The sequence below is a fragment of the Haloplanus sp. genome (genome assembly GCF_028275055.1).
In the GTDB taxonomy this organism is placed as follows: domain Archaea; phylum Halobacteriota; class Halobacteria; order Halobacteriales; family Haloferacaceae; genus Haloplanus.
The window spans coordinates 1-56334 of record NZ_JAQCNJ010000026.1 but is presented as its reverse complement, the minus strand read 5'-3'; the positions used below and the strand labels follow the sequence as shown (position 1 = coordinate 56334).

57 protein-coding genes and 1 tRNA gene (1 of these 58 only partly in view) are annotated in these 56334 nt (G+C 65.4%); 36 read left to right on the top strand and 22 right to left on the bottom strand.

Annotated features, from left to right (window positions below):
- A protein-coding gene (locus Q0925_RS03850; RefSeq protein ID WP_299332069.1) for a molybdopterin-dependent oxidoreductase crosses the window boundary here: on the bottom strand, positions 1 to 185 show its beginning. The gene continues 880 nt to the left of window position 1, outside the view; the window shows 185 of its 1065 coding nt (coding positions 1-185); it begins with the start codon at positions 183 to 185; its stop codon lies beyond the left edge, outside the window.
- Between the two features lie 77 nt (positions 186 to 262).
- On the opposite strand from Q0925_RS03850, the gene Q0925_RS03845 reads away from it, so the two are divergent.
- The 14 genes from Q0925_RS03845 (at position 263) to Q0925_RS03780 (ending at position 14676) form a co-directional block, all read left to right on the top strand.
- Positions 263 to 1027, top strand: a complete 765-nt coding sequence (locus Q0925_RS03845; RefSeq protein WP_299332067.1) for a class I SAM-dependent methyltransferase — start codon at positions 263 to 265, stop codon at positions 1025 to 1027.
- Between the two features lie 41 nt (positions 1028 to 1068).
- Complete coding sequence (gene metG, locus Q0925_RS03840) at positions 1069 to 3177, top strand: methionine--tRNA ligase (RefSeq protein ID WP_299332065.1); 2109 nt, start codon at positions 1069 to 1071, stop codon at positions 3175 to 3177.
- Positions 3178 to 3244: 67 nt separating this feature from the next.
- A complete protein-coding gene (gene pyk / locus Q0925_RS03835) occupies positions 3245 to 4993 on the top strand; it encodes a pyruvate kinase (protein ID WP_299332063.1) in 1749 nt (582 codons plus the stop codon).
- A gap of 48 nt (positions 4994 to 5041) precedes the next feature.
- A complete protein-coding gene (locus Q0925_RS03830; protein WP_299332061.1) occupies positions 5042 to 5281 on the top strand; it encodes a DUF7312 domain-containing protein in 240 nt (79 codons plus the stop codon).
- 50 nt (positions 5282 to 5331) lie between these two features.
- The gene (locus Q0925_RS03825; protein ID WP_299332059.1) at positions 5332 to 5622 is read left to right on the top strand and encodes a hypothetical protein; all 291 of its coding nucleotides are present in this window, start codon (positions 5332 to 5334) and stop codon (positions 5620 to 5622) included.
- 262 nt (positions 5623 to 5884) lie between these two features.
- Positions 5885 to 8062, top strand: a complete 2178-nt coding sequence (locus tag Q0925_RS03820; RefSeq protein WP_299332051.1) for an amino acid permease — start codon at positions 5885 to 5887, stop codon at positions 8060 to 8062.
- Between the two features lie 205 nt (positions 8063 to 8267).
- Positions 8268 to 8777, top strand: coding sequence for an Lrp/AsnC family transcriptional regulator (locus Q0925_RS03815; protein WP_299332050.1), 510 nt, complete (start codon positions 8268 to 8270; stop codon positions 8775 to 8777).
- A gap of 72 nt (positions 8778 to 8849) precedes the next feature.
- Positions 8850 to 9464 carry an NfeD family protein gene (locus tag Q0925_RS03810; protein WP_299332049.1) on the top strand — a complete coding sequence of 205 codons (615 nt, stop codon included), beginning with the start codon at positions 8850 to 8852 and terminating at the stop codon, positions 9462 to 9464.
- A 74-nt stretch (positions 9465 to 9538) separates the two neighbouring features.
- Positions 9539 to 10063, top strand: coding sequence for a transcription factor (locus tag Q0925_RS03805; RefSeq protein WP_299332047.1), 525 nt, complete (start codon positions 9539 to 9541; stop codon positions 10061 to 10063).
- The gene (locus Q0925_RS03800; RefSeq protein ID WP_299332045.1) at positions 10063 to 10734 is read left to right on the top strand and encodes a DUF2110 family protein; all 672 of its coding nucleotides are present in this window, start codon (positions 10063 to 10065) and stop codon (positions 10732 to 10734) included. Before Q0925_RS03805 ends, Q0925_RS03800 begins: the two co-directional genes overlap by 1 nt.
- Positions 10735 to 11529 (top strand): DUF5803 family protein, encoded by a 795-nt coding sequence (locus tag Q0925_RS03795; protein ID WP_299332043.1) that lies wholly within the window; start codon positions 10735 to 10737, stop codon positions 11527 to 11529.
- Between the two features lie 87 nt (positions 11530 to 11616).
- On the top strand, positions 11617 to 12303 hold the full coding sequence (locus Q0925_RS03790; protein WP_299332041.1) for a competence/damage-inducible protein A: 687 nt from the start codon (positions 11617 to 11619) through the stop codon (positions 12301 to 12303).
- Positions 12304 to 12505: 202 nt separating this feature from the next.
- Complete coding sequence (locus tag Q0925_RS03785; protein ID WP_299332039.1) at positions 12506 to 13564, top strand: ATP-NAD kinase family protein; 1059 nt, start codon at positions 12506 to 12508, stop codon at positions 13562 to 13564.
- Between the two features lie 80 nt (positions 13565 to 13644).
- Entirely contained in the window at positions 13645 to 14676 is a 1032-nt protein-coding gene (locus Q0925_RS03780; protein ID WP_299332037.1) for a PhoU domain-containing protein, read from the top strand.
- A 6-nt stretch (positions 14677 to 14682) separates the two neighbouring features.
- Here the strand turns inward: Q0925_RS03780 and Q0925_RS03775 are convergent, their stop codons facing one another.
- Positions 14683 to 15939 (bottom strand): LEA type 2 family protein, encoded by a 1257-nt coding sequence (locus tag Q0925_RS03775; protein WP_299332035.1) that lies wholly within the window; start codon positions 15937 to 15939, stop codon positions 14683 to 14685.
- 97 nt (positions 15940 to 16036) lie between these two features.
- Here Q0925_RS03775 and Q0925_RS03770 point away from each other — a divergent pair, with 97 nt between their 5' ends.
- Positions 16037 to 17113, top strand: coding sequence for a phytoene/squalene synthase family protein (locus tag Q0925_RS03770; RefSeq protein ID WP_299332033.1), 1077 nt, complete (start codon positions 16037 to 16039; stop codon positions 17111 to 17113).
- Here Q0925_RS03770 and Q0925_RS03765 read toward each other — a convergent pair.
- Both Q0925_RS03765 and Q0925_RS03760 read right to left on the bottom strand, forming a co-directional pair.
- Complete coding sequence (locus Q0925_RS03765) at positions 17110 to 17373, bottom strand: DNA-binding protein (RefSeq protein ID WP_299332031.1); 264 nt, start codon at positions 17371 to 17373, stop codon at positions 17110 to 17112. The genes Q0925_RS03770 and Q0925_RS03765 overlap by 4 nt on opposite strands.
- Before the next feature lie 2 nt (positions 17374 to 17375).
- Positions 17376 to 18785, bottom strand: a complete 1410-nt coding sequence (locus Q0925_RS03760; RefSeq protein WP_299332029.1) for a hypothetical protein — start codon at positions 18783 to 18785, stop codon at positions 17376 to 17378.
- Positions 18786 to 18883: 98 nt separating this feature from the next.
- On the opposite strand from Q0925_RS03760, the gene Q0925_RS03755 reads away from it, so the two are divergent.
- The 4 genes from Q0925_RS03755 to Q0925_RS03740 all read left to right on the top strand — a co-directional run bounded on the left by Q0925_RS03755 (position 18884) and on the right by Q0925_RS03740 (position 22389).
- Positions 18884 to 19738: a cytochrome c oxidase subunit 3 gene (locus tag Q0925_RS03755; protein ID WP_299332028.1), complete on the top strand. Its 855-nt coding sequence runs from the start codon at positions 18884 to 18886 to the stop codon at positions 19736 to 19738.
- 53 nt (positions 19739 to 19791) lie between these two features.
- Positions 19792 to 20019: a DUF7385 family protein gene (locus tag Q0925_RS03750; protein WP_349254384.1), complete on the top strand. Its 228-nt coding sequence runs from the start codon at positions 19792 to 19794 to the stop codon at positions 20017 to 20019.
- Positions 20020 to 20094: 75 nt separating this feature from the next.
- Entirely contained in the window at positions 20095 to 20322 is a 228-nt protein-coding gene (locus Q0925_RS03745; RefSeq protein WP_299332026.1) for a CDGSH iron-sulfur domain-containing protein, read from the top strand.
- A gap of 60 nt (positions 20323 to 20382) precedes the next feature.
- Positions 20383 to 22389: an FtsB family cell division protein gene (locus tag Q0925_RS03740; protein ID WP_299332024.1), complete on the top strand. Its 2007-nt coding sequence runs from the start codon at positions 20383 to 20385 to the stop codon at positions 22387 to 22389.
- On the opposite strand, the gene Q0925_RS03735 is transcribed toward Q0925_RS03740, so the two are convergent.
- Complete coding sequence (locus tag Q0925_RS03735) at positions 22386 to 22691, bottom strand: hypothetical protein (RefSeq protein WP_299332022.1); 306 nt, start codon at positions 22689 to 22691, stop codon at positions 22386 to 22388. The two genes, Q0925_RS03740 and Q0925_RS03735, sit on opposite strands and share 4 nt — an antisense overlap.
- 245 nt (positions 22692 to 22936) lie before the next feature.
- Here Q0925_RS03735 and Q0925_RS03730 point away from each other — a divergent pair, with 245 nt between their 5' ends.
- From Q0925_RS03730 to Q0925_RS03720, 3 genes are all read left to right on the top strand, one after another.
- A complete protein-coding gene (locus Q0925_RS03730; RefSeq protein ID WP_299332020.1) occupies positions 22937 to 24268 on the top strand; it encodes an adenylosuccinate synthase in 1332 nt (443 codons plus the stop codon).
- Between the two features lie 53 nt (positions 24269 to 24321).
- Positions 24322 to 24666, top strand: a complete 345-nt coding sequence (locus Q0925_RS03725; RefSeq protein WP_299332018.1) for a hypothetical protein — start codon at positions 24322 to 24324, stop codon at positions 24664 to 24666.
- Between the two features lie 61 nt (positions 24667 to 24727).
- Positions 24728 to 24868, top strand: a complete 141-nt coding sequence (locus Q0925_RS03720; protein ID WP_299332017.1) for a DUF7128 family protein — start codon at positions 24728 to 24730, stop codon at positions 24866 to 24868.
- A 64-nt stretch (positions 24869 to 24932) separates the two neighbouring features.
- Here the strand turns inward: Q0925_RS03720 and Q0925_RS03715 are convergent, their stop codons facing one another.
- Together Q0925_RS03715 and pan1 are read right to left on the bottom strand one after the other, a co-directional pair.
- The gene (locus Q0925_RS03715; RefSeq protein WP_299332016.1) at positions 24933 to 25361 is read right to left on the bottom strand and encodes a DUF5796 family protein; all 429 of its coding nucleotides are present in this window, start codon (positions 25359 to 25361) and stop codon (positions 24933 to 24935) included.
- A 254-nt stretch (positions 25362 to 25615) separates the two neighbouring features.
- A complete protein-coding gene (pan1, locus tag Q0925_RS03710) occupies positions 25616 to 26830 on the bottom strand; it encodes a proteasome-activating nucleotidase Pan1 (protein ID WP_299332014.1) in 1215 nt (404 codons plus the stop codon).
- A gap of 435 nt (positions 26831 to 27265) precedes the next feature.
- Between pan1 and Q0925_RS03705 the strand changes: the two genes are divergently transcribed.
- From Q0925_RS03705 to rad50, 3 genes are read left to right on the top strand one after another with little or no spacing between them, the layout of a single operon-like run.
- Entirely contained in the window at positions 27266 to 27577 is a 312-nt protein-coding gene (locus Q0925_RS03705) for a hypothetical protein (protein ID WP_299332012.1), read from the top strand.
- A complete protein-coding gene (gene mre11, locus Q0925_RS03700; RefSeq protein WP_299332010.1) occupies positions 27574 to 28794 on the top strand; it encodes a DNA double-strand break repair protein Mre11 in 1221 nt (406 codons plus the stop codon). Before Q0925_RS03705 ends, mre11 begins: the two co-directional genes overlap by 4 nt.
- Entirely contained in the window at positions 28791 to 31457 is a 2667-nt protein-coding gene (gene rad50, locus Q0925_RS03695; RefSeq protein ID WP_299332009.1) for a DNA double-strand break repair ATPase Rad50, read from the top strand. The genes mre11 and rad50 overlap by 4 nt, the downstream gene beginning before the upstream one ends.
- A 1-nt stretch (position 31458) precedes the next feature.
- Here the strand turns inward: rad50 and Q0925_RS03690 are convergent, their stop codons facing one another.
- Genes Q0925_RS03690 through Q0925_RS03680 form a run of 3 tightly spaced genes read right to left on the bottom strand, consistent with a single transcriptional unit; the run spans position 31459 to position 32509 of the window.
- A complete protein-coding gene (locus Q0925_RS03690; protein ID WP_299332008.1) occupies positions 31459 to 31884 on the bottom strand; it encodes a DUF7346 family protein in 426 nt (141 codons plus the stop codon).
- 25 nt (positions 31885 to 31909) lie between these two features.
- Complete coding sequence (locus Q0925_RS03685) at positions 31910 to 32281, bottom strand: DUF7322 domain-containing protein (protein ID WP_299332007.1); 372 nt, start codon at positions 32279 to 32281, stop codon at positions 31910 to 31912.
- Between the two features lie 45 nt (positions 32282 to 32326).
- Complete coding sequence (locus Q0925_RS03680) at positions 32327 to 32509, bottom strand: DUF7331 family protein (RefSeq protein ID WP_299332006.1); 183 nt, start codon at positions 32507 to 32509, stop codon at positions 32327 to 32329.
- Positions 32510 to 32613: 104 nt separating this feature from the next.
- Between Q0925_RS03680 and Q0925_RS03675 the strand changes: the two genes are divergently transcribed.
- From Q0925_RS03675 to Q0925_RS03645, 7 genes are all read left to right on the top strand, one after another.
- Entirely contained in the window at positions 32614 to 35370 is a 2757-nt protein-coding gene (locus Q0925_RS03675; protein ID WP_299332004.1) for a DNA-directed DNA polymerase, read from the top strand.
- Positions 35371 to 35473: 103 nt separating this feature from the next.
- Positions 35474 to 36397 carry an ABC transporter ATP-binding protein gene (locus tag Q0925_RS03670; RefSeq protein ID WP_299332002.1) on the top strand — a complete coding sequence of 308 codons (924 nt, stop codon included), beginning with the start codon at positions 35474 to 35476 and terminating at the stop codon, positions 36395 to 36397.
- Between the two features lie 52 nt (positions 36398 to 36449).
- Positions 36450 to 37877 carry a Fe-S cluster assembly protein SufB gene (gene sufB / locus Q0925_RS03665; RefSeq protein WP_299332000.1) on the top strand — a complete coding sequence of 476 codons (1428 nt, stop codon included), beginning with the start codon at positions 36450 to 36452 and terminating at the stop codon, positions 37875 to 37877.
- A 2-nt stretch (positions 37878 to 37879) separates the two neighbouring features.
- Positions 37880 to 39094, top strand: a complete 1215-nt coding sequence (gene sufD / locus Q0925_RS03660; protein ID WP_299331999.1) for a Fe-S cluster assembly protein SufD — start codon at positions 37880 to 37882, stop codon at positions 39092 to 39094.
- Positions 39095 to 39213: 119 nt separating this feature from the next.
- Positions 39214 to 39714 (top strand): ferritin-like domain-containing protein, encoded by a 501-nt coding sequence (locus Q0925_RS03655; RefSeq protein ID WP_299331997.1) that lies wholly within the window; start codon positions 39214 to 39216, stop codon positions 39712 to 39714.
- A gap of 2 nt (positions 39715 to 39716) precedes the next feature.
- A complete protein-coding gene (locus Q0925_RS03650; RefSeq protein ID WP_299331996.1) occupies positions 39717 to 40151 on the top strand; it encodes a metal-dependent transcriptional regulator in 435 nt (144 codons plus the stop codon).
- A 56-nt stretch (positions 40152 to 40207) separates the two neighbouring features.
- Positions 40208 to 40280, top strand: a tRNA-Gln gene (locus tag Q0925_RS03645).
- Between the two features lie 74 nt (positions 40281 to 40354).
- On the opposite strand, the gene Q0925_RS03640 is transcribed toward Q0925_RS03645, so the two are convergent.
- Complete coding sequence (locus tag Q0925_RS03640; protein WP_299331995.1) at positions 40355 to 40594, bottom strand: hypothetical protein; 240 nt, start codon at positions 40592 to 40594, stop codon at positions 40355 to 40357.
- 144 nt (positions 40595 to 40738) lie between these two features.
- Between Q0925_RS03640 and Q0925_RS03635 the strand changes: the two genes are divergently transcribed.
- Positions 40739 to 41101: a hypothetical protein gene (locus tag Q0925_RS03635; protein ID WP_299331994.1), complete on the top strand. Its 363-nt coding sequence runs from the start codon at positions 40739 to 40741 to the stop codon at positions 41099 to 41101.
- Between the two features lie 81 nt (positions 41102 to 41182).
- On the top strand, positions 41183 to 41572 hold the full coding sequence (locus Q0925_RS03630) for a hypothetical protein (RefSeq protein ID WP_299331993.1): 390 nt from the start codon (positions 41183 to 41185) through the stop codon (positions 41570 to 41572).
- Positions 41573 to 41821: 249 nt separating this feature from the next.
- Here the strand turns inward: Q0925_RS03630 and Q0925_RS03625 are convergent, their stop codons facing one another.
- The gene (locus Q0925_RS03625; RefSeq protein WP_299331992.1) at positions 41822 to 42028 is read right to left on the bottom strand and encodes a hypothetical protein; all 207 of its coding nucleotides are present in this window, start codon (positions 42026 to 42028) and stop codon (positions 41822 to 41824) included.
- Positions 42029 to 42453: 425 nt separating this feature from the next.
- On the opposite strand from Q0925_RS03625, the gene Q0925_RS03620 reads away from it, so the two are divergent.
- Positions 42454 to 43131 (top strand): HD domain-containing protein, encoded by a 678-nt coding sequence (locus Q0925_RS03620; protein WP_299331991.1) that lies wholly within the window; start codon positions 42454 to 42456, stop codon positions 43129 to 43131.
- A gap of 22 nt (positions 43132 to 43153) precedes the next feature.
- Here Q0925_RS03620 and gltB read toward each other — a convergent pair whose 3' ends face one another.
- From gltB to Q0925_RS03595, 5 genes are all read right to left on the bottom strand, one after another.
- Positions 43154 to 47683 carry a glutamate synthase large subunit gene (gene gltB, locus Q0925_RS03615; RefSeq protein WP_299331990.1) on the bottom strand — a complete coding sequence of 1510 codons (4530 nt, stop codon included), beginning with the start codon at positions 47681 to 47683 and terminating at the stop codon, positions 43154 to 43156.
- Between the two features lie 124 nt (positions 47684 to 47807).
- Positions 47808 to 49274 carry a proline--tRNA ligase gene (proS, locus tag Q0925_RS03610; RefSeq protein WP_299331989.1) on the bottom strand — a complete coding sequence of 489 codons (1467 nt, stop codon included), beginning with the start codon at positions 49272 to 49274 and terminating at the stop codon, positions 47808 to 47810.
- Between the two features lie 43 nt (positions 49275 to 49317).
- Positions 49318 to 50079, bottom strand: a complete 762-nt coding sequence (locus Q0925_RS03605; protein ID WP_299331988.1) for an endonuclease V — start codon at positions 50077 to 50079, stop codon at positions 49318 to 49320.
- Positions 50080 to 50083: 4 nt separating this feature from the next.
- The gene (locus tag Q0925_RS03600) at positions 50084 to 51046 is read right to left on the bottom strand and encodes a rhomboid family intramembrane serine protease (protein ID WP_299331986.1); all 963 of its coding nucleotides are present in this window, start codon (positions 51044 to 51046) and stop codon (positions 50084 to 50086) included.
- A 62-nt stretch (positions 51047 to 51108) separates the two neighbouring features.
- Entirely contained in the window at positions 51109 to 51642 is a 534-nt protein-coding gene (locus Q0925_RS03595) for an inorganic diphosphatase (RefSeq protein WP_299331984.1), read from the bottom strand.
- Positions 51643 to 51949: 307 nt separating this feature from the next.
- On the opposite strand from Q0925_RS03595, the gene Q0925_RS03590 reads away from it, so the two are divergent.
- Positions 51950 to 52309: a PadR family transcriptional regulator gene (locus Q0925_RS03590; protein ID WP_299331982.1), complete on the top strand. Its 360-nt coding sequence runs from the start codon at positions 51950 to 51952 to the stop codon at positions 52307 to 52309.
- Here Q0925_RS03590 and Q0925_RS03585 read toward each other — a convergent pair.
- From Q0925_RS03585 to Q0925_RS03565, 5 genes are all read right to left on the bottom strand, one after another.
- Positions 52306 to 52854 (bottom strand): DUF7108 family protein, encoded by a 549-nt coding sequence (locus tag Q0925_RS03585; RefSeq protein ID WP_299331981.1) that lies wholly within the window; start codon positions 52852 to 52854, stop codon positions 52306 to 52308. The genes Q0925_RS03590 and Q0925_RS03585 overlap by 4 nt on opposite strands.
- Positions 52847 to 53440: a ribonuclease HI gene (rnhA, locus tag Q0925_RS03580; protein WP_299331980.1), complete on the bottom strand. Its 594-nt coding sequence runs from the start codon at positions 53438 to 53440 to the stop codon at positions 52847 to 52849. Before rnhA ends, Q0925_RS03585 begins: the two co-directional genes overlap by 8 nt.
- A gap of 48 nt (positions 53441 to 53488) precedes the next feature.
- Complete coding sequence (locus Q0925_RS03575) at positions 53489 to 54658, bottom strand: XdhC family protein (RefSeq protein ID WP_299331978.1); 1170 nt, start codon at positions 54656 to 54658, stop codon at positions 53489 to 53491.
- Positions 54645 to 55487 (bottom strand): Rossmann-like domain-containing protein, encoded by an 843-nt coding sequence (locus Q0925_RS03570; RefSeq protein ID WP_299331976.1) that lies wholly within the window; start codon positions 55485 to 55487, stop codon positions 54645 to 54647. The genes Q0925_RS03575 and Q0925_RS03570 overlap by 14 nt, the downstream gene beginning before the upstream one ends.
- The coding region (locus Q0925_RS03565; protein ID WP_299331975.1) for a VWA domain-containing protein at positions 55484 to 56334 on the bottom strand (851 nt) is incomplete at its 5' end. The genes Q0925_RS03570 and Q0925_RS03565, both read right to left, overlap by 4 nt.

The following is a 56334-nucleotide window of genomic DNA, read 5'->3' as shown; positions in this document are numbered from 1 at the left end:
AGGAGCGGCGGGGTCGCGAGCCCGGCGATGGCGTGGAGCCAGAACAGCGCCGCGCCGGAGGGGTGGCCGACCCAGAAACTCGTGACGCCGGTCGCGACGACGAGGCCAACGAGAACGAACAACGACCAGTCGACGAGCCGCGGCGGAAGGGCGAGACGGGTGCGGAGGCTTCCGAGTCGTCCCATACACGACGATACCCGCTTTCGACTCATGAAGCCGTCGCCCCGTTAGCTACATATCGCCCGGGACCCGACAGCATGGTGTGACCCGCACGCGCCCGTTACCGACGTACTTTTTCGGTGTTTACCACTGGCGCGAGCGACTCCGCCGGATCGCCCTTTCGGCGGCCGTTCTGTTCGTGTCGGTCGGGGCCTTCCGCCGCGGTGGGTGGGGGGTCCGCGCCGTCGCGGCGGTTCTCGGTCTCGGAGCGGTCGCTCGGGGCGGTGACGCGACCCGCCGTCTGTGCTCCCCACCGCCGTGGACGCTCGGTCGCAGGAAGTACGATGCCCTCGGGACCGTTCTCGACGTTGACGACGCCAACCGCGTTCTCGACGTGGGGTGTGGCTCCGGTCGCTCGCTGGTCGGTCTCGCGCCACATCTGCCCGATGACTGCCGGGTCGTTGGTCTCGACACCTTCGACGACCGGATCATCCTCGGCAACGGCCCGGCGTTGGCACGGCGAAACGGCGCTCGGGCCGGCCTCGACGTCGCGCCGGTCGCCGGCGACGCCTCGCGGCTTCCGTTTGGGGCCGGCGCGTTCGACGCCGTTACCGCCTGTCGGGTGACCCACGACCTCCCCGCAGCGAAGCGTGACGCGGCCTTTGCGGAACTCCGGCGGGTGTGTGCCGGCGACGGGACGGTCGGCCTGTTGGAACTGCCGATCACGCCGGACGGCGTCGACGACCACGAGGCGTACTGGCGTCGTTGTCTCGAAGATGTCGGCCTCACGGTCCAACGGGTGACGACCGTCGACCGCCCGACACGCGAGGGGTCGTACGTCGCAATCGCCGCGACGCCACAGGGCTAAGAACCGGCGGGCTTTAGGGTACCATCCCCGTGTGAACGCGTATGAGCCACGAGGAGTTCCCCACGGATCGGCCGGCGGTGGTGACCTGTGGGTTGCCGTACGCCAACGGCGACCTCCACATCGGGCACCTGCGGACGTACGTCGGCGGCGATGTTTACGCGCGCGCGCTGCGGACGCTCGGCCAGGAGACGGCGTTTGTTTCGGGATCGGACATGCACGGAACGCCCGTCGCGGTCAACGCCGAGGCGGCGGGCGTCTCCCCGGAGTCGTTCGCGCTCGACTGGCACGAGACCTACGAGGAGACCTTTCCGAAGTTCCGCGTCGACTTCGACAACTACGGCCACACCCACGACGAGACGAACGTCGAACTGACGACCGACGTCGTTCGGGCGCTGGCCGAGAACGGCCACGTCTACGAGAAGGAGATCATGGTGGCCTACGATCCCGCCGAGAAACAGTCGCTCCCGGACCGGTACGTCGAGGGGACCTGTCCCTACTGTGGCGACCGCGCCCGCGGCGACGAGTGCGACGAGGGGTGTGGCCGCCACCTCGAACCCGGCGAAATCGAGGAGCCACGGAGCACGATCACGGGAAATCCGGCCGAGTACCGCGAGCAGACCCACAAGTTCTTCAGGGTTTCCGCGTTCCAGGAGTATCTCGGCGCGTTCATCGACCGCCTCGAAGGCACCGCGAACGCACAGAACCAGCCCCGCGAGTGGATCGAGGGCGACCTCCGCGACTGGTGTATCACCCGGGATATGGACTGGGGAATCGATTATCCGGAAGGCGAGAAGCCACGCTCCTCGGAGCCCGAGGCCGGTGAGGGGGCGGACGACCTCGTGCTCTACGTCTGGGTCGACGCCCCTATCGAGTACGTCTCCTCGACAAAGCAGTACACGGAGCGGGTCGGCGCGGACGTCTTCGACTGGGACGAGGCGTGGCGCGAGGACGGTGAAATCGTCCACGTCATCGGCCGCGACATCATCCAACACCACACCGTCTTCTGGCCCGCGATGCTCCACGGCGTCGACTACGAGGAGCCCCGAGCGGTGATGGCGAGCGGGTTCATCACGCTCAACGGACAGGGGTTCTCAACCTCACGCAATCGTGCCGTGTGGGCCGACGAGTATCTCGACGAGGGGTTCGACCCCGACCTGCTCCGGTATTATCTCGCGACCAACGGCGGCTTTCAACAGGACGTCGACTTCTCGTGGGAACGGTTCCGCGAACGCGTCAACAACGAACTCGTCGGCACGGTCGGCAACTTCGCCTACCGGGCGCTCCTTTTTGCCCACCGAGAGTTCGGCGGAACCCCCGACCCCGAGGCCGGTGTCTCCGAGGAGGTCCACGACCGCATCGAGGCAGCCATCGGCGAGTTCGGTGCCGCCGTCAACGACTACTCCGTGCGGAAGGTCGGGGACGCCGCCGTCTCGCTTGCCGCCTTCGGCAACGAGTATATCCAGCGTCACGAGCCGTGGAACCTCATCGACGACGACCCCGACCGCGCGGCGCAGGTGATCCGTGACTGCGTGCAGGTGGCAAAGGCCATCGCCGTTCTCTTTGCTCCCGTTGCGCCCGGCACCTGCGAGCGCCTCTGGTCGCAGGTCGGCGGCGAGGGCTCCCCCCACGACGTCGAAATCGAGGCGGCGCTCGAACCACCCACCGCCGACCTCGACGAACCGACCGAACTCTACGAGAAGATCCCCGAAGAACGCGTCGAGGCGCTCAACGCGAAACTCGAAGAACGCATCGAGGCGGCCGAAAACGGCGACACCGGCGACGACGGGAACGGAAACGACACCGACGCCGCCGACCTCGACCCAATCGTCGACGACCGGATCGACTTCGACACCTTCGAGTCGCTCGACATCCGTGTCGGGGAAATCGTTACCGCGGACGGCATCGAGGGCGCGGACAAACTCGCGCGACTGACCGTCGACCTCGGTGTCGAGAAACGCCAGATCGTCGCGGGCATCAAGCAACTCCACAACCTGGAGGCGTTGCCGGGCACCCGCGTGATCGTTCTGGCGAACCTCGAACGCGCCGAACTGTTCGACGTCGAGTCCAACGGGATGGTGCTCGCGGCGGGTGAGGAGGCCGACCTGCTGACGACCCTCGACGACGCGGTTCCCGGCGAACGGGTCCGCTGATCCCGTCTCCCATCACCGGTTCCCGCCGCCGGGCGGCTTTTTCATCCGCCCCGCCGAACGGGGCGGTATGAGACGAGCGAAGATCGTCTGCACGCTGGGTCCCGCCTCCAACAGCCGGGCGACGATCCGCGAACTCACGGACGCAGGCATGGCCGTTGCCCGACTCAACGCGAGCCACGGCACCCACGAGGAGCGGGCGGCGCTCATCCAACGGATCCACGCCGTCGACGAGGCGATCGACGATCCCCTCGCGTCGATGCTCGACCTCCAAGGACCGGAGGTCCGGACGGCGGCCATCGATGACCCGATCCACCTGGCCACGGATTCGACGGTCCGGTTCATCGAGGGCGACGCCGCAACGGCCGAGGAGGTCGGGCTCTCCTACGCCATCGGTGCGGTGTCGCCTGACGATGCGATCCTTCTCGACGACGGCCGGATCGAGACACGGGTCGACTCGGTCGACGGTGAGACGGTGACCGCAACCGTCGTCTCCGGGGGCGAACTGGGGAGCCGCAAGGGTGTGAACGTTCCCGGCGTCGGCCTCGACCTCGACGTGATCACGCCGTCGGACCGCCGCGACCTCGAGGTCGCCGTCGAGGAGGACGCCGACTTCGTCGCGGCGAGTTTCGTTCGCGACGCCGACGACGTCTACGCCGTCAGTTCCGCCATCGAGGACCTCGGCGGCGACATCCCCGTCGTCGCCAAGATAGAGCGTGCGGACGCGGTCGACCACGTCGAGGGCATCGTCGACGCCGCGTACGCCGTTATGATCGCCCGTGGCGACCTCGGTGTGGAGTGCCCCCTCGAACACGTCCCGGTGGCACAGAAGCGGATCATCCACACCGCACAGGACGCGGGGGTCCCCGTTATCACGGCGACGGAGATGCTCGATTCGATGATCTCCTCGCGCCGCCCGACCCGGGCGGAGGCTTCCGACGTGGCAAACGCCGTTCTCGACGGGACGGACGCGGTGATGCTGTCGGGTGAGACGGCAATCGGCGACCACCCGGTCCGCGTTGTCGAGACGATGGACCGGATCGTCCGCGAGGCCGAGGAGAGCGACGCGTACACCGAGTCGACCGAGCGGCGGGTGCCGAAGGCAGTCGAGAACTCCCAGACGGAGGCGTTGGCGCGGGCGGCCCGGTATCTCGCGCGTGACCTCGGGGCTGCGGCCATCGTCGCCGTCTCGGAATCCGGGTATACGGCCCGCGCGACGGCGAAGTTTCGCCCCGGCGTCCCCGTGGTGGCGACGACGCCCCGCGACCCCGTCCGCCGACAACTCGCGCTCTCGTGGGGGATCGACGCGCAGTACGCCCCCTACCGCGACGACATCGACGTCATGATCGACGCCGCCGTCGACGCCGCCATCGACGCCGGGGCCGCCGAGAGCGGCGACACCGTGGTCGTTCTCTCGGGCATGATGTCCGAACTGGAGGGGACCAACACCACGAACATGCTGAAAGTCCACGTCGCCTCCGAGACGGTCGCCACGGGTCGGAACGTCGTCGGCGGTCGGGTCACCGGACCGGTGTTTCGGTGTGCCGACGGCGACGTCTCCGGCGTGCCGGCCGGCGGCATCGTCGTTCTCCCCGCGACGTTCGACGGGGAGTTCTCCGGCGACACCGGCCGCATCGGCGGCATCGTCGACGCCCGGCCCGGGATGACGAGTTACGCGGCACTGGTCGCACGCGAACACGGCGTCCCGATGATCAGCGGCGCACCTCTCCCCGACGAGGTGGCCGACGGCGTGACGGTCACGCTCCACGCCGACCGGGGTATCGTCTACAACGGCGACGTGTCGCCACACGAGCACTGATCCGGTCGGGTCGGTACCCATTTTACTCAGCGGCCGTTACCGAACGCTATGAGCCAGCCACCCGACGACAACGACGCCGACACCGGCGACGAGACCGAGGCCAAGGCCAAGGCCGAGGCCGGGGACGCCGAACCACAGTGGCGGTTCGGTGTCGACGAGGTCGGCGAGGACGCCCCGGAACCGGACACGATCGAACCCGAGACACCCGTCCTGGAGAACGTCGTGTTCGTTTTGCTCGGTATCGCACTCTCGGCGTTCGTCTTCTACACTGCCGTTGGCAGCCTCTGATACGGACGAACCGTCAACAGGATCTTAAACGCACTGGCGAAATCATGGGTATGCTCTCGAATAGTTCACAGAACCGTATCGTCTTTCTGACCCTCGGGCTTCTCGTGCTTCTCGCGCCGGTTGTTCTCCTCGTTTTGACCCTCGGCTTTCTCGTTATCACGGGCGACCTGGTTCTCGGACGGGTCACGCCGCTCGAGTTTCTGGAACTGTACATTATCGACCTCGTGGTACTGGTCGCCGTCGGCTACGGCGTCTACCGACTGACGATCTGGCTCGTCGCTCACCGGCTTCCCGCGTCGCTCGACGAACTCGATGAGGACGTCGGCGACGACGGCACCTGATCGACGGTGACCACCCGGTGGTCGAACGCCGCCACCGCAGTTCGGCCCGGTCCGACGCCGAGACAGCCCGTCTCGAAACGGATACACAGTATGTCGGCTCTCTGCCAACGAATCGTCAGTCAAACCGCCTGATTTATGCAGTTTCGTCGAGTAGGTAGAGCCATCACCGGAACATGGACCTACACAGTGACGCTCGATCTCTCCGGCCCATGAGCCGACGATCGACCAGTAGCGCAACCGACGGCGTAAGCGGGGCCGAGCGATGAAAGAACTCGAACGCGACCTCGGACTCCCGTCGGTGCTCGCCATCAGCATCGGCGCGATGATCGGGAGCGGCATCTTCATTCTGCCGGCGCTCGCGCTGAAGATCGCCGGCCCAGCGGTGATCCTCGCGTACCTCCTCGCCGGACTGCTTGTGGTGCCGGCCGCCCTCTCGAAATCGGAGATGGCCACCGCGATGCCCGAAGCCGGGGGGACGTATATCTACATCGAGCGTGGGATGGGCCCACTCCTCGGGACGGTCGCCGGCGTCGGGACGTGGTTCTCACTCTCGTTCAAAGGCGCGCTCGCGCTCGTGGGCGGCGTGCCATACCTGCTTCTTCTCCTCGACCTGCCGTTGAAACCGGTCGCCCTCGGGCTGGCGGGACTCCTGATCCTCGTGAACCTGATCGGCGCGAAACAGACCGGCAGACTACAGGTCGGTATCGTCGTCGTCATGCTGGCGGCGCTGGGGTGGTTCGCCGCCGGAAGTGCCCCGGGCGTGCAGTCGTCCAACTACGCCGACTTCTTCGCGGACGGGATCGGCGGCCTCCTCGCTGCGACCGGTCTGGTGTTTGTCTCATACGCCGGTGTCACGAAAGTCGCGAGCGTCGCCGAGGAGGTCGAGAACCCGAGCCGGAACATTCCGCTCGGCATTCTCGGCTCGCTCGCCTTTACCACCGTCCTGTACGTCGCTATCGTCGCCGTGCTGGTCGGAATCACCGATCCCGGGACGATTGCCGGATCGCTCACGCCGGTCGCCGACGCCGCGCAGGTGACGCTTGGGGAGGCCGGCGTCGTCGCGGTGATCCTCGCAGCCATCCTCGCGCTCATCTCGACGGCCAACGCGGGCATCCTCTCCTCGTCGCGGTATCCGTTCGCGATGAGCCGAGACGGCCTCGCCCCACCATCGTTGTCGAGTGTCAGCGATCGGTTCGGTACGCCGGTCACCTCGATCACGCTTACCGGGGCCGTGCTGTTGGTACTCATCGCCTTCGTCCCGATCCTCGACATCGCAAAGCTGGCAAGTGCCTTTCAGATCATGGTGTTCGGGCTGATCAACGTCGCTGTTGTCGCGTTCCGCGAGGGGAACGCCGAGTACGACCCTGCCTTCACCTCGCCGCTTTACCCGTGGATGCAGGTTTTCGGCGCAGTCACGGGCGTTCTCCTGTTGACACAGATGGGGACGGTCGCGCTCCTCGGCGCCCTCGTCATCACGGTCGGGAGCGTCGTCTGGTACGCCGCCTACGTCCGACCGCGGGTCCGTCGTGAGGGCGTCGCAACGGACGCGATCCGACGACAGGTCGGGCGAAACGCCCTCACCGACGTCGCCGACGCGACAAAGGACGGCACCCACCAGATACTCGTCGCGCTCCCCAAGGAGATCGGTCACGACCGCGAGCGAGCGCTCGTCGCCTTGGCCGCCGATGTCGTGCGCCCCGACGACGGGCGCGTGGTCGCGGTCCGGTTCGAAGAGATCCCGGATCAGGCACCGCTCACCGAGACCGCCGCGGTCCAGTCCTCGACCGATATCTCCTTCGAGACGCGGATCGAGGCGCTCACCGACGAGGTCGGCGTCGACGTCGAAGCCGACGAGGTCGTCAGCCACGACACGAAACACGCTATCGTCAACTTCGCCGAGGGCCACGAGATCGACGCGATCCTTGCCGAACACGAACCGCTCCGTCTCCGCTCGCGACTGCTCGGTGACCCCGTCGATTGGGTCGCCCGACACGCTCCGTGTAACGTGCTTCTCGTCGACAATCTCGGTTACGATGATCCCGAACACGTCGTTCTCGCAGGCGACGGGACCCCGTTCTCGCCCCGGACCGTGACCGTTGCCGGGGCCGTCGCGAGCGCGAACGACGGCTACATCTCGCTGTGGTACCCCGACGGCGCCGACACGACGGAACAACACCGAACCACCATGGACGACTACCGGACCGACCTTTCGGAGACGCTGTCGGTGCCGATCCGGTCCGGGACCGTCTGGACCGACGGTGGAACGCAGTCCCCACCCGACCTTCTTGTGCGCAGTGGCGATGACGGTCGACTCCGGGGCGCGTTCTCCGGTGACGGCCCGTTCGTCCCGAACCCCGGCTGTACGACCGTCACGGTCTATCCACGGGTGGACCGCCGCCCGCCGCTCGGCCGTCGGCTGCTCGAACGATTCGTCTTCTGACTGTCCGGCCGGTTGTCCCCGCCACTGTTGTCTGCACGACCGGCGGCACCTGTGTCGGCAAGGCGGTTCACGACGACCGGCATCCGAGCCGTGTGGCCCGTTTTTGGGCTGTGGACGGTCACCGTTTGGATGGCCCACGCGGTGCGTTGGCTCTCCGGCCGTTGACCAGAATAATAATATTTGTCGTGTCGAAACGCATGACGTAATGAAAGACGGTGATCTCGACTCCGTCGACCGGTCGATTCTCTACTACCTCCAACAGGACGCCAGGCGGACGTCGTCGAGCGACATCGCAAAGCAACTCGATCTGTCGTCAAGCACCGTTCGGACGCGGCTCAACAAACTCGAGGAGAGCGGCATCATTCGTGGCTACCACATCGACATCGACTACGATCTGGCCGGCTACCCGTTGTACACCAAGATCATCTGTACGGCTCCGGTCACCGAACGTGACGGCCTCGCGAACGAGGCCCGAAAGATCCACGGTGTCACCGCAGTCCGCGAGATCATGACCGGCAAGCGCAACGTGTACGTCAACGCCATCGGCGAGGACCACGACGACCTCAACCGTATCGCCGAGGACCTCGACGAGGTTGGTCTCGAGATCGTGGACGAACAGCTCATTCGGGACGAGTACGTCTGTCCGTACCACGGGTTCCTCGACGCCGGTGACGGCTCGCCGCCCGTCGACGCGGACGACGGGACCGAGCGGTGATCGCGGTTCGACCCTACCCCCGCCACCGCCGACAGCCGGTAGTATAAACGCCCGCGGCCCAAACCCTCTGGCATGGTCGTGCCCATGGAACCCCTACAGACGGGGGTCGAACTCGGCCCGGAGACGCTCCCGCTGTTGCTGGTGGCGGCGGGGCTGGTCCTTTCTATCGCGGAGGCGATGGCCCCAGGGGCACACTTCGCCGTGCTGGGGGTCGCACTGCTTGCCGCTGGCGTCACCGGAATGGTGCTTGGCCCGCTTGCCGGGCCGGCCGTACTCGGCGTTCTCGTTTTCGCCTTCGGCGCCCTTGCGCTGCTTGGCTACCGCCGGTTCAACTTCTACGGCGACGCGGCCGCCGGCCGGACGAGCGACTCCGATTCGCTCCGTGGCCGGACCGGACGTGTGACCGAACACGTCACCGCACAGTCCGGCGCGGTGAAACTCGACAGCGGTGGGTTCGACCCCAACTACGCCGCCCGCTCGATGGACGGCGAGATCCCCGTCGGGGCGGAGGTACTGGTCGTCGACCCCGGCGGCGGCAACGTGCTCACCGTCGCCTCGCTGGACGACGTTGAGGACGACATCGACGCCGAACTCGCCCGTGGGCGAGATGGTGTCTCGGAGTCCAACTCCGAGTCCGACTCCGAGCGCAACGACGAGGACCGCGAAGGCGAACCCGAGCGCGCTTGATCGGTTCTGGACCGCGCGACCGGCGGCAGACGGCACCGTGGCGTTTAAATCGACGCCGCTCCGAACGTGGTGCAATGGCTTTTGAGGAGTTGCTGAGCGATCCGGTGATTCAGAAGTACCTCCACGAACTCGTCGGGCCGACGGGGATGCCGGTCGCCGCCGCGCCGCCGGACGGCGAGGTGACAGACGAGGAACTCGCCGAAGAACTCGAACTGGAGTTGAACGACGTGCGCCGCGCCCTCTTTATTCTCTACGAGAACGACCTCGCACGGTACCGGCGCGTCCGTGACGAGGACTCCGGCTGGCTCACGTATCTCTGGACGTTCGAGTACGAGAACATCCCGGAGAACCTCGAGGAGGAGATGCACCGCCTGCTCGAAGCGCTCGAGGAACGCTTGGAGTATGAGCGAACCCACGAGTTCTACCTCTCGGAACCGGCGGGGATCCGCTTCGAGTTCAGCGAGGCGATGGAGTTTGACTTCCAGTGTCCCGAGACGGGGGCGCCGCTCGAACCCATGGAGAACGACGAACTCATCGAGGCGACGGAACGGCACATCGAGGAGCTCCGAAACGAACTCAGCGTGGACGCCATCCGCTGATGGTCGTTCTCGCAACCAAGTGTTACGTCGACGGCGACGCTCGCGGGCGGGCACTCGACGGGATGGACGCACTGATCGACAACGCGATTGGCGGTCTCGACGTGGAGTGGGAGGTCGGCGTCCGCCACGACGACTTTGTCTCCGTGACGATCACCGGCGATGACGCCGTGGCTGCGCGAAACGCCCTCGGCGAGGCGTGGGGGACCATCGGGACCGGCTTCGAGAACGGCGAGACGTACGTCGGGACCTTGGAGTCGTGGGACGAGGAGGGGATCGTTCTCGACGCCGGCGAGCGGATCCGGATCTCGGCCGACGAACTCGGGCTTGGACCGGGGTCGCCGTCGCAGGTTCGGGACCGGTTCGGGCTGGTCCAGCACCTCCCCCTGCAGTTTATCGCCGGGGAGCCGCCGCGTCTGGCCGACGCCGAGCGCGACCGTCTGTTCGGGTGGGCCCGCGGCGACAACGGTCGGCTGAACGTCAACAGCGCCACCCGTGGCGAGGTACGGGCAACGGCCAACCGCGCGGGCCACGCCCGCGATATCGTCACCGTTGAGCGACTGGGACTGCTCGAACAGAGCGTCGTTTGCGCCGAGGGGACCGACCCGCCGGGACTGCTCGCCAGCGTCGGTGAGTACCTCCCCGCGGAGCTGAAATGTGTCATTCCCGGATAGATGAATCGGCGTTACCTGATACCGCTCGCGCTCGCCGTTCTTCTCCTCACGTCGGGGTGTGCCGGCTTCTTTACCGGGGGCCCGGTCTCCGACGAGCAACTCGACGAGGAGCCGCCGTCGCAGTACGCTTGGGACAACGACGTCGACGCCCACATCACGATCACCGAGAACGCCCGGTTCCAAGCCGTGTACGACCTTGACGACCCTTCGATGGAGTTGTTCCGGCGCGATGGCTTCGGCGGCCGAAACGCCATCCCGGTGTCGGCGGTCCGGTATCGCTACCCCAACGGCACGATCATCTCGGGAACGGAACTCGTTGCCCGCGGCGGCTCGGTGAACCGGTCGCGTGAGCGCGTGTCGGTGTCGCTGCCCGACGACGCCCCGAGTGACGGTGGCGGCCAACTCGCGTTCACCTCCTCCAGTACGCCCAAGCGATTCAGCCTCCCGGCGTTCGTCAACGGGTCGTACGCGGTGGTGTTGCCGCCGAACCGCCGCGTCGCGGTGTTTCCGTTCGGGCAGGCCGACCCCCGCGGCTACGAGGTCGAGACCGACGGTGACCAGCGGATCGTCCGCTGGGAGAGTGTCGAGGCCGACGCCATCTCGGTCCAGTTCTACCTCCAGCGTGACCTGCTGATCTTCGGCGCCGCGGCGGCGGTGTTGGTTGTCGTTGGGGTCGGCGGCGGGTTCTATTACAAGCGCCGTATCGATGCGCTCCGGCGACAGCGCGAGGAACTCGGCCTCGATGTCGAAACCGACGACGAGTTCGGCGACGACCCGCCGCCCGGAATGGGGTAACATCGGGCCGGGCGACACCGGTCACCGGTCTCTAGGTGCCGGACCGGTGTCACGGCAGTTTTCAACCCCGGTCGCATACGTCGGTGTATGCGAGCTGCGGTCGTCACCGTCGGCGACGAACTACTCTCCGGGGACACGGTCGACACGAACGCCTCGTGGCTCTGTAACCGCCTCGACGAGCGCGGTGTCTCGGTCGAGCGAATCACCACGGTTCCGGACCGCATCGCCGACATCGCGCGTGTCATCAACGAGTATCGCGCGGAGTACGATGCCGTTCTCGTCACCGGTGGGGTCGGGCCGACCCACGACGACATGACAATGGACGGTGTCGCCACGGCGTTCGGCCGCGAGGTGGTCCACAGCGAGGCGGCCGAGGAGTGGCTGGTCGAACACACCGACTACGCCGCCGCTGACCTCACCGAGGGCACGACACACCTTCCGGCCGGCGCTCGGATGCTCCCCAACCCCGAAGGCGTCGCGCCGGGGGCGGCGCTCGATCGGGTGTACGTTCTGCCGGGTGTCCCCGGCGAGATGAAGGCGATGTTCGAGGAGGTCGCCGAGGAGTTCGAGGGCGACCACACTCACGTCGAGGTGGTGCGAACGGCCGAACCGGAGAGTGCGCTCATCGATCGAATCGAGACCGTCCGGGAGGAGTTCGACGTGACCGTGGGAAGCTACCCCGGCGACGACGTTCGCCTGAAACTAACGGCGGGGGACCCGGAGACGGCGGCGGCGGCGGCCGCATGGCTTCGCGAGCGGGTCGACCCCGCATAACCTAGCGACCGAGATACAACAGCCAGAGAATCGTCAACGCGAGACTGGCGAGTAGTACGGCCAGGCCGGCTTCCGCGATGGGGAGAGGCTCCTCGGTCTGCAACATGAAAAGCGGGAGCATATCAAGTGGTATCGGTGGCAGTGGGTTAAGCTTTCATCACCCAGTCGCGTCGCTTTTTCCCCGCCGTCCCCTACAACCGGTATGCGACTCGGGTTCGTGGTCAACCCCATCGCCGGCATGGGCGGACGGGTCGGCCTGAAAGGAACGGACGGGAAAGTCGAGGAGGCCCGCGAGCGGGGGGCCGCCCCCCGAGCGCCGGACCGGGCGGCCCGTTCGCTCGCGGCCATCGCCGCCCGTGTCGACGACGTGGCGCTTTCGACCTGGGGCGATCCGATGGGCGCGGCGCTCGCCCGGGAGGCGGGCTACGACCCCGACGTGCTGGGAGAGCCTTCTGGACCGGAGACGGGTGCCTCCGACACGCGGGCGGCGGCCGAGGCGTTCGTTGAGGCGGACGTCGACGTGGTCTGTTTCGTCGGCGGCGATGGCACGGCCGCGGACGTTGCGGACGCACTCTCCGGGACCGACGTGCCGATTCTCGGTGTGCCCGCAGGTGTCAAAGTGTACTCCTCGGTTTTTGCCGTCTCGCCGGAGGACGCCGCCGATGTGATCGCGACCTTCGAGCGGACCGAGCGCCGCGAGGTGATCGACATCGACGAGGACGCCTACCGCGAGGGATCGGTCGACCCGGAACTCCGCGCGGTCGCAACCGTCCCCGTCGGCGAGGACCTCCAGTCGTCGAAACAGACGGGAAGTGGCAACGTCGAATCGCTGGCCGAGGGATTCGCCGCCGAGGTCGACCCCGAGGTGACATACGTCCTCGCACCGGGAAGCACCGTCGGCGCGATCAAGACGGCGCTCGGGTTCGAGGGCTCGTCGCTTGGGGTCGACGTGTGGCGCAACGGCGAGGTGCTTGCGGCGGACGCGAGCGAGTCGGAGATCCTCGACTGCTTGGGCGAGCGCAACGTGATCGTGGTCTCGCCCATCGGCGGGCAGGGCTTCGTTTTCGGCCGGGGTAATCCACAGCTCTCCCCGGCGGTTATCCGCCGGTGCGAGGTCGAAATCGTCGCCTCGCGGACGAAACTCGACGACATCGGCCGACTCCGAGTCGACACCGACGACCCGGACTTAGACGCGGAACTCCGCGGGTGGGCCCGCGTCCGCGTCGGCCGCTTCGAGTCCCGACTGCTGGAGGTTGCCTGAAACCGCCGGACATCAACACCATTCATCGTATATTATGCCCGATGGTGAAGATTAAGGTCATCGGCCGGATTACGTGTGGTATGGAAACACGAAAAGTACAACAGCTGGGACCGTCGACGCTGGCGATGACGCTCCCAGCGGAGTGGGCCAAAGAACACGACGTTGAGAAGGGCGACGAGGTGTCCCTTCGGATGGGCGGGAAGGGGACACTGACCGTTCTTACGGAGTCGGCGAGCACCGAGGGGTCGACCGCGACGATCAACGCCGACAACCTCAACGCAGGAGCGCTTGAACGCGCCATCGTCGCCCAATACGTTCTCGGGCGACGCGTCATCCACATCACGAAATCGGAGGGCGCGCTCGACAGCGAACACATCAACGCCGTCTACCGGGCCGAGACCCAACTGATGGGTCTCGGTGTCATTGAGGAGACGCCCGAACGGATCGCAATCCGGTGCTCGGTCGACCCCGAGGATTTCACGCTCGACAACCTTCTCGAACGCCTCGAAAACACCGGGGGAACGATGCGAAACGAGTCGGTGAAAGCCATCGCCCACGGCAACGCTGATCTGGCCGAACGGGCGCTGAACCGGGAGCGACAGGCGAACAAGATCTTCGTTCTCCTCCTTCGCCTGATCTTTATGGCGTATCAGAACCCGAACCTCGCGCGTGCGGTCGGGCTTGAATCCGGGTTCCCGCTGATCAGCTACCGGTCGGTGGCAAAGAATCTCGAACTCACCGCGGACAACGCCGAGGACATCGGCAACATCGCCCTTGATGCGACGAACAACACCCTCGACATCGACGGCTCGATGATGCGACGCATCCGCGACTACACCGAACAGGTCGACGAGATCACGGCGACGGCCGTCGAGGCGGTCGTCGAACGCGAGTACGACAAGGCCACCGCAGTCGGGCGGATGTTCGAGGAGATCAGCGACCGTGAACTCGAGATCATCAAGGACCTCCCGGACATGACGAAGGTCGAACTCCTGCGGACCCGCGAGGTGCTCGTCAGCCTCCAACAAACCGCACAGTACGCGATGCGAAACGCGGAAATCGCCGCCAATCTCGCGCTCAACGAGGAGTCCGAACACGTCGCGATAGAGTAGCGCCGCCTACCGAACCGGTGCCGTCACGTCATCCGGCGCGCTCACGTCGAGGAGGCCGCCGTCGTCGGTGGGGACGGCCGTCGGCGTCGACGTAGGTGTGGACGTAGGGGTGGGGGTCGCCGTCGCAGTCTCCGTGGCCGTCGCCGTCGACCCGTCCCCGCCGTCCAAGAGACCGCCGTCGTCGGTGGATGTGGCGGTCGGCGTCGACGTAGGGGTCGGCGTGGGCGTCGGCGTCGCCGTCCCGTCGTCGGCGGGCGTTGGCGTTCCGTCACCCCCGTCGGCGGGTGTCGGGGTCGGCGTCTCGTCCTCCTCGTCCGCCCCGCTCGACCCCTCCTTGTTGCCGAAGATGTCCGTCTCGATTGTCTCCGTGTAGGTCAGGGGATCTATCGGTATCTCGACTGTCCCAGTCGGGAGTTCGACCCGCGCGGCGAAGTCGATCCGGAGTTCGGTCACCTGGTCGTTGTTCAGGTGGGTCACCCACCACTCGTCGATGTTCTCGTTGTTCAGGGTCGTGGTGGCACGGATCGTTCGCGCCTCGCCCGGCGGGATCACGCCGTGGCCCTCGGTCGCGCCGGAGCCCATCTCGACGCCGTTCATCGTCACCTCGTAGCTGAGTTCGGAGACGGGAACGGGGTAGGGGTTCGGGTTTGAGACGACAAACCGCATCTCGATCCGGGTCGCCGACTCGCCGACCGCGCCCCACTGAGCGCTCATCTCCTCGATGTAGAGGACCGGTTCGCCGCTCGGTCCCTCCTCGCCGACCGGCCGGCGCTCGGTGGAGTTGAACGCGGAGATGATGTCGGTTTCGATGGTTCGGGTCACCTTCGGCGCGCCGAAGGAGGCCCCGAGCAGCGAGGAGTGAACGTCGGCGTTGACCGCCAGTTCCGTCCGCTCGCCGTTGCGGATGTGGCTCACCCACCACGGGGGGATGCGCTCGTTTTCGAGGGCCGTCGTCATCGGTATCGTCGACTCGCCGCGGGGGATCGAGATTCCCTCCTTGACGCCGGTCGCCATCCGGATGCCGTTCATCTCGATGGCGTAGTCGACGGTCAGGCCGCCGAGCGTCGCCCCGATCGGGTTCGGGTTCGAGACCCCGAGGTCGCTTTCGACCACGGTCGTCGTTTCGTTGACCGCCCCGAACCGGTTGTCGACGCCGTCGACCGACGGCTGACTGAATACGAGAACGGCGACGACGGCGAGGAGGAGTACGCCGATGACGAGCAGTCGGCGGACCGAGAGATGTGAGCGAAGCCAAGAGAGCATACCGGGCCCACGGACGGGCCGATGATACGAGTTGTGGCTCCGACCGTGGACCTACGAGACTTTTTAACCCTAGGGTCGTTACGCAAAGGCGCTCCGAATGTCTCGACACGCAGCAAGACCGCCCGGGAACCGGGCCGACCTCGACTGGTGTCACGAGGCGGTGCAGGGTGTCTCTCGAACGTTTGCGTTGACCGTCGACGTACTCGACGAACCGATGGCGTCGTACATCTGTATCGGCTACCTACTTTGTCGTGTCCCCGACACCGTCGAGGACGCAGACCACATCCCGCCGGCGACGCAGGCACGACTCCTCCGCGAGTACGACGCGGCTCTTGACCCCGACGATGACACCGATCCCGACGCCTTCCGGGCGTCGGTCGACGAGTGGCTCCCGGCACCCGACGACCGGACCGACGACTGGGAGGTCGTCGCCAGTACGCCGCGGATCGTCCGAACCTTTCGGGCGCTCCCGGACGACGTCCGTGAGGCGGTCACGCCACCCGCCCGCGAACTCGTTCAAGGGATGGCGATGTTCGTCGAGCGCTACGCCGACGAGGGCGGCCTCCGTATCCAGTCCCGTGAGGAACTGGAGGAGTACTGCTACTACGCCGCCGGCACCGTCGGCACCCTCGTCACCAACCTCCTCGCGCGTGGTGACCTCAGCCAAGGCCGCCGCGCCCGTCTCTACGACACCGCCGAGGAGTTCGGCCTCCTTCTCCAGTTGGTCAACGTCGCCAAGGACGTGTACGACGACTTCACCGAGGAAGACAACGTCTACCTGCCGGCCGAGTGGTTGGCGTCCGAGGGTGTCCCACAGGAGGCGGTCGTCGACTCGGCACACAAATCCGGCGCGGCGGCGGTCGTCCGCCGGACCGCCCGCCACGCCCGATCCTTTCTCGACGACGCCCAGACGTATCTGGAAACCGTCCCTACAACCGACGGCAACACCGTCGCCGCGTGGGCGATCCCGTTCCTGCTTGCGGTCGGGACGCTTCGCGAACTCCTCGCACGCCCGGAGGACGCCCTCTCGGAGACCGGCGTGAAGGTTTCGCGTCAGGAGGTGTTTGCCGTCGTCGCCGAGATGACCGGGACCGGTTCTCGTGCGCCACTCGCCGACCTCCGCGAGGATATCGCCGGCCAACCGTTCCACCGAGCGAGCGGACAGGCCGACTAAGTGACCACGGCGTAGGTCATCAGGAACCCGAAGTACAGCGCCACGAGCGCCGCCAGTGCGAGCAGTCTGAACCGCTTGAGGTCGGCCACTTCCGACTCGCGGGCGGACTCAAACGCGTCCCGTTCGGCCGCCGACAGGTCCGCCGCATGGTCGAGTCCTCGGTGGAGGGCCAGATACTCCTCGTCGGCGAACGGCTGTCCGCATCGCTCACAGACGTGTTCGGACGTGTCGGGCGGGACGTGCGTGTCGTTGGTGAACATGGTCAGGAGGCGATGAATGGGGGAGCGACGTACGGTTCCGCGACGATCCAGAGACTGAGCATGGTGTATCCGACCATCACGGCGGTCACGCCGTACTGGCTCCGGACGGCCTGCAGACGCGAGGGAAACAGGTCGTACGCGGTGGCGTGGGCGACCCAGACGGCGAGGAGGTGACCGAGCAAAACGAAGGCGAGTTCGACGCCCCCAAACCACGCCGGAAGGGCGGCCAACTGCGGCGGCGACGCCGGCGGGGAGAGGGGGGCGGCGGCGACGGCCGACAACGTCGGCCCAAGCACCAGCACCGACCCGATGTTGTGTGCGAGGTGGTAGCCGGCGGCGATGGGGAGCAAGGAGGGGGCGAACCGGCAGGCGAGATACGTCGCCGAGAGATACGTTTCGGCCCGCCGCCGGCCGAGTCGCGCCGCCGCGCGGTACGCCAGATAGAACAGGGCTGCCCCCCCGAGGTACGCGCCGACGTAGACACCGAGTGCCGGAACGCCGGCGTCGACGGTCGCGCGCACGCCAGCCGCCCACGGGCCGGTCGCGACGAACCCATCGTACGTGGTGACAAACAGCAAGGTGACAACGAAGGCCACGTCGTCGCGGCCGTCGAGAACGGTGTCCGGGAGCGCGCCGCCGGGAAGGCGCACACGGAGACGGCCGTTTTCGACGCCAACCGGCGCGAGCCACCCGTAGAACCGGAAGGCACGAGCGAGGGGATCGACGCTCCCGAACCACCGGTTCGTGCCGACGACGGCGCTCCCACCGACGGTTACGACGGCGTACGCCACGAGAACGGTCGCAAGCAGTCGCGGATCGTCCGCCAACGGCGTCGCAACCTCGACCCACACGAGAACGAGAAGGCCGACGACGCTCGGCCACGACCCGAGCCGTTCGGGGTAGGGGCGGTTGAGCGACGGGACACGCTCGGCGAGAACACGAAACGGATTGAGCGTCGGCCACGAGTTCCCAAGCAGATAGGTGGAGGCGACGAATCCGCCCCACCAGCCGACCCAGACGATCAGGACCGCGAGGTTGCGGACGCCGGTCGACGGCCCGACGTAGCCCACCGCGACCGTGACACCGAGCAGAACAACAGCGCCGACGCCCGCGACGGCTCGGACGATCCGTCCGGGTGTCGGCAGGGGGCGCCCCCAGTCGTGGACGGCGGCGACCAGTCGCCGATCGGTGACAAAGCTCGCAAGCAAAAAGGAGACACCGACGACGCCGCCTCCGGTGAGCAAGAAGAGCCACGTCGGGACGCTGATCGGGTTCCGCCCGGTACCCCGGAGACCGCCGCTGTGGGCGGCTGCGACGCCGACACAGGATAGCAGGAGGATAACGCCGACACCGATCCCGACGCCGCGTACGACACGTCTTCGACCATGGCCTCGGCGTCGACGCGGTAGCATCAAGCGGGAGTTTGACCGTCGTCGTGGTGTAGCTTCCGGAACCGACCGGGCCGCCGGCGTTGGGAGGATTTTTAATAGTCGAATCTCAACAGGGGTATATGAGCACCGATCACGGCGGGGACGACCACGAACACCACCTCCCGGCGGTGGAAGACTGGCCGAGGGGGTTCGGCGAGGCGAGCTGGTGGCCTTTCATCACCGCGTTGAGCGCCGGCGGCATCTACCTCGGTGCCGCCCTCTTCATCGTTGCGGGCGGTTCCGATTCGACGATCGACCCGATGTACGCGCCGCTGCTCACGGCCGCGAGTGTCGGGGGCTTTCTGTTCGGGTTGTACGGCTGGCTCTACCACGCCTTCGTCTCCGAGTTCTGGTCGAGCGGCGGTGACGAGAAGAGCGCGTCAGCGCTCCGTTGGGGCATGATCGCGTTTCTCGGCTCGGAAATGGCGACGTTCGGAGCGGTGTTCACGTACTACTTTTTCATCCGGGCGGGCACGTGGCCGCCGGGTGAACTCCCCCACCTGACGGGGTCGCTTGTCATCATCAACACGGCCATCCTGATCGCGTCGAGTCTCACGCTCCACTGGGCCCACGTCGCCATCCGAAACAACGATCGCCGCAAGTTCGTCATCGGGTTGTTGGTGACGGTTCTGCTCGGTGTCGTGTTTATCGGTGGACAGATCTATGAGTACTACGAGTTCATCGTCCACTCGGAGTTCACCTTTGCCTCCGGCTTTTTCGGCTCGGCGTTTTTCGGACTGACCGGCCTGCACGGACTCCACGTCTCGCTGGGCGGCGCACTCCTCGCTATCGTTACGGTTAGAGCGCTCGCAGGCCAGTACTCCGCCGACCGGCACGTTTCTGTCAGCACCGTCTCGATGTACTGGCACTTCGTCGACGTGGTGTGGATCTTCCTCGTCGTCATTCTTTATCTCGGCGCGTCTGTCGGCGCGTAACCGCCGTCCGTGGCCGCCGTAGATTTATGTAGGTTCACGCGACAGATATAAACATGGATGGTTTCGAACAGCTCGTGTCGTCGCTCACGCCCCGAGAGGAGAACGACGAGATCAAACTCTACCAGAACACCGTCTCAGTTGCGTGCCCGGTCTGTGAGGATCCGTTCGACGACCTCGTCGTGTGCAAAAACGAGGCGACCAGCCTCGAACAGATCGAGCCCCTCGATCTCTGTGTCACGATCCACGACGACAGTCCGCTCCTGTTTACACACAAACACTGAGACTGCGTCGTCGTCGACCACCTGTCGTTGACCCGCGCCACAGCTTCTAAAGCGCTCGATCACCGACCGTGTGCCATGCGGGAAGTGACCCACACCGCGACCGGGCCGAAGATCATCACCCCTACCGATATCGACGACGAAAACGGCGACATCGCCGTCTGTCTGTGTGGGCTGAGCGAGACACACCCCTTCTGTGATGGCTCACACCGGCGGGCCGAGAACGAGGATCCCGACGAACGGTACAAATACATCGACGGGGAGCGCCGACAGGTGACGGTGAAATTCGCCGACGAGACGGAGTAAGTCGGACGGCGCGGCTCTTCGCCGGAAAGTATTTGGATCACGTTCGTCCATACCTACACGATGGACGGCGAGATTCTCGACACGGTGACCGAGTGGGGAACCCGTTCCGTCGGGGACGGTGTCAGTGGGCTCTACGATCTCGCCGATGCGGGGTTCTCCGGGGCCGTAACCGACGGGACCGTGTGGGCGTTTTTCCTCAACGGACGGGTCGTTGGCGTGTTCGACGGCGATATCGACGATCTCGAGGATGCCTCGCTGACCGCGCATACGGCTCCCGACATCTCGTTGCCATTGTTGTATGCGATGCAGGCCGGTGGGGGAGAGACGCGCGGACAGTACTACTCGAACGAGACGCCGTTGTCCGAACTCGACGAGACGCTCTCCGCCGGTAACTTCGTCGGCTACGTCGAACTCTCGGAGAACGTTCTTTCGGGGGATTACTACGTCGTCTACTACGGCGGACGGTCGCTCCCGGTCGCCTTTGTCGGCAATGAACCTCGGCTGCTCACCGGCGACGAGGCGTTCGACCGCGCGGCCGACGAGGTGGGTATCTACGCCGTTATCGACGCGGACGTGACGGTCGTCGACCTGCCCGACCGCCCCGAACCGGCCGGTGAGGGGTCGGGGGGCGCGGCCGGGACGTCGGTCAACGCCGGTACCGACACCGACGAGGACCTCACGATTGACGGCACGACGACGCCCGAGACGAACACCGACGGCCGGACCGACCGGTCGCCGGCGAACGCCACCGGTGACGACGGCGCCACCGGCGTGGTGAGTGCTGACACGGCTGTCGACGACGGGGACGGCATGTCCGCCGATGCCGCCGACGCCCCCGACGACGAGATGGAGCCCGAAGATCCGGACGTAGACCTCCAAGCGGCGATGGAGAACTCGACGGGTGAGACGGCTTCCTCACCGCTGTCGACGGAAACCGACGCGGCCGACACCGCCGACGCGTCGGCCGAGCCGAAACCCGACCACGACGAGTCGTCCGTCGGGGGACCGGCCCCGGACGGGGCCGAAGCACCGTCGACCGATGTCTCCGAGGCCGGGACGGGGACGGGGACGGGGACCGAGTCGACACAGAGTCCGGACCTCGACCCGGAGTCGGAGCCGGAGTCGGACGTAGCAACGGCGGACGCGTCGACACCTGCCGACACATCCGACGAAGCCGAGCGCCTCCGCCGCGAACTCGCCGACGCCCGGGACGCGCTCGCCGAAGCGAAAGCCGACCGCGACGAGTACCGGGCGGAGGTCGAGCGACTCCGCGACCGGGTCGAGCGTCTGGAGGCGACGGCCGACACCCCGACCGGAACGGAACGGACGCTCGCCCCCGCCGAGGCGCTTTCGAGAACGAATCTATTCGTCAGGTACGATGACAAGTCCAGCGCGACGATCGAACACGCCGCGGCGGGCCGCGTTCCACAGGAGGAGTTGCGCGCCAACCTTCGGATCGACTACCACACCGAGTTCGAGACGGGGAACGTCCGGGTCGACGGCCGGTCGTTCGAGACGTTCCTCCGTGGGACGACCGAACACCGGTTCACCGAGTGGCTGCTGACCGAACTGCTCTACGAGATCAGACGGGTCGACGCCCAGTCGGACGTTTCGAAACTGTTCGAGGCGATCGAGGGGATCGATCGGATCGATATCGACGGCGAGGTGTCCGTCGACGGCGGGAGCGCCGACGTCGACGCCGACACCGACGCCGGCGAGGAGACGATGTCTTTCGACGTGGTGTGTCGGGGCAAGATGGGCGCCCCGTTGTTCGTCGCCGACTTCTCGGACTCCCGGGATCCGACGCGTGTATCGACGATCGAGTCGATGCTGGATCGGACGACCCCAGTCGCCGAGTCGAACGAGTCGCTCGCGGCGGCGACTGTCGTGACCACGAGTTTTTTCGACGCCGACGCGATGGAGGCTGCGGTTGACGCGACGCGAGGTGGGCTGTTCAGCCGTAGTTCACAACGGAGCTACGTAAAACTCTCACGCAAACACGGCTTCCACCTGTGTCTGGTCGAGGCGCGAGACGAGGACTTTTTCCTGACGGTTCCGGATCTCTAACTCTGGACCTCTGCGGTCTCTTCGATTTTCATCGAATCGAGTTTCTCAACGATGGAGTCCATCTTCTCGTCGAGTTCGTCGACGAAATCCGCGGTGTCGTCGGTGGTGATCGCACCTTGGCTCGACGGTTCGATGAGATTCTCCTCCTCGAGAACGCGGAGTGAGTACCTGACCTTGTGGTGGGGGTATCCGGTTTCGTTGGACATCTTCACGATACCGATGGGTTCGTTCCCGATGACCATCCGCAACACCTGAAGATGGCGTTCCAGCATATCGACTTCTTTCTCAAGCCTGTCTATCATGACACTTGTTAACTCGTCATTGCGGGGTTTAAAAGTTGCTGTGAGTTCCGACGGCTGGGACCGAACAGTTGTTTCTCGGAGTCGGCGGAATTAATACTTCGGGTCCCTGCCGATCGGGGTCTTTGCTCCCGCAAGCCTTTCCTGTCGGTCGATTCACGTCACATATAGGTTCGACCGCCGGGGTCGCCAAGGGAACGAGCGTATCGTAATCGGTTTAGCGAGTCGGACGAAACTCACGGCCGGATATGACAGTCACCATCGTCGGCTCCCAGCTCGGAGACGAGGGCAAGGGTGCCCTCGTCGACCTGTGGGGTGGGAACGCCGACATCGTGGTCCGGTATCAGGGTGGGGACAACGCCGGCCACACCGTCGTCGAAAACGGCGAAGAGTACAAGCTCTCTCTCGTTCCGAGCGGAGCCGTCCGTGGAAAGATCGGTATCCTCGGCAACGGCTGTGTGGTCAACCCGCGGACCTTGTTCGACGAACTGGACACACTGCGTGACCGTGGTCTCGACCCAGACGTTCGTGTCGCGTGTCGCGCCCACGTAATCATGCCGTACCACCGCGTTCTCGACGGTATCGAGGAGGAGGAGAAAAGCGACGACGACCTAGAGGCCGGCACCACGGGCCGCGGAATCGGCCCGACGTACGAGGACAAGGTCGGCCGTCGTGGGATCCGTGTCGGCGATCTGCTTGACCCCGACGTGCTCCGCGACCGCTTGGAGTACGTCGTCCCACAGAAGCGTGCGGTTGTCGAGGACGTGTTCGGCATGGATGCCGGCGAGGAGTTCGACGTTGAGTCCCTCCACGAGGAGTTCGTGGCCATCGGCCGCCGACTCGAGGAGGAAGGCATGACCGTCAACGCAGGCGACTTTCTCGGCACGAGACTCGACGCCGGCGAGAACCTGTTGTTCGAGGGTGCTCAGGGCACGTCCATCGACATCGACCACGGCATCTACCCTTATGTCACCTCTTCCAACCCAACCGCCGGCGGGGCGTCGACCGGAACCGGTGTCGGCCCGACCGTCGTCGGTCGCGGCGAGGTTGTCGGCGTCGTGAAGGCGTATCTCTCACGTGTCGGCACCGGTCCCCTGCCGACCGAACTCGACGGCGACGACGAGGAGTTGGCCGACTACATTCGGGAGAAAGGCGGCGAGTTCGGCACCGTCACCGGCCGACCGCGCCGCATCGGGTGGCTCGATGTCCCTATGCTTCGCCACGCCGCCCGCGTGAGCGGCTTCACCGGCATTGCGGTCAACCATCTGGACGTGCTCGCCGGGATGGACACGGTGAAACTCGGCGACGCGTACAAACTCGACGGCGAGCGCATGGAAACGATGCCCGCGACGACCGAGCGGTGGGCCGACTGTGACCCCATCCTCAAGGAGTTCGATCCGTGGCCAGAGGTAGACTGGAGCGCCGTCGCCGGCGAGGGGTACGACGCGCTCCCGGCGGCCGCACGAACGTACCTCGACTACCTGAGCGACGAGGTAGGAGCCCCAATCTACGCCGTCGGCGTCGGCCCGGACCGCGCCGAAACCGTCGAACTCGTCGATCCCTTCGAGCGCGACGCGTAGCCGGACCGGAGACGGCGCGGAGCGTTTTTACTCCTCGCCACACCGCCTTCGATATGCACCGTTCGATCCGATACGTCGTTGCCCTTCTCGTCGGCGTCGGGCTTGCCGTTGCCGCCGGCGTCCTTTCGGATACCCACGGCCTTCCGCTGATTTCTATTGCGGTCGTTTACACCGCCACCACCGTCCTCGTTCTCGCTCACCGGAACGACTGGGCCGGACTGTCGGGGAAAACGACGGGAACATCGCGGAGAGTCGGCGCCATCGGCGGTGGTGTCGGTGCCTTCGCGGGGGCGACGCTGCTACAGGTTTCTATCCCGGTCGGTGTGACCGGACTCGGGTTGTATCTGTTCGGCATGGCCGTGGTCGTCGCGGACGTGTCGCCGGTCTCCGACGGATGACAAACGCGCCCGCCGCGACAATCGGGGTAATCTTTTATTTTCCGCTCGCCGATATACACACATGGTAACCACAACCGAACGGGACGGCATGACGTGGTACGAGTGTGAAACCTGCGGGATGCTGTTCGATGCCGAGGAGGACGCAACCCAACACGAGGACCACTGCGACGGCGACGACGCTGACCCCTCCTATCTGCAGTGACGCGTTCTGTCGGCTGTGACCGGTTCGATGTGCGGGGTCCCCGACCGACCGCCGGTCGACGGTGTCACCCCTCGACCAGTTCGTAGGACTGTTCGCCCCAATCGTCCTCGACAAAGACGAACACGCGCCCCCGCGTCACCGACGGATCCGCCTCGACCCGACACCGCATCCCGTCGGGCGTGGCGACGGTGACGCCGGGAAACAGTTCCTCGGCCTCGCCGCCGTCGAGGACGATCCGACCGACACCCGTCGATTCGAGAATGTCGTCGTGGGTCTTACGATCGTTAACGTAGATCATCACGCCCTCGCTCTCATCCGGATCGGTGACGAGAACGTGGACTTCCTTTCCCGGCCCGGTGGTGAGCGTTTCGCCCGCCTTCTCCGGTACGCCACGGTAGAAGGTCGTCCGCCCGTCGAGGTACTCGACCTCGACCCCACTATCGAGGAGTTCCACGGGCAGGGTACTGGGGGCAACATCGTTGCGGATGGTCATACTCCTTTTATCACCTGCCGGGGCAAAAGCGCCGCGTCACGGGACGGGGTGGCCTCCGTTCCCATGTTCCTCAACTGTGTGTCCCGATCCGACGGGCCCGCGTGACACGCCCCCGTCCCGATGGAAGGGTGTACGTCTCATCGCTGTCGGTCCGCTCGTTTCCGGGGTTGGCCCCTTCCAGTGGGTTAGAGCGCGTCAGGGGCCGAGTCCGGGTACAAAAGCGGAAGCGGCACCGACCGAACGGTGAGTCGCGCCTACACGAACGCCGGTGACGTCGTGTCGTCGGTCGTCTCGGCGCTTATCTTCTCCCACGCCGACACGAAGTCGTCCATGTATATTTCGGTCCGGTCGTCGCGGATGGCGAACATTCCGGCCTCGGTACAGACCGCCTTGATATCCGCCCCGGAGGCGCTGTCGGCCACGTCGGCCAGTTCGTCGAAGTCAACGTCGTCCGCAATATTCATATCGCGGGTGTGGATCTTGAAGATGATTTCGCGACCCTCGTCGTCTGGCTTTGGCACCTCGATGAGGCGGTCGAACCGACCGGGTCGAAGAATGGCGGGATCGAGCATGTCGAAGCGGTTGGTCGCGGCGATGATGCGGACCTCGCCCCGTTCCTCGAAGCCGTCCATCTCCGAGAGGAGTTGCATCATCGTCCGCTGGACCTCGGCGTCGCCGGAGGTTTTCGAGTCAGTTCGCTTCGACGCGATGGCGTCGATTTCGTCGATAAACAGAACGGCAGGTTCGCTCTCCCGGGCCACCTCGAAGAGGTCGCGGACGAGTTTTGCGCCCTCTCCGATGAACTTGTGGACGAGTTCCGACCCGGCCATCTTGATAAACGTGGCGTCGGTCTGGTTTGCGACGGCTTTCGCGAGCATCGTCTTCCCCGTTCCCGGCGGGCCGTGAAGCAGGACACCCGACGGCGGGTCGATGCCGACATCCTCGAACATGCCGGGACGTTTCAGGGGCATTTCGACCGTCTCGCGGACCTCCTTCATCTGTTCTTCGAGACCCCCGATATCCTCGTAGCGCACGTCCGGGCTGTGGTCAACCTGCATCACACGGGCCCGCACGTCGGTTTCCTTATCAAGACGCTTGACGACGGAGAGAGAGTTGTTCACCGCGACCCGAGCGTCGGGTTCGAGTTCCGACCGCATCTCGTCGGTGACCTCGGTCACCGCCTCCTGATTGTTGCCGTGCTGTTTGATGATGATGCCCTCGTCGGTTATCTCCTGAACCGTCGCGACGAACAACGGCGACTGCTTGAGCTTCTTGTTCTCGTGGGTCAACCGCTCGAGTTTCTGCTGGTACTTGTTGTTCTCGGCGTTGGCGTCCAACAGTTTGTCTCGCATCTCCTCGTTTTGTCCCTCCAACACGTCGAGGCGCTCGCGGAGGGCTTCGATCTTCTCCTGTTGAGACGTCGCCTCCTCGTCGTAGGGGAAGTCGACCTCATCTACGGTATCGGTCATTACACATTTTAAGTCGCAGACTCATAAGAGGCTTCGGGTGCGTGCGGTCCTCGCCGCGAGCCGTTCCCCCAAGCACCGGCGATACATAGCCGGACAGAGCGCCTGCAGAGAACGAACGCTCCCTCCATTGTGCCCCAGAACCGAGGGGAGATACGGAGACGACGGCGAACGGTTTACACGGCGTACGTCGGACCGGTGGGCCGACGTTCGTGGCCTGTCCGGTGTCGCACTCGTCGCGACCCCGTTCGGACACACCGGATCGTCGCGTCGAAGCCAACTCGCCGACGGAACGCTGCTGCCGCCACGGGCGGTTCGTCACGCGCCGACCCGGCCCGAGGACGCCGGCGTGGCCGAGACTCCGGCCTCGGTTTCGGGTGCCTACGGCCGACTCCACTCGGTGAAAATTTACCACCGAACGGGCTCTCACCTTGCCCCGTGACAGACGACGTTCGAACGGCGCTCCGTGCGCTTGCGACCGACGGCCGTGCCGCCGACGCCGCCGACCCAGCGGCCGTCGTCGACGAGGCCGACGCGGCCCGCGGCGACGTTCGCGACGCCGTGGCGTTTATCACTGACGGCGGTCTCGCCCGACTCCGAGCGGCAATCGACCACGCGGACCCCGAGACTGCCCGCCGGGGATGGCGCGTTCTCGACGACCTCCGGGAGTTCCGACGGGTGGTGACGAACCACTTTCGCCCCGGTCGCGGAACGGTTTTGAGTCCCGGGGAGAAACATTCCGAGCGATGACCCGGGTGATCCACACCGGCGACACCCACGTCGGCTACCGACAGTACCACTCGCCCGACCGCCGGCAGGACTTTCTCGACGCGTTCGAGGCGGTTATCGGCGATGCGACGGCTGCGAACGTCGACGCCGTGATCCACGCCGGCGACCTGTTTCACGACCGCCGGCCCGACCTCCCCGATCTGCTCGGCGTGCTCTCCGCACTCCGGGATCTCTCGGCGGCCGACATTCCGTTTCTCGCCGTCGTCGGCAATCACGAGGCGACCCGTGGGAGCCAGTGGCTCGACCTGTTTTCCGACCTCGGGTTGGCGACGCGGCTCGACGACGCGCCGACCGTTGTCGACGACACGGCCTTCTACGGTCTCGATCATGTCCCCCGGTCCCGCCGCGACGACCTCGACTACGAGTTCACCCCTCACGACGCCGACACCGCCGCTCTCGTTGCCCACGGCCTGTTCACCCCGTTTCCACACGCCGACTGGGAGACAGAGACGGTGCTTGAAGCGTCGACCGTCGACTTCGACGCGGTGTTGCTCGGCGACAATCACGTCCCTGACCGCGCCGAGGTTGACGGGACGTGGGTGACATACTGCGGATCGACCGAGCGCGCAAGCACGGACGAACGCGAAGCGCGTGGCTACAACCTCGTCGAGTTCGGAGCCGACGTGGGCGGCGACGCGGCCGTCGACATCCGGCGGCGGTCGCTGGACACGCGTCCGTTCGTTTTCGTCGACGTGGAACTCGCCCCCCGCGAGGGGGTCGACCGCGTTCGGGAACGGCTCCGCCAGCACGACCTCTCGGAGGCGGTGGTCGTGGTGACGATCACCGGCGACGGCGACCCCGTCGCCCCCGCGGCCGTCGAGGAGGCCGCCGTCGACGACGGTGCCTTGATCGCGCGGGTCACGGACCACCGCGCGGTCGGCGGCGACGTGACGGCCACCGCCCCCGATGTCGACTTTGCCGATCCGGACGCCGCCGTCCGGGAGCGCCTCCGTGAGATGGATCTGTCCTCGCTCGGTCGCCGCCTCGACGAGACGGTCCGCGACGACGCGGTAGCCGACTCGAACGTTCGCGACCGGGTCGCGGCGTTCGTCGCCGACGCCGACCCGACGACCGACGGGTCGTCGTCCGATGACTCCGCCGACGAGACGGACGGCGACTCGGACGATGAGGCACCGACCGACCCCGAGGATCAGGTGTCGATGGAGGACTTTCTATGAGGTTCGACCGGATCCGCTTGCGGAACTTCCGACCGTACGACGACGCGGACCTCAGCCTCCGCGACGGCGTGACCGTGATTCACGGGCTCAACGGGAGCGGGAAGTCATCGCTGCTGGAGGCCTGCTTTTTTACGCTGTACGGATCCACCGCACTCGATGGCACCCTCGATGAGGTGATCACCAACGGCGAGACCGAGGCCGAAATCGACCTGTGGTTCACACACGCCGACGACGCCTACCACGTCCACCGTCGTCTCCGGAAGTCGGGCGACCGGACGACGACCGCCGACTGCGTTCTCGACGGCCCGGACGTGACCGTCGAGGGGGCACGGGACGTGCGGGCGTTCGTCGCCGACCTTCTCCGGATGGATGCCGAGGCGTTCGTCAACTGCGCGTACGTCCGGCAGGGAGAGGTGAACCAGCTTATCAACGCCTCGCCCGGCCAGCGACAGGACGTGATCGACGACCTCCTGCAGTTGGGACGACTGGAGGAGTACCGCGACCGCGCCGCCGCCGCCCGCCTCGGGATCGAGGACGTCCGCTCGGAGAAACGGGGCGAACTCCGGAAGGTGGAGTCACAGATCGAGACAAAAGAGGGTGAGAATCTCTACGCGGCCCTCGACGGTTTCGAGAACGACCTGGTGGACCTCGATGAGCGGATCGAACACTACGAGAGCCAGCGGGAGAAAGCCGAGCGAACCAGAACCGAAGCGAATGCAGTTCTCGAGGAGTACAACGAGCGGCGGGCGGATCTCGACGCCGTCGAGAACGACATCGACGGACTGGAGACGACGATCCGGGAGGCCGAGCGCGAACGCGAGACGCACCGCGAGGCGGTCCGCGAGGCGCGTGAGCGGATCGAGCAACTGGAGACCGAAATCGAGACGCGTCTCGATTCGGCAGCATTGGGCGAGGCGACCGAGGCGGCCGTCGAGAGCCGTCGGACGGAACTCGCCAAACGCGAAGAGACTCTTCGAGACGCCCGGTCCGAGGCGAACGCGTCGGCGACGGGGCTGCGAAACCAGGCGGAGAACCTGGCGGCGAAAGCCGACGACCTGGCCGATCGCGCCGATGAGGTGGAGGCACGGGCGGCGGACCGTCGTGAGGCCGCGACGGACCGCGAGAACGCCGCCGCGGAACGGGAGGCCACGATCGAAGACCTGGATACGGAGGCGGCGGAACTGACCGCCGAGTTCGACGACGCCCCCGTCGACCGCGGCGAGGCAGTGGCGCGACGGGACACGCTGCGCGAGCGCCGCGGGGAGGCCCGCGAGCGGGCCGCGGAACTCGACGCCACGCTGTCGTCGGCTCGCGACCGGGTCGCCGAGGTCGAGGAGCTGCTCAACGCCGGCAAGTGTCCCGAGTGTGGTCAGTCCGTCGATGACTCCCCGCACGCGGACCGTCTCAAGGAGTACCGCGAGCGGGTCGATCGGCTGGCGGCAGACTTGGCCGATGCCCGCGAGCGCGCAGCCGATCTCGACGACCGTACCGAGACACTCGACGCCCTTGTCGAGGCAGAGACGCGACTGGCCGACATCGACGCCGAGCGCGACCGTCTCGAGGAGCTGGCGACGGCGGATCGCGAGACTGCGGCCGACCTCCGTGCCGACGCCGAGGAGGCAGACACGGAGGCGGCCGACCTTCGGGAGCGGGTCGCGGAGACCCGCGAGATCGCCGCCGAGAAGCGTGCCGAGGCGGCCGACGCCGAGGACCGCGTCGAGGAACTGACGACGGACCTCGACCGGATCAACGCGGCGCGGGAGCGACTCGATGCCGTCGAGGAGCGACTCGATCGGATCGACGACTGCGAGGCGACGATCGAGCGCCGTAACGAGAGCGCCGAGCGAATCGCAGAGACGAACGACGAGCGCCGTGACCGACTTGCCGAACTGCGGGAACGCCGAGATGATCTCCGCGATGCCGTCGACGAGGAGGCCGTCGAGGCGGCCCGCACGAACAAGAAAAACGCAGAGGAGTATCTGGAAGATGTCGAGGCCAAACTCACCGAACTGGGGACGAAACGCGACGCGTTGCAGGAGCGGATCGGCGGTGTGAGAAGTGAAATCGACGCGTTAGAACGGCTCCGGGGAGAACGTGACGCGTTGGCCGAGCGAGTCACGGCGCTCAACGACCTCCACGAGGAGTGTTCGCGACTGGAGACCACCTATGCCGACCTGCGGGCGGAACTGCGCCAGCGCAACGTCGAGACGCTCGAACGACTCTTGAACGAGACGTTCGACCTGATCTACGGCAACGACGCCTACGCACGCCTCCGCTTGAACGGCGACTACGAGCTTTCGGTCGTCCAGAAAGACGGGAGCGAACTCGACCCCGCACAACTGTCGGGCGGCGAGCGCGCGCTTTTCAATCTCAGCCTGCGGTGTGCAATCTACCGCCTGCTGGCCGAGGGTATCGATGGCGCGGCCCCGATGCCGCCGCTCATCCTCGATGAACCGACCGTCTTTCTCGACGCCGGGCACGTCTCTCGGCTGGTCGACCTCGTCGAGGAGATGCGCGACCTGGGCGTGGCACAGATCGTCATCGTCAGCCACGACGAGGAACTCGTCGGTGCGGCAGACGACCTCGTCCGCGTCGAGAAAGACCCACGGACGAATCGCTCGACGGTGTCCCGTTCCCGTCCGGCCGCCGTCGCCGAGAAGTGAGTCAGTCGTCCCGGAGGTACGACACCGCCTTCCGCGTCGTCTTGGTGGCATCGTAGCCCCGCTCCCCCCCGACGCGCGCCTCGTCGATCAGCCCAGCGGCTCGACACTCCGCAAGCAGTCCGTGCAGGTCGCTCTCACAGAGGTCATACGCCCCCACGAGCGTCCGTACGGCGAGTGGCCCCCTGTCGGCGAGTTCGACCAACAGGCCGAGCGCTTGATCATCGGGTGCCGCGGCGAGAAGCCGCCGGACCGAGACCGGCACCGCACCGGCCGCAGTCACGAGCGGCGACGCCTCCGTATCGATCGTCAACTCGTCGTTCGGTAGGTAGCGTTCGCTCCCGGTCTCGGGATCCCGAACGAGACTCGACTCCGATGACCGCTTCACAAGCAGGAACGTCTGCCCCTCGTCGTCCCGGACGGTTCGCATGATCGAGTGGAGGCGCGGGGTATGGTTAGACGTTCCGCTCGTCGGTCATGTCGTCTGTGTCTTCCGGACCGTCAGACGCTGTGTCTCCGGCGTGGCGCGAGGTGAAAGCGCGGTAGTGCTGGTAGACGCGGAGGCCGGCGATCGCCCCGACGGCCACTGCGGCGAGGCCGAAACGCCACTGGCCCCGGAAGTAGACGAGCATCGGGCCGAGAGCAACGCCGAGTACCGCGACGTTTGCCAGAAGGACACTCCGCCAGAACGTCTCCAGAACTTCGGGATCGACGTCCGTCTCATCGGTGTCGGGCGTGGGAACCCGTGGCAGGTCGTCCTCCGGGTTTCCCCAACGGGACTCCGGCTCCGGCTGCTTGGGTTCCTCTGGCCACGGATCGGACGGCACGCTGGAAGCGTGCGAGCGCGGTGATAAAAGGATTCGGTTGCGCCCCTACGCGTACTCGTGAACGAGCACCGCCCTCGACGACTCCACCCACGCGAGCGGGTTCTCCGCGTCGTAAAGTACCGTTCCGTTCTCGACCTCGTACGCCTCGACGGTTTCGATACCGTCGTGGTCCGGACACCGGTCGTCTGCACTGTCCCACCTGCCTGCGTCGACGTGGTCGGACATCATCACGGAGGTATGGTATGGAATCACATAGTATATGTCTTTCCGTCGTGGCAGACTTTCAGTCCCGAGTGGCTGGGTTTTTACCGAGGAGTGCCAAAGTGGCCGGCATGACACAGACCGAACTCACCGGGTTCTCGGAGGTGACGGACGCCGAGAGACCCGACGCTGAGGCGGTCGCCGTCGCCGGCGACGCGGGCCAGTCCGTCGCTGAGGTTGTCGACGCCGCGGATCTGAGGTTCCCCGACCCCGAGGGAACGGTCGACCTCGCGGTCACACAGGTCGACTACACCGTTGAGGGCCAAGGCTCCGAGGAGTATCCCGTCGTCCACCTGTTCGGTCGACGGACGGATGGCACGGCCGAACACGTCCGCGTACTGGGCTTCGAACCCTACTTTTATGCGCCGACGGCAGGCCTCGACGACGACAACCTCAACCGCGACGTGATCACGCGGACGGAAACGGGGTACGAGAGCATCCGCGGCGAACCGCTGACGAGGATCTGTACGCGGACGCCCCGGGACGTTGGTCAGATCCGCGACGAGTTCGACCACTTTGAGGCGGACATCCTCTTCCCTAACCGACTGTTGATCGACAAGGATATCGGCGGCGGTGTCCGGGTTCCGGTCCGGCGATTGGAGAGTGGTTCGATCCAAGTTCCCCACGACGAACTGGCCGCGGTCGACCCACCCGATACCGACCTCCGTGTGAACACCTTCGACATCGAGGTCGACGACCGTTCTGGGTTCCCCGAGGAAGGCGAGGAGACGGTCGTCTGTCTCACCAGCCACGACTCCTACCGCGACGAGTATCTCGCATGGATCTGTGAGGCGCCCGACGGTACCGGGACGGTTCCCGCGGGTCTCGAACACGACCCGCTGACCGACGGGATGGACATCGACGTTCGGTCGTTCCCGACCGAGGCGGCGATGCTTGAGGCCTTTCTCTCCTACATCGAGGAGACCGACCCGGACGTGCTGACGGGGTGGAACTTCGAGGACTTCGACGCGCCATACCTCATCGACCGTCTGGAAGCCGTCGGTGCGCGTCCTGACGTGACTCGGGATCTGAACCCCGAGCGTCTGTCCCGGATCGACGAGGTGTGGCGGAGCGACTGGGGCGGTCCCACGGTGAAAGGCCGGGTCGTCTTTGACCTGTTGTACGCCTACAAGCGCACCCAGTTCACCGAACTGGAGTCGTACCGCCTCGACGCGGTGGGTGAACAGGAACTCGGCGCGGGCAAGGAGCGCTACTCCGGCGACATCGGCGACCTCTGGGAGGACGACCCCCGGCGACTGTTGGAGTACAACCTCCGGGACGTGGAACTGTGCGTCGAACTCGACCGCAAGCGCGACATCATCTCCTTCTGGGACGAGGTTCGGACGTTCGTCGGTTGTAAATTGGAGGACGCCCCGACTCCCGGCGATGCCGTCGACGTGTACGTTCTCCACAAGGTCCACGGGGAGTTCGCGCTTCCCTCGAAAGGGCGGGCCAACGCCGAGGACTACGAAGGTGGTGCGGTGTTCGACCCCATCACGGGGATCAAAGAGAACGTCAGCGTTCTCGACCTGAAATCGCTTTATCCGATGTGTATGGTCACCATCAACGCCTCTCCGGAGACAAAGGTCGACCCCGAGGACTACGACGGCGACACCTACCGCGCTCCCAACGGCACCCACTTCCGGAAGAGTCCGGACGGTATTATCCGGGAGATGGTCGACGAACTGCTGGCGGAACGGGAACAAAAGAAGGCCGAACGCAACGACCACGACCCGGACAGTCAGGCCTACGAACAGTACGACCGACAGCAGCAAGCTGTCAAAGTAATTATGAATTCTTTATATGGTGTCCTCGGATGGGACCGCTTCCGCCTCTACGACCGGGAGATGGGGGCGGCCGTCACCGCCACCGGCCGCGACGTCATCGAACACACACAGTCCGCGGCGAACGACGTGGGGTACGAGGTTGCCTACGGGGACACCGACTCGGTCATGTTGGAACTGGGCGAGGAGACTGTCGCCGACGAGGTTCCTGACGAGATACGGGAGGCCCACCCCGACGCCGACGAGGCGGACCTCCGGCGGATCGCCGGCGCCATCGAGACGGGCTACGAACTCGAGGAGAGTATCAACGACTCGTACGACGCGTTCGCCCGCGAGGAGTTGAACGCCCACGACCACCGCTTCCAGATCGAGTTCGAGAAGCTCTACCGCCGGTTCTTCCAAGCGGGCAAAAAGAAACGCTACGCGGGTCACATCGTTTGGAAGGAGGGCAAACACGTCGACGACATCGACATCACGGGCTTTGAGTACAAGCGCTCGGATATCGCGCCGATCACCAAGAATGTCCAGCGACAGGTTATCGAGATGATCGTCACCGGTGACGATGTCGACGACATCGAGGAGCCCGTCCACGACGTGATCGCGGATTTCGAGGCGGGGAACGTCGACTTGGACGACGTGGGTATCCCCGGCGGGATCGGGAAGCGACTCACCGCATACGACACCGACACGGCACAGGTCCGTGGTGCAAAGTACGCAAACCTCCTGCTCGGAACGAACTTCCAGCGAGGGAGCAAGCCGAAACGACTCTACTTGGAGAAGGCTCACCCCGAGTTCTTCCGGCGACTGGAGGCCGAAGAGGGGTTCGATCCCCAGACCGACGATCTTTACGCGGCGTTCAAGCGCGACCCCGACGTGGTCTGTTTCGAGTACGCCGACCAGATCCCCGACGAATTCGAGATCGACTGGGACAAGATGCTGAAGAAGACGCTCAAAGGACCGATCGAGCGGATCATCGAGGCGCTCGGTCTCTCGTGGGACGAGGTGAAAAGCGGACAGCGACAGACCGGACTCGGCCAGTTCTGAGCCCATCTTTCGGCTGCAAAAACATTCCTTTCCAATCCTGAAACTCGAAGGGGGAGAATGCGTAAGCATTATGCGTGTTACACTCCACCCATACCGTAGGGACATGGCAACACTACAAATCAATAATCTTCACGCAGAGGTCGCAGAAGAGGGCGGCGAAACCATTCTTCGTGGCGTCGACATCGAGGTCGATTCGGGCGAGATCCACGCCCTGATGGGCCCCAACGGATCGGGCAAATCGACCACCGCAAAGGTTATTGCCGGCCACCCCGCCTACGAGGTCACCGACGGCGAGATCATCCTCGTTCTCGATGACGAGGATCTCTCCGACCTCGACGGGGAGGTACCGGACGAAAAGCGGACCTGGAACCTCCTTGATCTCGAACCCAACGAGCGTGCGGCACTCGGGATCTTTCTGGGCTTCCAGTATCCTGCCGAGATCGAAGGCGTCACGATGACGAACTTTCTCCGACAGGCGCTCAACGCCAAACACGAGGAGCGCGAGGAGTTGTTCGAGGACGAAGAGGAGGCGGACGACGCCGGGGCCGACGAGGACGACGCCGGCTACGAAACCTCCCCGATGGAGGGAGACGTCGACGACGGCGAGGTCGGTGTTGCCGAGTTCCAGCAGTTGCTGAAAGAAAAGATGGAGCTGTTGGACATGGACGAGAAGTTCGCCCAGCGCTACCTCAACGCCGGTTTCTCCGGCGGCGAGAAGAAACAGAACGAGGTGTTGCAGGCGGCGATCCTCGAGCCCTCGGTCGCGGTGCTCGACGAGATCGACTCCGGACTCGACATCGACCGGCTGCAGGACGTCTCCGAGGGGATCAACGCCCTCCGCGACGAGCAGGGCACCGGCGTTCTCCAGATCACCCACTACCAGCGTATTCTCGACTACGTCGAACCGGACCACGTTCACGTCATGATCGACGGCGAGATCGCGAAAAGTGGCGGTGCGGAACTGGCCGAGAAGCTCGAGGACGAGGGGTACGACTGGGTTCGCGAGCAGGTCTACGAAGCGGCGTAACGTGAATAGTTTACGCACAAGCATATAAGCAAACAGGATTAACAATACACACATGAGCTCGAACGAGGATCTCAAAGACACCAACACCGAAGCACGATTCGAATTCAAGAAAAAGGAACGCTCTTCCTTCCAAGCCGAGAAGGGACTCACCGAGGAGACGATCCGCGTTATCTCGGAGGACAAGGGCGAACCGGAGTGGATGCTAAAACGGCGTCTCCGCGCGCTGGAACACTTCCAGGAGATGCCGATGCCGACGGACTGGCCCGGTCAACCCGACCTGAGCGAGGTCGACGTCGACCAGATCATCCCGTATATCCGACCGGACGTCGAGACACGCGAGAGCGTCGACGACTGGACGGATCTGCCCGACGACATCAAGGACACCTTCGACAAACTGGGCATCCCCGAGGCCGAAAAGAACGCACTCTCGGGCGTCGGCGCACAGTACGAGTCCGAGGTCGTCTACCAGAACATGCAGGAACAGTGGGAGGAGAAGGGCGTCATCTTCTGCAACATGGACGAGGCCGTCCAAGAGCACGAAGAACTCGTCCGCGAACACTTCATGACGAAGTGTGTCCCCCCGAGTGACAACAAGTTCGCGGCGCTTCACGGTGCGATCTGGTCCGGCGGGTCGTTCGTTTACGTCCCCGAGGACACCACCGTCGAGATGCCCGTGCAGGCCTACTTCCGAATGAACTCCGAGGGGATGGGTCAGTTCGAACACACGCTCATCATCGCCGAGGAGAACTCGGAGGTCCATTACATCGAAGGCTGTTCGGCCCCGAAGTACTCCGCGTTCAACCTCCACTCCGGCGGCGTCGAGGTGTTCGTCGGTGAGGACGCACACGTCCAGTACTCCACGGTGCAGAACTGGTCGAAAAACACCTACAACCTGAACACGAAGCGCGCGCTCGTCGAGGGCGACGGCCGCATGGAGTGGATTTCGGGGTCGATGGGGTCGAAGGCGACGATGCTGTACCCCTCGACGGTGCTCAAGGGTCGCGGTGCCTCCGACAACCACATCACCATCGCCTTTGCGGGCGAGGGACAGAACATCGACACCGGCGCGAAGGTGTACCACAACGCGCCGGAAACGAAATCGACAATCGAATCGAAGTCGATCAGCAAGGACGGCGGCCGGACCAACTACCGGGGCCTCGTCCACATCGCCGACGGCGCGTCGGACTCCTCGACCGCCGTCGAGTGTGACGCGCTGATGTTCGACAACGAGTCCACGTCGGACACCATGCCGTACATGGAGATCAACGAGTCGAAGGTCGACGTGGCCCACGAGGCGACCGTCGGAAAGATCGGCGACGAGGACATCTTCTACCTGCAGAGCCGCGGCCTCGACGACGATGACGCAAAGCAGATGATCGTCTCGGGTTTCATCGAGCCGCTCACCGAGGAACTACCCATCGAGTACGCGGTCGAACTCAACCGGCTCGTCGAACTCGAGATGGAGGGGAGCCTCGGATAATCATGAGCACGCAGGTACCAGCGAACCTCTCGGAGGCGACGGTCCACGAGATCGCCGAGAGTCGCGACGAGCCGGACTGGCTCCGCGAGACGCGGCTCAAGGCGCTCAAGGCGATGGACCGTGCCGAGATGCCCGACGTGATCAACACGCCGGGCCGTCGATGGACGGACCTCGACCAGCTCGATTTCGACGAGCTGGCCGATCCGCTCAACCAGTCCGACGACACCGAACGCGTCACCGACGAGGGCGTCACCGTGCTCTCGTTCACCGAGGCGATGGAGGAGTACCCGGATCTCCTCGAGGAGAAGTTCGGCTCCGTTATCGATCCGGAGACGAACTACCTGACCGCCTTGTCGGTCGCGCTGTTCACGACGGGGACGTTCGTCCACGTCCCGGAGAACGTCGACGCCGAGGACGTGACGATCCGGACGGATATGAACTCGCGGTCGCTGTTCAGTCACACGCTCGTCATCACAGAGACCTCATCGTCGGTGACCATCCTTGAACGGGTCGACACCGGCGACGAGACCGTCGAGGGCGGACGCTACTACAGCAACCTCGTTGAGGTCGATGCGGGCGAGAACAGCTACGTCCAGTACGGGTCGCTCCAGACGCTGGATCAGGACACGTACAACGTTACGCTCAAACGTGGCGACGCCGGCGTGTACGCGACGGTCGACTGGATCGAAGGCAATCTCGGCTCTCGACTCACCCGTTCGGACATCGAGACGGAGCTCAACGGCGACAGCTCCGAGAGCCAGATCGTCGGGGCCTTCTTCGCCCACGAGGACCAGCACTTCGACGTGAACGCGCGGGTGTGGCACAACGCCGAACACACGACGGCTGATCTGGTCACCCGAGGCGTACTCGACGACACGGCGCGCTCGGTGTACGAGGGCGTCCAGGACGTCGGCCGTGACGCGTGGGACACCAACTCCTACCAGCGCGAGAACACGCTGATGCTGAGCGACGACAGCGAGGCCGACGCCTCGCCGAAGCTCATTATCAACAACCACGACACCGAGGCGTCTCACTCGGCGACGGTCGGCCAGGTCGACCAGGAGGATCTGCTGTACCTGACCTCCCGATCGATCTCAGAACGCGACGCCCGGAACATGCTCGTCGAGGGCTTCTTCGTCCCCGTCTTCGAGGAGATTGCGGTCGACGAACTCCGAGAGGACCTCCAGTCTCAGGTTAAGACCCGCCTCCGCGAGTGAACACGCCGGCCCGACGATCGGATCGCTCACCGACCCGGGGAACAGTTTAAGTTCCCCTCGCACCGAACACGTCGTATGATCGAGGATAGACGCGTCGTGCGGAGGTGGCACATACCGCTATGAGCGTCAGCCACCGGGTCGGCTCCGACCACCAACTCGCGCGCCTGCTCCAGATCGGCATCGTTCTGGAGGAGGTGGTCGAGGCTCGCGCACACCATCACCAGTCGCTCGATGCGGAGGCGGAGACAACGGCGCTCGATCCGGATATTAGATCCCTACTCGCCGGCGCCGCCGAGGAATCGGCTATCCACCGCGAGCGCTTGGAGGAGTTGATCGCCGACCTCGACGCCGAGAGTGTCCCGTTCGAGGATATCGAACGGCTCGTTGAGGCACAGTACGGCCAGACCAAACCCGACGATTTCGACGGTGTCCTCTACGATCAACTCTGCAACGAGGAGACGGCGTACAAGTTCTACGACGACCTTGTGGACGCCATCGAAGCCAGCGACGCCCGGTTCTCCGTCGACCGCGACCGAGTCCTCGACACCCTGCGGTCCATCCGCGAGGAGGAGGCTGAGGGGGTCGAAGAGGTGACCAACATTATGAAGGAACGCGACTAGCAATGAACACGGCAGACCAGTACCTCAAAGCGATCTACCTGATCCAAGAGATGGAAGACGGTCCTGCGGCGACCGGGACGCTCGCCGATATGCTGGACGTGAGTCCGGCGAGCGCGAACGAGATGATCGGCAAACTCGAAGCCCGCGAACTCGCCGACCACGAGAAATATAACGGTGTCCGCCTCACCGACGAGGGGATCGCCCGCGCCCGCGACGCAATCCAGACGTACTGCATTATCGAGCGGTTCCTCGCGAACGTTCTTGACGTGGAGGAGTTCCGAGCCGAGGCCCGCGACCTCGAAGCTGTTATCGACGACACGGTGGCCGAGCGTCTGGACACGATCGTCGACCGCAACCCCAACTGCCCGGACTGTTTCGACGCCGAAACCGACGCCTGTCGGGAACTCGGTATCGAGTGCGAACGTCCGGCGGACTGATCCCGAACGGCCGGATTTATGACCCGTGCCCGTTAAACGAGAAACGACGTTTGAGCAGTCCCGTGGTGTAGTGGCCAATCATCTGGGCCTTTGGAGCCCAGGACGGCGGTTCGAATCCGCCCGGGACTACTCACGAATCTCGTATAGTCCCACCTGATACGGCCCGCCAACGGCTTGCCCGCGCCCTGTCAGCGACGCGCTGTCTACAACTCCGACGGGCACACCACCCCTCCACCTCCTGAGGTGTGTGGTGTGACGGTCCACGCCGAGACCGCGCTCCGCGAGTTCACCGGGAACCGCCTACGTATCGACCGTCCGGGGTTTTCGCCGCCGACCGGCGTGTGAGGCTTCATGATCGTGTCGCCGCCGTCAGCCCGACTCAAGAACACATCGTGGACCGCGCCGGTCACGCTCTGTATGTGTTCGAGCGAGAGCGCCGTCATGCCCTTGAGACACGTTTCACCGGAGTGTCTGCCCCGTAGCTCCCGTCCGAGTCAAACGCCGTGTTCGGGACGGGCACGGCTATCGTCGTCGGATCCCGTGATCAATCCCCGTGGTTATGCTTCGCGCCGCCGAAGACACACGCGATGGATCGCCACCTTCAGGAGACGGCCGTAAGCGGCGTCTTCGCCTCGCTTGCCGGCGTGGTGTTGTGGCCGCCGGGCGGCGTTTACTGGACGCCCGTAGCCACCGCCGTCGGTGAGACGATCACCCTTATCATCGTCGCCACCGCGGCTTTCGGTCTCGGCGCGATTTTCGCGTGGCTGACCGGCGTTTCTTCGGCACGGTTCGCCGCCGGGGATTTCGCTGCCTACACCGTCGGCATGGTGGCTATTGAGGTCGCCATCGCCCCCGACAGCCCCGTCCACCTCGCCTGGTACGCCGGCCTCGCGGCCTGTCTCGCCGTCGGTGCCGGCGTCGGCACCGTCCTGTCATCCCGACAGTGGTGACCTGGCTCCGCGTGGTCCGTTCGACGGTTCGTGGGACTCGTCCACCCGTCTATACGACCGCCTCGCACGTGCGACCGTCCGATGCCACCTGAGGCCTTCGATAACGACGTGGAGGTTCGGGATCGGACGGTTCTGTCCGTCGTTGACGACGCACTCGCCCGCTTCTCTGAGGCGCACCGGGCTACCGCCCCCGACGCTCCCGCAGCCAACGGCCCTGATGACCCGTCGGCACAAGAGTGGTACCCACGACAGGCATGGCCCGACACCTTCGAGATGATCGCCGCCGTGCTTGAACCGCACGTCCTGAGCCGGCTCGGCGAGCGGATCCCCGATGTCGCGGAGTGGCTCCCATCCCCCTCGACCGTCGAGGGGGTCTCGGATCCATCGACGACGCATACCGGCGTAATCACCGTGGCGGCGACATCGGACAGTACGGGGTCGAGTCGACCGGTGACCGCACGGCTGCGGTGACCTGTCTAACCCCACCTCCTGTGAACTTGACCGGGGCTTGGTTCGTGCCGCTGCCCGGCGATACGCCGCGGTCGAATCGCTCGTCTTCGTCGAGGAGCGCGGCGATCGGTGCCGGCGAGACGGGGACGCGTCTGTGTCTACACCGTCTCCCGGTGACTACCCCCCGTTCTCGCACGTCTCGATGGCCTCGCAGTTCCGCGGCCGAGTGCCGAGTCGTCAGATCGAGTAGCATCTCGATGTCGTCGTAGATCAGGGGGCGTAGATCAGGGGGAGTTGTTGGATTCGGTCGTACTCGACCGCGTCCGGGTCGACACCCGCCGCATCCGGTCGTGACAGCGTGCGGTCGAGGGTGGGTCGTGTCGTCGCCATCTCGCGGGCAACGTACTGTCGGAACACGTTCTGGGCGACGTACCAGAGATCGGTCGCGGCCTCGCACTCAACCCGCCGTTCTATCACGTCCGCATCGACGGAGCGTAACTGTTGAACCGTTTGGTCCGCTCGTTCGGATTGGGTTGAACAAGCGAAACGGACCACCCGCCTTTGGCTCTCCCTCTGACGCTCCGACAGTCCGCGCACACCTCTTGTGTGCCGACCCGCTTCGCCGCCCTCGATGAACGGTGCTACGTCGACGTCACACATCCCGCACCCGGCCCCATGGTGAATGGTGAACGCTTAGCCGACCGGTCGGTGAGCGACGAGGCCGTCGTTGGCGCTCCGGTCGCCCTCATCCACCCGGTTCGGGCACTCACGGCTCTCGTTGCACGTATCTCCGTAGCCACCGGCCATCCCTCGCTTGGCGGCCGGCCTTGTCGTAACGCATAATAGTCGAACCCTCTTTTTTTCGGCAATGAGTGATACACGAACGCATCGGAGGTGGAAGCGTGGGGATTGAGATCAAGGAGTCCGCCGTTTCGGACGAGGCGTTTGAGGAGATGAAGGGGTTCGTCTCGGACTACCTCGCGGCCAGCGCTGAGGCCGAGGAGGACGGCGGCCGGATGCGATGGTACCCGTGGCACAGCGCCGAGTACCGCTTCAACCACACGCTGAACGTGGTCGACTTGGCGACCGAAATCGCCGAACAAGAGGGTGCCGACGTCGATGCCGTCCGAGTGGCGGCGTTGTTTCACGACATCGCGAAACTCGAGGCCACACAGGAACGACATGCCGACGAGGGCGCACGCGTTGCCCGCGAGTATCTCGATACGCGCGGAAACTACCCAAAATCGTTTGTCGACCAAATCGCTCAGTCCGTCCGCGACCACTCGTACCAAGGTCCCCTCGACGACGTGTCGATGGAGACACAGTGTCTCATCGAGGCTGATGTTCTCGACAAGGTTGGCGCAAACGGTGCGGTGTTGATGCTTCTCCGGATGGGCTACGAGTCCCGGACGCACATGGACGCAAACGAGATGATCGAGCGTGTCGTGGAACGCGGCCACGACGCCGCCGACCGCGTCCAGAGCGACGCGGCCGAGGGTATCGCTCACCAGCGGCTGAAGCGAATCGTCTGGTTCCGCGAGTGGCTCGAAGAGGAAGTGCCGGGTATGGACCCGGTGTGAGCGTCGGGCGTCCCGACCGCTGCTAGTCGTCGCCGGTCTGTGCCGTCCCGGCTCCGGTTTCGTTCCGGCCGGCCGCCGACGCCGGCCGCGGCAGTTCGTCGCGAACGTCCTCGAGACTCTCCTCCGCGATGACCTCCGCGTACGCGTCGGGCATCACCTTCGTGAAGTTCCGTACCTCGGCGCCCCAGTCCGAGAGCAGCGCCGCCGCGCGGTCGCTGCCGGTGTAGTCGGCGTGGTTCTCGATCAGTCGACGGACCATCGCCTCGTCGGATTCCTCGAGTTCGTCCTCGACGGTGACCATCCCGGTGTTGACACGTCCCTTGAACTCGTCGTTGGGGTCGTAGACGTAGGCGATACCGCCGGACATGCCCGCCGCGAAGTTTCGACCCGTTTCGCCGAGAACGGCCACGACGCCGCCGGTCATGTACTCACAGCCGTGGTCGCCGACGCCCTCGACGACCGCTTTCACACCGCTGTTGCGGACCGCAAAGCGCTCGCCCGCCAATCCGTTGACGTACAGTTCGCCTTGTGTCGCGCCGTACAGACAGACGTTGCCGACGAGGATGTTGTCCTCGGGTTCGTAAGCGGCCGTCTCCGGTGTCCGGACGATCACCTTGCCGCCCGACAGCCCCTTTCCAACGTAGTCGTTGGCCGCGCCGACGAGCTCCATCGTCACGCCGTCGGCGAGAAAGGCCCCGAAGCTCTGCCCCGCAACACCGTCAAAGGTACACGAGATGGTGTCCTCCGGCAGGCCGCTCTCGCCGTACCGCTGTGAGATTCGATTCGACAGCATCGCGCCCACCGCGCGGTCGCCATTCGAGATGTCGCGGTGTAGATAGACGGGTTCGCCCTCCTCGATTGCGTCCGTTGCCGCCCCGATCAGATCCCGGTCGATGTGAGTCTCGATATCCGCGTGTTGCTGTTCGCGGACCTTGTGACGCTCGCCCTCCTCCGGATCGGCGATGATGGCCGACAGGTCGAGGTGTTTGGCCCGGTGGTGGTCCGTCTCGGCCTGTTCGAGGAGGTCGGGTCGACCGATCATCTCCGCAAGGCTCCGGAAGCCAAGATCTGCCATGATCTCGCGGAGTTCCTCGGCGATGAAGACCATGTAGTTGATGACGTGATCCGGCTGTCCCGAGAACCGCTCACGGAGGTCCTCGTCCTGCGTGGCGACACCGGTCGGACAGTTGTTGGTGTGACAGATCCGCGCCATCACACAGCCCGAGGAGATGAGGCTGGCCGTCCCGAAGACGTACTCCTCGGCACCCAGCAGCGCCGCCACGGCGGCGTCGCGTCCGGTCATCATGCCGCCGTCGGCAGAGACACGGATGCGGTCACGAAGCCCCGTCGCACGGAGCATCTGCGTCGTTTCGGCGAGTCCGAGTTCCCACGGCAGCCCGGCGTTTTTGATCGACGTCTTCGGCGACGCTCCCGTCCCACCCGAGTGTCCCGAGATGTGAACCACGTCGGCGTTGGCCTTTGCAACGCCCGCGGCGATGGTCCCGATTCCAGCCTCGGCGACGAGTTTCACGTTGACATCGGCCTCGGGGTTGGCCGTCTTCAGGTCGTGGATCAGCTGTTTGAGATCCTCGATGGAGTAGATGTCGTGCAGCGGTGGTGGCGAGATGAGGCCGACACCCGGCGTCGAATAACGGACGTGGGCGATCATCTCGTTGACCTTTTTGCCCGGCAGGTGACCGCCCTCACCCGGCTTCGAACCTTGAGCCATCTTGATCTGGATCACGTCGGCCGAGGAGAGGTAGTTGGATGTCACGCCGAACCGGCCGGAGGCGACCTGCTTGATGTTGCACTCCTTCTCGGTCCCGAACCGTTCGGGCGGTTCGCCGCCCTCACCGCTTCCCGACTTCCCGCCGATGCGGTTCATCGCGATGGAGTTGGTCTCGTGGACCTCCGGCGACAGGCTCCCGAGAGACATCGACGCCGTGGCGAATCGCTTGACGATCTCGTGGACCGGCTGGACCTCGTCGAGTGGGATCGACTCGCGGTCACTGTTGAACTCCAACAGCCCCCGGAGGGATTGGAGGTTCTTTTGTTGATCGTTGACGACCTCCGCGTACTCCTTGTATTTCTCGTAGCTGCCGGAGCGGACGGCCTGTTGGAGCGTGCCGACCGTCTTCGGGTTCCACTTGTGGTGGATACCGTCCGAGCGGTGTTCGTACTCGCCTTGGCGTTCGAGGTCCGGATCGTCACCGTAGGCGACCGCGTGCCGTGTGAGCAGATCCTCCTCGATCTGTTCGATCCCGATCCCCTCCGTACGGATCTCCGTCCCTTCGAAGTACTCGCGGACGAACTCCGAGGAGAGCCCGACCGCCTCGAAGATCTGTGCGCCCTGGTAGCTCTCGACGGTCGAGATACCCATCTTCGCCATCGTCTTCAGAAGCCCGTCTTCGAGGGCCTTCGTGTAGCGAGCGATGGCCTCCTCCTCGTCGGCCCCGTCGGGACCGGCGACGATGTCGCAGATACTCTGGTAGGCGAGGTAGGGGTTGACCGCGTCGGCTCCGTAGCCGACGAGCGTGGCGAGGTGGTGAACCTCGCGGGGGTCGCCGGACTCGATCACCAACCCGGCGCGGTTGCGCAGCCCGTTCCGGACCAGCGCGTGGTGAACGCCGCCGGTCGCGAGCAGACTCGGGATCGGGATCCGATCCGGGCCGGTGTTCCGGTCCGAGAGAACGACGATATCCGCGCCGTTCTCGATGGCTTCGCGGGCATCGCGGCGCAACCGTTCGACCGCCTCCTGCAGATCGGTCCCTTCCTCGTAGGTCATGTCGACGACAGCCGACTCGAACTCGCCGTCGTACGCCTTGATGTCGGCCGTCTGGGCGTCGGTCAGGACCGGCGAGTCGACGACGAGTTGGCGAGCGTGTTCCGGCGACTCGTCCAGCAGGTTGCGCTGGGGGCCAAGCCGCGACTCCAGACTCGTCACGAGTTCCTCACGGATGTAATCGATCGGCGGGTTCGACACCTGTGCGAACAGCTGCTTGAAGTATGTAAACAACGGACGGTTGAAATCGGACAGCACCGACAACGGCGTGTCGTCGCCCATCGAGCCGACCGGATCCTTGCCGTCCTCTGCCATCGGCTCGACGAGGTGGTCGAGTTGGTCGTGCGTGTACCCGAAAGCCGCCTGCTCGGCGCGGAGCGTCTCGACCCGGCCGTGGGGTTCGTAGTCCCCGCTCGCTTCCTCGTTGAGGTTGCGCTGCTCCTGTTCGATCCACTCGCCGTACTTCTCGTCGGTGAGACTGTCGAACACCTCCTCGTCGGGGATGATCCGCCCCTCCTCGGGGTCCGCGACGAGCAGTTGGCCCGGCTGGAGCCGATGCCGTTCCGTGATATCCGCGGGGTCGGTATCGAGCGCGCCGGCCTCGCTGGCCATCACCAGCCGGTTGTTCTCCGTCACGTCGTACCGACAGGGCCGAAGCCCGTTGCGGTCGAGGGCGGCGGCGACCCGGTCGCCGTCCGTCCCCACGACCAGCGCCGGTCCGTCCCACGGTTCGACGAGGCTTGCGTGGTAGTCGTAGAACTCCTTGCGATCCTCGCTCATCTCGTCGTCCTTGCGGAACGCCTCGGGGATGAGCATCCGGAGGGCGTGTGGGAGGTCACGGCCTCCTTGGACGAGGAGTTCGAGTGCGTTGTCGACGGAGGCGGTGTCGCTCTGGTTGGGGTCGTTGATGATCGGTTTCAGCGTGTCGATATCGTCACCGAAAGCCGGGTGTTCGAGGTCCGTCTCGCGGGCCCGCATCCAGTTGATGTTGCCGCGGATGGTGTTGAACTCGCCGTTGTGGATGATGTTGCGATACGGGTGAGCGAGGTGCCACGCCCCGAGCGTGTTCGTCGAGAACCGCGCGTGGACGAGTGCGAGCGTCGATTTGACACGTTCGTCCACGAGGTCGGGATAGTACGTGGGGAGTTGGGTCGCTTTCAACAGGCCCTTATAAACCAGCGTCTCCCGATCGAGCGAACAAATGTAGAACCGATCGGCCCCGGCCGAGTCGAGTTCCTCGATCGCGTTCTCGACGGCCCGGCGCGCGACGTAGAGCGCGCGGTCGAACGCCTCGGCGTCCATCTCCGCTGCCGGCCGGACGAACGGCTGGTAGACATCGGGTTCGGAATCGCGGGCGGTCTGGCCCAGTTCCGAGTTGTCCGTCGGGACGTCCCGCCAGTGGAACACCTCCATCCCATGCTCCGAGAGTGTTCGTTCGAAGATGGTCATAAGTCCCTGCCGGGCCGCGCCGTCCTGTGGCATGAATACGGAGCCGACGGCGTACGTCTCGGGGAGACCGCCGACGACGCTTTCGAGGAACTCGTCCGGACGCTGAATCATGATCCCCGCGCCGTCGCCGGTGGCCTCCTCGGCCCCTGTTGTCCCCCGATGTTCGAGGTTGATCAGAAGATCGATACCGTCGGCGACGGTCTCATGCGAGTCGCCGCCATCGAGGTCGAGAACGACACCTACACCACAGTTCGACCGGTCGTCGGTAGGATCCGCCAGCCCCCGCTGATCGGCGTGGGCGTCTCTCCGCGGCTTGGTCATACTTGTTCTATCAGGTACCCCCTTATCAGCCTGTTCCTGTTATCGTAACAGTTCGCTAGTCACATGCAAGGCAATACGTATCATATTAAGACTACCCACCCGGCTGCCCGGCCGGTCCGGTCGGTTAGTACGACCGCGCGAAGTAGGCCGTCTCGGCGGCGGCGTCGTCACAGAGGGCACAGGTTTCACCCTCGTGAATCGTCTTTTCCGAGTCCTCGAAGGGGACCATGACGATCTCGGCGGCCATCTGGTCTTTTACCTTTGTTTCGCAGTCTTCGTCGCCACACCACGGGGTCTTCACGTACCCGCCGTGTTGCCCGAGGGTGCCCAACACGTCCGCCCGATCCGACGCCTCGCGGACGTTTTCTTCGAGGTTCTCCTCGGCGGCGGCGTACAGTTTGGCATACACCTCGTCGAAACTCTCCTCGACGGCGCCGACGATGCCTTCGCGGTCGGCTTCGACCGACTCGCCGTCCGGCCGGTGGACGAGCGTCGCCGCCGACTCCTCGACCTCGTTCGGCCCGACCTCGATCCGGACGGGGACGCCTTTCAACTCCCACTCGTTGAACTTGAACCCCGGATTGTGTTCGTCGCGGTCGTCGAGTTCGACACGAACACCCGCTCCGCGCAGGTCGTCGGCGATGCCCTCGGCGTAGTCGAGAACGTCCGCCTTGGTGTCGGCCTGCCAGATGGGGACGACAACGACCTGTTCGGGGGCCATCGTCGGCGGGAGGACGAGTCCCTGGTCGTCGCTGTGAGTCATGATGAGTGCGCCGAGCGCCCGCCACGACACGCCCCACGAGGTGGTGTAGGCCACCCGTTCGTTCTCCTCCTCGTCGGTGAAGGTGATGTCGAACGCCTCGGCGAAACTCCGCCCGAGGTGGTGGCTGGTCGCCCCTTGGACCGACTTTCCGTCGGGCATCAGCGCTTCCACCGTCGTCGTGGTGTCCGCGCCGGGGAACTTGTCGTGTTCCGGCTTCTTTCCGCGGAGCACCGGCATCGCGAGCACGTCCTCGTACAGGTTCTCGTACTGGCCAAGGCGGGTCATCGTCTCCGCCCAGGCGTCCTCGTCGCTCGCGTGTGCTGTGTGGCCCTCCTGCCACAGGAACTCCTTGGTTCGGAAGAACGGCTTTGTCTCCGTCGCCTCCCATCGGATCACGCTACACCACTGGTTGATCCGCATCGGCAGGTCGCGGTGACTGCGGATCCACCGGCTCAGATACGGGGCGATGATGCTCTCGCTGGTCGGCCGGACCGCGAGTCGTTCGTCCAGTTCGTCGTACCCACCCTGTGTGACCCACGCCACCTCGGGGTCGAACCCCTCGACCACGTCTTTCTCGCGTTCGAGGTACGATTCGGGGATGAGCATCGGGAAGTACGCGTTCCGAACACCGGTCGATTTGAACCGGTCGTTGAGTTCGTTCTGGATCGTCTCCCAGAGTCCGTAGCCGCGGGGGCGTGTGATAATGAACCCGCTCATCCCCTCCGGGGCGTAGTTCGCCAGTTTCGCCTTCCGGACGACCTCGGCGTACCATTCGCCCGTGCTGTGTTCTTTCGACTCGGTGATCCCGAGTTCCTGATCGTCGGTCATTACCCGAAGGTACGCGAGACACGGCTTAAAACGTGCGAAGCGCCTACGCCTCGTTTTTACACACCTCCGCGTGTCCGTCGGCCAACCGTGTCGGCTCCGGGAGTTTGTAGCCGTCACACAGGCGTTCGATCAGGTCGACCGCCGTCTCCGCGCCGACCCGGTGGCCCGGACTCACGTACAGTGGGTTGATAATCGGGGTCGAGTCGTACTGCCGGGACTGGTAGGCGTAGCCGAGAACGGTCCCCGCCGGGGCGTCAACGGCCTCGTCGGCGCGAACCGGCGCGCGCCACCCTTCGGGGTTTCCGTCGGTTTCGCCGTCGACCCGGCCACACAGGAGGCGCTTGGCGACCCCGACGCTCGGCACGTCGAGGACGACGCCGAGATGGGTCGCGAGGCCGGCCTGTCGGTAGTGGATCCGGCCGCTCCCGTCGAAGACAACGATGTCGGGCGTCGACTCCAGTTGTGCAACCGCCGCGAGAATCGGTCCGCCCTCCCGGAAAGAAAGGAATCCGGGGATGTACGGGACCGACAGGTCGGTCACGGCGTGTGCACGTTCGACCACTGTGCCCCCACGCAGGCAGACGACCGCGCTGACCGCCCGGTCGTCGAGAACGGCCTGATCCACGCCGGCGACGAGAGGGCGGTCGTCGTCGCACGCCGCCTCGGCGGAGACCGAGACTGTCGCAGGGTCGACACCGATGTCGTCGTCGAAACGAGCCGTCTCCGCCACCTCCCCTTGGAGTGTCATCATCTCGGCCTTCGAGTCCGATGGATCGGGGACGAAATCGGGGCGGGCGGGCCGCATAGAATCACCGTCGCCCGGGACCGCCGGGACCGCCGGGGCCACCCGGTCCACCGGGCCCACCCGGTCCGCGGCCGCCCCCGACGGAGAGTCGGTCGGGCACCTGCCGCTTGCCCTCGACCCGCCTGCCGTAGGCGAGGCCGATCACGAGACCGATCAGGTGTGCGAGGTGGGCGACGTTACCTTGTCCCACCGACGCCGCCGACTGCGGCGAGAGGAAAAACAACACCGAGATGAGCGAGAACCCGGCCGTGAACAGCCACAACGGCACCGGAATGATGAAGTAGAGGTAGATCCGCAGGCTGGGGTTGAGCACCGTCAGAACGCCCAGAACGGCAAAGATGGCACCGCTGGCACCGACGACGCTCACGACACCCGAGGGGCCGAGGCTCCCGACGGCGATACTGGCCCCGACAAACCCCAATCCGGCCAGTGCGCCGGTCGCCACGAAGAGGGCGGCAAAGCGTCTGGACCCGACGTGGCGTTCGACCAGCGGGCCGAAAAAGTACAGCACGATGCTGTTGCCGGCGATGTGGTAGAGACCGCCGTGTGCGAACACCGAGGTGACCCACGTCCAAACAAAGAACAGGCGATCCGACCGGAGAACGAACAACGACGCCATGACCTCCCGGCCAAAAACGGGGCCGACCAGCAACTGCAACGCGAACGTGATCCACATGAGTCCCAGAAACAGGTACGCCACGTTGCCACGGACGTAGGCGAGAAGGCCACCCGTGCCGGTCACCCGGTCGAGACCCGGCACCGACGAGCGCAGGCCGTCGCTTCCGCCCTCGTTGCGGACACTGTCGTCGAAGCCGCTGTCGAACACCCCATCGGGATCGTTCCACTCGTTCAGCCCGGGACAGTCGTGCTTCTCCGGGAGGCGGTGTTCGGGACAGAACGTCTCGCCACAACGTCGACACTGGTACGGCAGGTCCTCGTGACTGCCGCACTCATCGCACCGAGCCATTGGTGACTGTTAATGGCGGCCCGAGTAAAAAGGGGTCGTTCGCCCCGCGAACTCGACGCCGATCAGGCGAACGTCTCGTCGTAGAGGTCGATGGCGTGTTCGATGGCGTCTTTGGCGGCCGCCTTGTTCTCCCAGCCCAGCGTCTCGACCTCCTTGCCTTCCTCTAGGTTCTTGTACGTCGAGAAGAACTCGTCGATCTCGTCGAGGGTCTGTTGGGGAATGTCGTCGAGGTCGTCGAGATGGTCGAACCGCGGATCTTCGGTCGGGACGGCAATGACCTTGTCGTCCTGTTCGCCGTCGTCGTCCATCCTCATCATCGCGATGGGTCGTGCCTCGACGATACAACCGGGGAACGTCGCGTCCTCGACGAGAACGAGAACGTCAAAGGGGTCCTCGTCGTCGTAGTACGTCTGCGGAATAAAGCCGTAGTCGCTCGGATAGTGGACGTTGCTGTGCAGAACACGGTCGAGGACGACGCCGGGAACGTCTTTATCGTACTCGTACTTGTTGCGCTCGCCTTTGAGACACTCGACGACGGCGGTGATCGTCTCCGGCGGATTCGGACCGGGGTCAAGGTCTTCCCACAGATCAACCATGCCGATATGTCGGCAGAACCGCCAAATAGTCCTTTCGGGACGGACCACACCAACACGAATGAAAAGGTACATGAACTACCGTCACTAAATTCACGTGATTGACGACGGCGGTCAAGACGGAGCCTACTCAGTTCGTATTCCTCCGGCCACCGACGGGCGGTCGCCGTCACGGAGGGACGGACAGAAACGTGTTTGACCACTGACTTGTCTTGTATTGGTAACGCCGGATTCTGGCGCTACAAGCCCCAATTCTCACAATCAAGAATAATTGAGAGGTGTTAAATATCTCCGTGACATTTCAATATGTATGTCAGAGACACAAGCAGTGGACAGCGGTACCGGTGTCGTCCGCGACCTCACCGCGTTTCAGCACAACATCCTCGTCATCCTTTCTGAGGAACCGATGTATGGGTTGGCGATCAAACGCCAACTCGAGGAGTACTACGGCACAGAGGTGAATCACGGCCGTCTCTACCCCAATCTGGATAACCTCGTCGAGATGGGTCTGGTTGAGAAGAGTGAACTCGACAAGCGAACGAACCAGTACGAACTAACCGAGGCGGGCGACAACGCGGTGCTCGGCCGCCTCGAGTGGGTTCTCTCGAAGTTCGTCACCGACGACGGCCGGGCCGACTCGGTTCGCGACCTCGTCGACGCACAGCACTAACGCTCCGGCAGTTCCGTTTCCGTCGCTTCGAAGACGTACTCCAGCGACCGCTCCACGACCGCACGCTGGTCGTCGCTGGGCCACGCGTTCCGCGGATAGTACTCGGTCAGGAACTCGCGTAGCTCCGCCGCCGTCGCCGTTTCGACCCGTCGGGCGTAGTGATTCCCCATAAAGTCGGCGAACGCCCGGGCGTTCGCCGCGTGGACCTCGCCGACCCGGTCGCGAACCTCGTCGACGATGGCCGCGTTGTGTGCCTCGACCGCCGCCCACTCCTCCGGATCACCGCTCCCCGACAAGGATATTTCGACCGCGCGGCCGGTGTCCTCGATGTTGTCCACCCGCGCCGTGTCGCCGTCGAGCCACTCCGAAGGGTGGAGTACGAGCGTGTCGTCGTCCGTGCGGACCCGGGCGGTGAACCCGTGGTCGGCCAACCGCCGGTCCCGGTCGCGTTCGTACGCGGCCGCTTCGGCGTCGTCGGCCGCCCGCCGGGCCAGACGGGTGAGCCGTTCAACTTCCTCCCGAACCTCACGTGGCAGTTCAGCCATCGTCGAGTGCCTCGTTGGCCAGTCCGTCGGCGCGGTCGTTTATCTCCCGCGGGACGTGTTCCAACGACCAGCGGTCGAACGTGTCGAGCAGTTCCCGGGCGCGAACCCGCCGCTCGCGGAGTTCCGGATCGTTCGTGTTCCACTCGCCGCGGACCTGCTTGACGATCAGTTCCGAGTCACCGCGCACGTCGACCATCTCGAAACCGTGGTCCCGTGCGACCTCCAGTGCACGCACCAGCGCCTCGTACTCCGCGCGGTTGTTCGTCGTCTCGCCGATGGTGCCGCTCCCCTCGTCGACGATGCCGTCCCCGGAGACGATCACCCAGCCAACGGCGGCGGGTCCGGGGTTGCCACGGCTCGCCCCGTCGAAGTAGACGTGTGCGCGACCGCTCGAATCGGCCAGCGGCGCGGTCAGATCGGCCGGTCTGGCTCCCTGTACGACGACGGTGTCGTCGTAGGCGACCGCGACCGCGTCGCCACGCTCCGCACGCCAGCGCTCGTGGTCCGTGTGTCCCGGCTCGACGGTGACGCCGGCCTCCTCCAGCCGGTGTCTCGCCGCTTCGGGATCGCAATCGATAGTCGGCATCAACGGCATTTGACGGGACCGGCTCAAAAGGCGGTCGTTCCGAGGCGGCTACTGTGTCGGCGGCTCCGCGTCGGCGTCCACGTCGATCCGGTCGTGGATCGGCCCCTCCCGTGTCTTGAGGTGGCGTGGCGTCCGCTCGTTCGAGACGGCGAGTGCCTCCGCGACGATGCTGTGGGCGATCTGGTACGGCGACCCGCCGCCGAGGTCGAGTCCGACCGGCGTGTACAGCGCCGACAGCTCGGCGTCGGTAAACGTCCGCCCCTCCTCCGCGAACGCCTCCTGCATCTCCTCGAACCGCTCCCGCGGCCCCATCAACCCGACGTACGGCACCGACGCGTCGAGCAACGCCTCGACCGTCAGCCGGTCGTCGATAAAGTTGTGTGTCATCACGACCGCGTGGGTGTCGCCGCCGAGATCGAGGTCGTCGGCCACCGACGCCGGTGACGTGGTGAGTGTCCGGTCGGCGGCCGGGAACCGCTCCGCGAGGTCGACCGCGCCGCGGAACCCGACGACGGTCACCCGGAAATCGTTCGTCGCGGCGAGTTCGGTGACCGGTCCCACATCGTGTCCGGTTCCGAAAACGACGAGTTCCGGTGGCGCCGCCAACCCATCGACGAACAACGTTGTTCCGGCTATCGTGACGACATCCGCCCGCCCGCGCTCGGCGAGTTCGCGTGCCGGCTCGCCGAGGCGCTCCGCCGGCCACTCCGACGCGTCGCCCTCCGGAACGGACACCGATCCACGCCCCGGGTCGTGGTAGGCCCGATCACCCCGGGATAACGACCCGTCGCCGCCGTCAAGCACCGTCACGACGGCCACGTCCCGCCCCGCGGTGAAGGCCTCGACCGCCGGGCGGTACGTTTCGGTCAACGGTTCGAGCAACACCTCGATGACGCCGTTACACCCGACGCCGAGCCCCCACACCTCGCCCTCGCTCTCGTCGTCACCCTCCATCAGGTCGTACGTGACGAGTCGTGGCTCGCCGGCGTTTCTGACCTCGTCGGCGACACGGACGAGTTCGTCCTCGAGACAGCCGGCGGTGATGCTGCCGACGCCCGACCCACCCGCGTCGAGGAGCATCTTCGCTCCCGGTCGCCGGTAGGCGTTGCCCTCGATGTTCACGACCGTCGCGAGGACATCGGTCCCGTCGGCGTCGAGTCGGTCTCCAATACGCTGTACGACCTCGGTCTCCGGAACACTCCAGTTACTCCCTGTCATGGTTTTCTCCACCTCGTTTGCTTCTGCCGGCTCCGCCGACCCGCACACCACGTGCCCGGTCGGTCGCGACGTACACCTTCCGCACGCCCGCGTCGTGGAGGGTCGTTCCACACGCCCCCGCCTCGACCGCCGCCCGTACCTGTCGGGGCTCGGTGACAGACGCCCCGGCAACAACGTCTGCGCCCGCGTCGAACAGTGGCTCCGGAAGAAAGGAGGCCGTCGCCCCGACGACAACGGCCGTCGCCGCCTCCGGAACCGCGTCGAGATACCGCTCCGCCCCGCCGTACACGAACGCCGATCCGGTAATAAAGACGACCTCAGCCCCGGCCATCGCCGTCGCCGTCGCGTCCGGCGTGACCGTCTCGACCCGAACGCCGGCCGGCGCGGACACCTCACCGACCGGGTCGCGCTCGATGACCGACACCGCCACGTCGTCGAACTTCCGGAAGGCGGGGCGAAACAGCCCGACCGTCGCGATCCGGTCGACCTCGGCGTCGAGCAGTACCATCGGGTCCCCCGTCCGCCACACCACGTGGGGTGCCGACAACGCGTTCGCTGCCGCGAGACCGAGCGCCGTGGCAACCGGGGTCTCGCCTCCGCCCCCGTTCTCGGTCCCCGCGGCCCACGAGAGCAACGTCTCCACGTCCGGGTCGGACCGCTCCGGGGCCGGCCCATCGGGCCGGTGTGCCAGTCCTGCGAGTCGACCCTCCGGCCCGGTCAGTTCGACGAGCACGGCGGCGTCGCCGACGGTGATCGTGTCGACCGTCGCCTCGATTGGTCCGCGGTCCCGCAATCCGCCGACGACGCGGGCCGGAACGGGGCGTGTCACGTCCCACTCCCTCCGGTCGTCGACCCGTGCCGTCGTGGATCGTACTCGTAGCCGACGCGGCCATCGAGTCCGCGCCGCTCGATCTGTCTGGCCGCCTCGTCGATGTCGGCGGGTTCGGCGAAGCCGAACAGGGCGTCCAGATACGGCGCGCTCGTCGCCATCCCGCGGGAACGGGGCTCGAACGACGGCGACACGGCGAGTGGGTTGAGCCAGACCAGCGACCCAGCCCGGCCGGACAGCCACGTGATCCCGTTTTCGAGCACCGAGCGCTCGCCCACGTCGAGACCGTCGCTGACGACGACGACGACCGTCCGACGGTCGACCGCGTGGGGATGCTCGCGCCGCAACGTGGTGAACGCCCTGCCGATCTTGGTACCGCCGCCCCACTCGACCGCCGCATCCCGGAGCGCACCGGACGGGTCACCGTCCGCCCGAGCGAACGCCTCCGTCGCGTCGATCAGGTCGGTATCGAAGAGAAACACCCGCGCGTCGCGGGCGGTTGCCGATAGGCGCTCGGCAAACGCAAGCAGCACACTCCGGTCGACGGTGTCGAGAACGGAGCCACTGACATCGATCAACAGACAACACCGGAGTTCGCTCGCCGTCGGTTCGGTCCGTGGGAGGTCGACCGCCGCGCCCCCGGTTTCCAGACTCGCCCGGAGCGCCCGCCTGGCGTCGATCCGTTCACCCGCCGGCGACGACCGGTGGCGCCGACCCGGGAGCGTCGCCAACGCGGTCACGAACCGATCGATGGCGGCCGACTCCGCGTCGGTCAACCGCGCCGCGTCGACGTCGACTTGTTCGCCCTCGCCGACGGCGCTGTACCGCCGGGCGTCGCCGCTTCCGG

What these genes read in the sequence shown, in the direction of transcription:
- sufB (WP_299332000.1), top strand. Translation starts at nt 36,450, where the DNA reads ATGAGCTCGAACGAGGATCTCAAAGACACCAACACCGAAGCACGATTC.
- Q0925_RS03765 (WP_299332031.1), bottom strand. Translation starts at nt 17,373, where the DNA reads ATGTTCACCAACGACACGCACGTCCCGCCCGACACGTCCGAACACGTC.
- Q0925_RS03720 (WP_299332017.1), top strand. Translation starts at nt 24,728, where the DNA reads ATGGTAACCACAACCGAACGGGACGGCATGACGTGGTACGAGTGTGAA.
- Q0925_RS03715 (WP_299332016.1), bottom strand. Translation starts at nt 25,361, where the DNA reads ATGACCATCCGCAACGATGTTGCCCCCAGTACCCTGCCCGTGGAACTC.
- Q0925_RS03770 (WP_299332033.1), top strand. Translation starts at nt 16,037, where the DNA reads ATGTCTCGACACGCAGCAAGACCGCCCGGGAACCGGGCCGACCTCGAC.
- Q0925_RS03585 (WP_299331981.1), bottom strand. Translation starts at nt 52,854, where the DNA reads ATGGCTGAACTGCCACGTGAGGTTCGGGAGGAAGTTGAACGGCTCACC.
- pan1 (WP_299332014.1), bottom strand. Translation starts at nt 26,830, where the DNA reads ATGACCGATACCGTAGATGAGGTCGACTTCCCCTACGACGAGGAGGCG.
- Q0925_RS03785 (WP_299332039.1), top strand. Translation starts at nt 12,506, where the DNA reads ATGCGACTCGGGTTCGTGGTCAACCCCATCGCCGGCATGGGCGGACGG.
- Q0925_RS03595 (WP_299331984.1), bottom strand. Translation starts at nt 51,642, where the DNA reads ATGGTTGATCTGTGGGAAGACCTTGACCCCGGTCCGAATCCGCCGGAG.
- sufD (WP_299331999.1), top strand. Translation starts at nt 37,880, where the DNA reads ATGAGCACGCAGGTACCAGCGAACCTCTCGGAGGCGACGGTCCACGAG.
- Q0925_RS03605 (WP_299331988.1), bottom strand. Translation starts at nt 50,079, where the DNA reads ATGCGGCCCGCCCGCCCCGATTTCGTCCCCGATCCATCGGACTCGAAG.
- Q0925_RS03655 (WP_299331997.1), top strand. Translation starts at nt 39,214, where the DNA reads ATGAGCGTCAGCCACCGGGTCGGCTCCGACCACCAACTCGCGCGCCTG.
- Q0925_RS03690 (WP_299332008.1), bottom strand. Translation starts at nt 31,884, where the DNA reads ATGCGAACCGTCCGGGACGACGAGGGGCAGACGTTCCTGCTTGTGAAG.
- Q0925_RS03745 (WP_299332026.1), top strand. Translation starts at nt 20,095, where the DNA reads ATGCGGGAAGTGACCCACACCGCGACCGGGCCGAAGATCATCACCCCT.
- Q0925_RS03780 (WP_299332037.1), top strand. Translation starts at nt 13,645, where the DNA reads ATGGAAACACGAAAAGTACAACAGCTGGGACCGTCGACGCTGGCGATG.
- metG (WP_299332065.1), top strand. Translation starts at nt 1,069, where the DNA reads ATGAGCCACGAGGAGTTCCCCACGGATCGGCCGGCGGTGGTGACCTGT.
- Q0925_RS03740 (WP_299332024.1), top strand. Translation starts at nt 20,383, where the DNA reads ATGGACGGCGAGATTCTCGACACGGTGACCGAGTGGGGAACCCGTTCC.
- Q0925_RS03830 (WP_299332061.1), top strand. Translation starts at nt 5,042, where the DNA reads ATGAGCCAGCCACCCGACGACAACGACGCCGACACCGGCGACGAGACC.
- Q0925_RS03820 (WP_299332051.1), top strand. Translation starts at nt 5,885, where the DNA reads ATGAAAGAACTCGAACGCGACCTCGGACTCCCGTCGGTGCTCGCCATC.
- Q0925_RS03810 (WP_299332049.1), top strand. Translation starts at nt 8,850, where the DNA reads ATGGTCGTGCCCATGGAACCCCTACAGACGGGGGTCGAACTCGGCCCG.
- Q0925_RS03650 (WP_299331996.1), top strand. Translation starts at nt 39,717, where the DNA reads ATGAACACGGCAGACCAGTACCTCAAAGCGATCTACCTGATCCAAGAG.
- Q0925_RS03815 (WP_299332050.1), top strand. Translation starts at nt 8,268, where the DNA reads ATGAAAGACGGTGATCTCGACTCCGTCGACCGGTCGATTCTCTACTAC.
- rnhA (WP_299331980.1), bottom strand. Translation starts at nt 53,440, where the DNA reads ATGCCGACTATCGATTGCGATCCCGAAGCGGCGAGACACCGGCTGGAG.
- Q0925_RS03630 (WP_299331993.1), top strand. Translation starts at nt 41,183, where the DNA reads ATGCCACCTGAGGCCTTCGATAACGACGTGGAGGTTCGGGATCGGACG.
- Q0925_RS03755 (WP_299332028.1), top strand. Translation starts at nt 18,884, where the DNA reads ATGAGCACCGATCACGGCGGGGACGACCACGAACACCACCTCCCGGCG.
- Q0925_RS03675 (WP_299332004.1), top strand. Translation starts at nt 32,614, where the DNA reads ATGACACAGACCGAACTCACCGGGTTCTCGGAGGTGACGGACGCCGAG.
- rad50 (WP_299332009.1), top strand. Translation starts at nt 28,791, where the DNA reads ATGAGGTTCGACCGGATCCGCTTGCGGAACTTCCGACCGTACGACGAC.
- Q0925_RS03775 (WP_299332035.1), bottom strand. Translation starts at nt 15,939, where the DNA reads ATGCTCTCTTGGCTTCGCTCACATCTCTCGGTCCGCCGACTGCTCGTC.
- Q0925_RS03825 (WP_299332059.1), top strand. Translation starts at nt 5,332, where the DNA reads ATGCTCTCGAATAGTTCACAGAACCGTATCGTCTTTCTGACCCTCGGG.
- Q0925_RS03730 (WP_299332020.1), top strand. Translation starts at nt 22,937, where the DNA reads ATGACAGTCACCATCGTCGGCTCCCAGCTCGGAGACGAGGGCAAGGGT.
- mre11 (WP_299332010.1), top strand. Translation starts at nt 27,574, where the DNA reads ATGACCCGGGTGATCCACACCGGCGACACCCACGTCGGCTACCGACAG.
- Q0925_RS03800 (WP_299332045.1), top strand. Translation starts at nt 10,063, where the DNA reads ATGGTCGTTCTCGCAACCAAGTGTTACGTCGACGGCGACGCTCGCGGG.
- pyk (WP_299332063.1), top strand. Translation starts at nt 3,245, where the DNA reads ATGAGACGAGCGAAGATCGTCTGCACGCTGGGTCCCGCCTCCAACAGC.
- Q0925_RS03590 (WP_299331982.1), top strand. Translation starts at nt 51,950, where the DNA reads ATGTCAGAGACACAAGCAGTGGACAGCGGTACCGGTGTCGTCCGCGAC.
- Q0925_RS03760 (WP_299332029.1), bottom strand. Translation starts at nt 18,785, where the DNA reads ATGCTACCGCGTCGACGCCGAGGCCATGGTCGAAGACGTGTCGTACGC.
- gltB (WP_299331990.1), bottom strand. Translation starts at nt 47,683, where the DNA reads ATGACCAAGCCGCGGAGAGACGCCCACGCCGATCAGCGGGGGCTGGCG.
- Q0925_RS03795 (WP_299332043.1), top strand. Translation starts at nt 10,735, where the DNA reads ATGAATCGGCGTTACCTGATACCGCTCGCGCTCGCCGTTCTTCTCCTC.
- Q0925_RS03735 (WP_299332022.1), bottom strand. Translation starts at nt 22,691, where the DNA reads ATGATAGACAGGCTTGAGAAAGAAGTCGATATGCTGGAACGCCATCTT.
- Q0925_RS03670 (WP_299332002.1), top strand. Translation starts at nt 35,474, where the DNA reads ATGGCAACACTACAAATCAATAATCTTCACGCAGAGGTCGCAGAAGAG.
- Q0925_RS03680 (WP_299332006.1), bottom strand. Translation starts at nt 32,509, where the DNA reads ATGATGTCCGACCACGTCGACGCAGGCAGGTGGGACAGTGCAGACGAC.
- Q0925_RS03575 (WP_299331978.1), bottom strand. Translation starts at nt 54,658, where the DNA reads ATGACAGGGAGTAACTGGAGTGTTCCGGAGACCGAGGTCGTACAGCGT.
- Q0925_RS03750 (WP_349254384.1), top strand. Translation starts at nt 19,792, where the DNA reads ATGGATGGTTTCGAACAGCTCGTGTCGTCGCTCACGCCCCGAGAGGAG.
- Q0925_RS03805 (WP_299332047.1), top strand. Translation starts at nt 9,539, where the DNA reads ATGGCTTTTGAGGAGTTGCTGAGCGATCCGGTGATTCAGAAGTACCTC.
- Q0925_RS03725 (WP_299332018.1), top strand. Translation starts at nt 24,322, where the DNA reads ATGCACCGTTCGATCCGATACGTCGTTGCCCTTCTCGTCGGCGTCGGG.
- Q0925_RS03635 (WP_299331994.1), top strand. Translation starts at nt 40,739, where the DNA reads ATGGATCGCCACCTTCAGGAGACGGCCGTAAGCGGCGTCTTCGCCTCG.
- Q0925_RS03640 (WP_299331995.1), bottom strand. Translation starts at nt 40,594, where the DNA reads ATGACGGCGCTCTCGCTCGAACACATACAGAGCGTGACCGGCGCGGTC.
- Q0925_RS03790 (WP_299332041.1), top strand. Translation starts at nt 11,617, where the DNA reads ATGCGAGCTGCGGTCGTCACCGTCGGCGACGAACTACTCTCCGGGGAC.
- proS (WP_299331989.1), bottom strand. Translation starts at nt 49,274, where the DNA reads ATGACCGACGATCAGGAACTCGGGATCACCGAGTCGAAAGAACACAGC.
- Q0925_RS03600 (WP_299331986.1), bottom strand. Translation starts at nt 51,046, where the DNA reads ATGGCTCGGTGCGATGAGTGCGGCAGTCACGAGGACCTGCCGTACCAG.